Source organism: Anatilimnocola aggregata, assembly GCF_007747655.1.
In the GTDB taxonomy this organism is placed as follows: Bacteria; Planctomycetota; Planctomycetia; order Pirellulales; family Pirellulaceae; genus Anatilimnocola; species Anatilimnocola aggregata.
The window spans coordinates 3,978,557-4,036,227 of record NZ_CP036274.1; the positions used below are offsets into that span (position 1 = coordinate 3,978,557).

Consider the following 57,671-nt stretch of genomic DNA (forward strand, 5'->3'; position numbering starts at 1 on the left):
CGGCGGGGCCTTCCCCCAGATTCGCAACTCGCCATCCTCGTATTGAATTTCGAGTTGCTCGGAGGAGACGCCTGGCAGATCACCCGTCAGATGGAAGGCGGCTTCTTCTTCCCAGATGTCAAATCGCGGAGTGTAAGTCAGCGTCGAGCGTTCCTGGTTCGTGACACGTTGTGTTTGTCGAACTTGCATGGTTGTGTTGGACATGATCTTTTTCTCCTGTTAACAAACGCAGTCTCGTTGAAGTCAATTTGCTCGCTCAGACTTTTGCGACTTCAATGCGTCGCGGCTGGCTCTTGGCCGCTTTCGGCAACGTAATGAGCAGCACGCCGTCCTTGAAGTTGGCCATGACCTGCTCTTCCTGTACGGGTTCCGGAAGTGCGATTTGCCGCTCAAACGAGCCGAAGCCACGTTCGCGGCGGATCCACTTCCGCTGTTCGTTCTGCTCGTCGATGGAGCGCGAGCCTTGAATCGTCAGAACCTGGCCATCGGAAAGGGTGATGTTCAACGAGTCCGCAGAGAATCCAGGGAGCTCCGCTTCGACATAGTAATTCGCCTCATCGTTCCAGCCGTTCAGCGCTGGGAAAGTCGAGCGCGAGTACGACGGACGAGCTGCCCGGCTCAGTTCATCAATGAGACTGAAGGAACGCTGCATCTCGCCCAGCAGTTCCAGCGGTGATACACGATTAAGCAACATGGTACATTCCTCCTTTCGAGATTGATTTGAAACGAACGAAGGCCGGCTCACCGCAGGGGACGACCGGCGAGGTAGATACCGCTCAAGCGGTGAAGCCGGTGACCGACGGGATTTGTCAGCCGATGTCAGATTGACATTTTCATGCCTTTAATCGGCAAGAAAGCAACGGCTGTGCCGAACCGATGTCGGCAAGCGAAAGGCTTTAGGCTGAAATAATTTGCGCAAAAACAACGGTTGGAGATCGCGGAGACCATTAACACGCGCTGTCATTTTGACCGAGGGAGTTGGCTTACAGAGCCGCTACTCAAGGTCGGCCACTTGCCCTGCCGCTTGTTGCACTGGTGGGCGAAGTGGCCGGACGGTGGACACTTCGAAGCAACTTCGCACGGTCCTACTAAAACTTACCAGCATCCCCGTACCCCATTCCACCGACTCAAATCCACCCAAGGACTGCCGTCTCGACAAAACGCCACGGGATTGCTAACCGCCGAGCGGCGGGGTGCTTCCGGGATCTGCTCAGTGATTAACCGTGCACCAGTCAGATGCCCGGCAGCACAGGCGTTATTGATCGCTTCCACCCAGTGATTGTCCTTGCGGATCCGCTCCCACCGCGTGACCACACCCACGCCGCTGATGAACTCTTCGACTTTCGTCTCGGTGTTGAGCGAATTCCGAAATCCCGACTAGTCTGGATTTCACCGTCGCCCGTTCATACACCGCGTGCGATCTGACTGTCACCACGGGTATGGGGTAATTCGCCATCTGAATTGGGCCACAGTGTAGGGGCGGGAAGTCGAAGTCTTTAACTGTCCGCGATAGCGTTCGAAATTATGCGCCTTAAATTCCGGTCTATCTTGGGCAGCTTCTGTTTCAGCTGGAAAAACTCCTGCCAGGGATTTCGCTTAAGTGATTCCAATCGCTGTCGGGCGTTTTGTACTGTCCAGAAATCGGACGCCAGTCGTGGCGACAGTTCTTTCCAACTGATGGGCATCGAGACCGGGGCTTGGCTCTTGGCCCGAGTGGAATAGGGTGCGATTGCAGTAGAACCACGATCGTTTCGCAGGTAATCGATAAAGATCTTTCCTCGACGGGCAGCCTTCGACATTTTGGCCACGTAGCAGTCGGGATATTCTTGCGCAAGCAGCTGGGCAATCGTTTGGCTAAACTCCTTCGCCTTTTTCCAATCAGCGCGCCTCGGTGACAAAGGGGCGACGACATGTAGCCCCTTGCCCCCAGTGAGTTTCGGAAATGTCTGCAGATCGAGTGCGGAAAGCAGGTCACGAATCAAGAAGGCTGTTTCAACCACTTTGCTCCACGGCACATCGGGCGCGGGATCAAGATCGAACACCAGCCAATCGGGATACTCGAGACGGTCTGCGCGCGAGCCCCAAACGTGAATCTCTAGTACTCCCATCTGCGCAAGCGACAACAGGCCCGGCAGATCGTCCGCGACGAGATAGGTTACGCGCTCGTGCTTCTCGTCAATTTCAATGCGTCGCAAGGCAGCCGGCGTGCCTGCGGCAGCGTGTTTTTGAAAGAAGCACGACTTGGCTTGTCCCTCGGGACAGCGGAGCAAACTGAGCGGACGATTTTCCAAATACGGCAGCATCCAGTCCGCGACTTGCTGGCAATAACTCGCCAGATCGAGTTTCGTGAGACCTAAGTCGGGATACAAAATGCGAGCAGGATTGGTGAAGGGAAAGTCGATAGCCGATTTGGATTTGCTGGGAGAAGATTTGATAGCTTGCTTGCGAGTTGGCAGCGGATTGCTTTCTCGATCGGGAGCCAATGATTCTGGTGGACCAACGGAGCGCGCCGTTTTATCTTCACGCCTACCGAGGAAAACCGGATGCCGCAACACGGCTTCTTCAGTCCACCCTGTGAACTGAATCTGGGCGACGAGTTGCGGTAGCACCCAGCGCACCTCGGGGCCGCGCTCGCGGGTAGGAATCGGATCGAAGGGACACTCCTGGACAATTCTTTCGTCCAGTTCTGCGCGTAGTGATGTCAGCAGTCGGGAATCGAAACCCGTCCCCACGCGTCCCGCATACTTAAATTTGCGTCCATGAAAATAACCGAGCAGCAACGTACCGAATCTACGATTGTCCGCAGCTGAAGCCGTAAAGCCACCGATGACGAGTTCTTCCTGCTTTAGGCATTTGATCTTAAGCCAATCGTTACTCCGACCAGATGAATAGGGGCGATCGCCGCGTTTCGAGATTATTCCTTCGAGCCCCAGTCGGCAACTGTGCGCTAAGAATGTGCTGCCGTCACCGGATAGGTGATCGCTAAAACGTAATCGACCAGCGCCTGACTTGGGCAACAGTGCTTTTAGCCGTCGCTTCCGCTCGATGAGTGGCAAGGGACGCAGATCCTCACCATTCAATTCCAGCAGATCGAAGACGTAGTAAACTAGCGGCTGTGACTCACTTCCCTGCAAAGCGTTTTGCAACGCTTGAAAGTTACTGACGCCATTTTCAGACAGCGCCACAATCTCTCCATCCAGGATCGCTGAACTTGCAGATAATTCAACGATGGCTGCAGAGATTCCAGAAAATCGGTGGGTCCAGTCAAGTCGATTGCGAGTCCAGAGCTTAGCTTCACCATTTGAGAGCGTGCAAATCAATCGATAACCGTCGTACTTGATTTCATGTAGCCATTCATCGCCAGTTGGAACGATCGTTGCAAGTTTCGCCAATTGCGGAGCCACGCGCTTCTGTTTGCCAGAGAAAGTCGTGCCTTTGGAGTTTCGCTTTGTCGGTGCCCGCGTCTTCGCTCTCGCGGCGACTTTTGGGGCACCACGCCTCTCTTTTTCTGTAGTCCGCCGTGTCTGTCGGTATTGGGCGGGATTGCCTTGGACGATCGTCGCGAGACTTCGTCCGGTAATGACGCTCTCCGGCGAGGAGTCAGTTAATTCCGTGCCATCTTTGTTTGCCGCAGCATCGTGGCGTTTGATCAGGAGCCAATTCTTTCCCCCCTCGCGTCCCCGGAGTTGAATCAGCCTCCAATTGCCGGAGAGCTTTTCGCCATGCAACTCGAATTCCAGGTTACCCTTCTGGAGGGATTCGCGCGGATCATTCACTGGAGTCCAAATGCCGCGATCCCAAACGATGACTTCGCCGGCGCCGTATTCACCCGCGGGGATCGTTCCTTCGAACTTGGCGTATTCCAGTGGATGATCTTCCACAGCGACGGCTAGTCGTTTTTGTGATGGATTCAAGCTAGGCCCTTTGGGCACTGCCCAGCTCTTCAAGACGCCACCCAGTTCCAAGCGAACGTCATAATGCAGGCGTGAAGCGGCGTGCTTTTGCACTACAAACGTCAGTTTGGCGTTTCCCGCTTGTTTCTTGCGTCGTCCCGTTCCTTTCGGCTCGGCGGTCTTTCGAAAGTGGCGCTTGCGCTGATATTCGGCCAAGCTCATGGATACACCAGCGAGGGAACAAGAGTCTGCGGAAGGTTCCAAAAACTGCAGATTCAAAGGCATCAGCCACTTTTTCGGCGTTTGGGCGCTGCCTTCCGGCGATTCGCGCTGGTCATTCGCGGACCAGCCGACTTCTTACCGCGGCGCGTGTCGTTACTGCTGACTGCGGCAACACTCTTCTTCAAGGCGTCCATTAAATTGATGATCGGCGGCTCTTCCTCAGCCGGGGCCATGACGATTTTCTTCCCTGCGACCTTCGCTTCGATTAGTTCCGTCAAGGATTCGACATAATCATCCTTGAAAGCCGCGATGCTAAACTTTGGTCGGATAAATGCCTTGAGTAGCGTGCGTGTCAGCCTAATTTCGGCATCTTCTAGTGCTGGTGTCTCGAGTTCATCATTCAAAGCCTGTGGATGCAGCACCTCGGCGTCGAATTTAAGTGCCGTCATTGAGAGGAGGTTTTCGACGGGTCGAATCAACACCAACTCCTCGCGGCCATAGAGCACGGCCTTCGCAATTGCACACCGCTTGTCTTCCGCGAGCGACTGCTGAAGTAAAGCATAGGGCCGTTGGCCCACCGCGCCGTCGGGCAACAAATAATACGCTTTCTCGGTGTAGTAAAGCGGGTCTACCGTATCCGCTTTAACAACAGCTTCAATGTTCACCGCCCGTTCGCCCCTACTCCGCAATGCTTTCAGTTCTTTTGGATCGATCACGACGTATTGCTTATCCGCATATTCATACGCGGAGACGATCTCGTCGTTCGGGGTTTGCCCATGTACAGGGCAGACTTTTTGATATTGAATTCGGCTGTGACATTCGCGATGCAATTGGTGCAGGCGAATCGTATCCGCTCCGGTATTGGCAGAGTAACCTTTCACCGGAACAGAAACGAAGCTGAGCTTGAGGTAGCCTTTCCAGGTGGACCGAGGCATGGATAAAACTCCGTAGGCCCGCCCCGCGGCCGAATTAAGAGCAACCGCGGAGAATAGACCGGGTCACAAGCAGGGCGAAGCTAGCAATGCAAGCACCATGCCGAATTCGAAGCCAAAATGCGCCATTGGAAGTGATACTTGCGTCGAGCCAGTGGTTTCGCCTCAAAATCCCGACTAGTCTGGATTTCACCGTCGCCGCATGTGCTCGGGGATGGTCGCTTGTTTCCGTGCGGTCTGCTCCGCCAATTGCCGCGCCGTCGGACGTTCAGCCAATTCCCGCAGGGAGATTCGCTTCCGCTCGATCTTGGTCCCCGTTTCCAGATGCACGCCGAGCATGGACGCCGCCAACCGCATTTCCCACGAGACAATCGAACCAGTGGTTGTCGGGATGGTTGGGGCGAGCTTTCCATTCTTCCACCGTTCTTCCGCGGCCTTGAGTGGTAACCGGGTACTCTGCGGTGAGATGCTCAGACAATAACCGGTGCCGGTTGGGCTCCGTCCCGAAGATCGACAGACAGCTCCGGTCGCCCATAGCCACGGCAAGGCGGGCGAAAACAAAACGTCTTCCAGTAGTTCGTGTCGTAGGTCACATGGCGGCAGGCACGTTTTCCGTAGGTGCTTGGGATCCGCCAGTTGTGGCCGACGCGTTCGCCCGGTTGCCGCTTGTACTCGGCGAAGGGGACGCTCGCGGCGCCGACGTACCGCCCGTGACTCGGCATCAGCACACCACCGAACGTCGAGCGGCGGCAGAATTCGTACACCGTATCCGTCGAAGCGCGCCAGTTCGCATCGATCAGGCAGGCTCCGATCCTGAGGATGCCACCACCTTCTTGCTGCCATTCGCGGCCGAGCAGGTCTGCCGTCAGTCCTTGCAGTCCGGCGAAGATTGCTCCTTCCTGAGCGGTGCCGGGTGCCACGGACAGTAGCGTGGGGTTGGCGTCTCGCAGGGTGAAGTAATCGCGACGCTGGTCCGGATAGCTGCCGTAGTCGATGACGTAACCCGAGAAGTCTTCGGTCCATGCGCACACGAGGTAGTACAGCAGGTTGACTTGGACGTCGATGTAGGCGGTAAGCTGCGTGCAACTGCTCGGAACCGTGGCTCGCGGCATCCGGTTAAGCTTGGCGGCGATATCTTCTGCGGACAGGAGAGTGGAAAACGGAACCGCTTCGGGGAGCGGCTCATTGTGGTATTCCGCGAAGAAAGCTGCTTCGTTCTGCAGCCTGAGGTTCATCGCATGTTGAATGGCGGAGGCTTCGTCCTCGTTGAACCGGGCTGGCCGGGCGATCCGAGCACCAGCATCCATTTCAGTTTGATGCTCGATGTAGAACGCGGTCGCGTTGTACAGACCGAGCTCGGCCCTGAGTCCATCTGCCCGAAGCTGAGCGTATTCTTCCCACAGCTTCTCGTTGGTGGGGAACGAGTAGATCATCTTCGTTCGCTCACCCTGCCACTGCGGATGCTTGTCGCGGTCGAGGATGCGATCTGCCATGTCACCGGGACGGATCACCGTGCAGGGCATGATGCCCGAGATCTTCTGACCGGGACCAGCCAGGCCAAGGACGGCGCCAGCGAGAATGCTTTCACGCTGAGCACATTGACTGAGGGACCGGGCGGATTCATCGGTCTGCGGGTCATCGAGAACTACCAGCGACGGACGAACCGTCTGACCATCGGCACGCTTGTGCTTCATGCCACGGATGCGACCCGTGAGGCCGGCCACCTTGATCACCGCGGCGCTGGCGGGACTCGCGGGCATCGTGGGCAGAACGATTTCCTTCGCCGTCCAACTGATGTGGGTGCGTTCACCCTGGTAGAGCTGACCGCTGCACCGGTTGGCGATTCCGTCCAGTGCGCGAATCGGATAGACCACTTCGGGGTAGTCTTCCAGGAGCAGATCGTTCCCTTCGAGCTCGGTCTTGATCGACTCCAGCATCTCGGCGGCATGCCCTTCGTCCGAGCCGATCAGACACACGAACTGTCGGTGCCCGAAGAGGAGTGCCCAGATACACGCGACTTCGCAGAGGCTACTCTTGCCGGAGCCACGCGGCATCGCCATCGCGAACAGGCCACCTTCAATCACCGCCTTCTGGATCTTGCGAATGACTTTCAGGTGGTCGTCCGACCAAGGATGGTGAAACGTGGTGTGAAAGTACTCTTCACAGAAGAACTGGAAGTCGTCCTGGGCGCGGGCCTTCCGCTGGGGATTCACAACCTCAGGTAGTTCACCGATATCGCGACCAGCGAGGGACAATGCAGCGTTACGTGCTCGGGCTCGGTCTTTCAGTTCCTCATACGGATCGACTTCGAACTCGGGTTTGGGAGCGTGCGTCTGCTCGACGAGCCAACCGACGTAGCGGAGCAGATCGACGTGCTGACCATCACCGATCCGTAAGCCTGCGCGGTTGCGATGGCGCAGGAGCTGTCGTTCGCTGATCACTTCACCGAGCGTGGTGGAGTTGAGCAGGCGGCAGAGTTCGCCGGGGCGGAGTTTGCGTGGATCAGCTACCACTGGCCAACTCCTTCACGAGCCATGCGGCGTAATGCACCAGATTCAGGGTGCCGTCGGCGTTGGTGCGTGGCCAGACCTGCAATCGCTTCTCGAAAGCATTCAGGATCTCCGGGATGTGGTCATTAAATTGCGTGCGAGGGAGAGAAGAGGGTGCAGTCAACTCCCGGTCGTTATCCACCGACGAACGCCAAGCACTCAAAATGCCTCCCCGGCGCGCGGTTAAGTGCGAAGCCAATGTCGCCAGCTGCACATCAGTATTTTGATTGCGATCCATGTTGCCATCCTCGATTCGGTCAGCTTGCACGCCCGCGATCCCACCGGAGTCTTTAAGCTTAGCGGTTAGCTGAGAACCTCATTCTACCGCGTTCCTGGATTCAGGTTCGACACCATCTAGTTGTCAGCCGGGCAGCGGCCACCCGCTTCCACAGCGTAAGCACCGAATCGCCTTGTCCCGCATTGAAATCGACGGCTATGCGGCGGCATGCAAACTGCTTCGGACCGACGCGGCAACTGCAAATCGGTCGATGTGAGCTGCGCGACCCACTAGAGACGCTGAAATGGTCGGGGGGAGCAAGCCAATTTTAGCCGTGCGCGTTCGCCGGTCTGGGTTGTCCTCCACGAGCGACGGGTGGAATCGCACCTATCCGATTCAATCGTTTCGTACACGTTGAGGCCAACCTTGGTATCTTGAAGGCCAACCTTACGCGGCAAATTAGAGTGCGCGCAGATGCGGGACGATTTCAATACACCGCCGCAACAAGGCGATTGACGCCAACTGTAGGCGGTATTTACGACGAGAAGTCGGATCAGATTTAGTGATGTGCACATGACCTCCACTTCGCCCACGACATGGGAGCTGGCGCGGCGATTAATCGCCCTCGAAGCTCCGCGCGATGCTGGGCCAGATGCGAGCGACAGCCAAGCAGGTCGCGTCTGTGAAAAGTTAAGGCAGCCGCTCGCCCGATTTGCCGGCGTCGCTGGCTATCGCTCTCTGATTTCGCGGGCGGTCGCGATGGCGAAGGCCAAAGCCCCTTTGCTTGAACCGTTGCAGGTCCAGCCGGACGGCTCCTTGCAGGGCTTCCATGGGGTCGAGCAAAGCGATGGCGAGTTAGGAACCGTTGTCGTGGTTTACCTGCTCAGTCTGCTGGTGGAGTTTATTGGCACGCCTCTGACAATCAGTCTGGTACGCGACGCGTGGCCTGACGCTTCGTTAGATGAGCTGGAATGGGGAGCGGAGGAAAAATCGTGAGCGCAGACGATCCGGTGAAGATCCGAAAGCTGTCGACGGGAGTGCCAGGCTTCGATGAGATCCTAGGTGGCGGGCTGCCTGAGTACTCGTTCAATATCATTGCGGGCTCGCCCGGGGGCGGAAAGACGACTCTTGCGCACCAGGTGATGTTCGCGAATGCCACACCAGAGCGGCCAGCGCTGTACTTTACCGTGCTGGGCGAGCCGCCGATCAAAATGCTCCGGTACCAGCAGCAGTTCAGTTTCTTCGACCGGACAAAACTGAACACCGCGGTCCGCTTCATCAATCTGAGCGAGGTGGTGCTGGAGAAAGATCTGGACGCAGTGCTGACGGCAATCGTCAAAGAGGTCGAGGCCGCAAACCCCGGCATCGTCGTCGTGGACTCATTCCGCACGGTGGTTCGCAAGGCCACGGGCGGCACTGGCGAGGCAGACCTGCAAGCCTTTGTCCAACGGCTGGCATTGCATCTGACGAGTTGGCAGGCGACGACATTTCTCATTGGGGAGTATACCGAGGGGGAAATTCGCGATAATCCGGTGTTCACCGTGGCCGACGGTCTGTTCTGGCTCTCCCAACAGGTGGAGCGGAACTCGATCGTGCGGAAACTTCAAATCATGAAGCTCCGGGGCCAGGCATCCGTGCCAGGGTTGCACACGCTACGCATCACTGCCGATGGGATCCAGACCTTCCCGCGTACCTTCGGTCTGACGGGGCGGAGGAAGAGAACTCACGAACAGCGGCGGTTATCATCCGGGATCACCGAACTGGACTCGATGCTCGGCGGCGGAATTCCGGAAGGAGACAGCCTGCTCATCGCCGGGCCCTCGGGTTCGGGGAAGTCAGTCTTCGCCACTCAGTTCATCGCCGAGGGCCTGCGTCTGGGGGAGTCTGGGATCGTCGCAATTTTCGAGGAACGCCCGGAGGAGTATGCAGGGCGAGCCGAGACTTTAGGGATGGATTTCGAGACGCCGCAACAAAACGGCAAGCTGAGCATTCTCTATCTCCGGCCGCTCGACCTCTCGGTCGATGAGACGATGCGTGAAATTATCGATGCCGTGGAGCGTACCGGGGCGAAGCGGCTAGTGATCGACTCGCTGGCTGGGTTCGAACTGGCACTGGCGCCCGGCTTCCGGGAAGACTTCCGCGAGTCGCTCTATCGGATGATCGGGGCGCTGACACGGACCGGCGTTACCATTGTCAGCACCGTGGAGTTGGTCGAGAGCTTCACCGAGCTAGCGCTCAGCCCCTATTCGATCTCGTTCCTTAGCGATGACATTATCCGCTTGCGCTACGTCGAGATTGAAGGCCAACTTCGCAAGGTCCTGATGGTCGTCAAGATGCGCGGCGGCAATCACAGCAAGGACATTCGCGAGTACGAGATTACGTCGAACGGTTTACAGATCGGCGAACGGTTGAAAGGTTATCGCGGCCTAATAACGGGTGTTCCCGAACGACTCACCGGAGGATCTAGCGACGACGGCGAAGAGACCACTAGTACGCAGGACAGCAAAGAATAGGAGGGGGTAGTGCACACAGAACCCGACTGCGATGCCGTGGAGCACGTGCCGCCAATTCCCCGACTCTGCCGGTACTTGTCCGAATTGTCGCCTCAGCCGATGGTGGCCGTGGATGGGACAACGCATATCGTGTCGTATGTGAATCCCGCGTTCATCCAGCTGGTCGGGAAAGCGGGAACGGATCTCGTTGGCCGGCCATTTGCCGATGCAGTCCCCGAGGGAGCCCGGAACGGATGCCTGGAACTGCTCGACCGTGTCTTTCGCACCGGTGTCGCCGAAAATCTGGGGGAGCAGGAACACCGCCAACTGCAGCCCCAACCCGTTTATTGGTCATACGCGATGTGGGCGATCCTAGGCGCAAACGAGCAACCGGTCGGCGTCATGATCCAGGTAACGGATACCACCGAGACCGCGCTTTTCCGTCAGAAGTCTGTTGCGATGAACGAGTCCCTCCTCATCTCCGCAAAGCGGCAACATGAACTCACGGAAGTTGCGGAAGCGCTCAGTGTGAGGCTGCAGTCTGCGGTTCGCGGTCGAGACCACTTTCTCGCGGTACTAAGCCATGAGCTTCGCAATCCCCTCTCCGCGTTCAGCACCGGACTACAACTCCTCAAGCTGAGTGCAGGGGATCTGGACCTGGCAGAAAATACCAGAGACATGATGGAACGACAGTTGAGGCAGATGTTGCGATTAGTCGACGACTTGCTCGACATCAGCCGCATCACGACAGGCAAATTGAAACTCCACAAGGAGAGTGTTGGGCTTGCGTCAGTCGTGCGTGATGCCGTGGAGGCAAGCCGCGCGCAAATCGAGAGTGGGGGTCACCACTTGACCGTTACGCTACCGCCGAGCCCGATCATGCTCGACGGCGACCCTGCTCGACTCTCCCAAGTATTCCTGAACTTACTGAACAACGCTGCCAAATACAGTGAGCCGGGCGGGAGCATCCAGCTAACCGCCAGGCTAGATGGTAGCGAAGTTGAGATCAGCGTTCGGGACAAAGGAATCGGAATCCCCGCAGCGAAACTCCCTCACATTTTTGAAGCGTTTGTGCAAGTGGACACATCATGGCGACGCACGCAGGGCGGGATGGGAATCGGATTGTCGCTAGTTAAAGAATTCGTCGAACTGCACGGCGGACGAGTAGAGGTTCGCAGTGAGGGTCTCGGACAAGGCAGCGAGTTCCTCGTGCGCTTTCCAGTATTTGTGGGCGCTGCCGTCGAGCCGATCGACCGCTTAGAGATCCCGAGCGGGCCGCGCCGACGCATCCTTGTAGTGGACGATAACAGGGACGCAGCGGCAACGCTTGCCATGATGCTGAAAATCATGGGACACGAGGTACGAAAGGCGGATGAAGGAGAGGCGGCTGTGACCGCCGCGGAGGAATTCCGACCGGAACTAGTTCTGATGGATCTGGGGATGCCAAACGTGGACGGCTTTGAAGCTGCCCGCCGCATTCGGGCACAGCCGTGGGGGCAAAAAATAATCCTCGTAGCCCTTACTGGATGGGGCGCTGAGCGTGACCGACAGCGAACGCAGGAGGCCGGGTTCAATCGGCACCTCGTCAAGCCTGTGGAGATGGACGCACTGATGAGAATGCTCGCGGAAATGCCACTTTCTTGACATGACCGTTTGATCTGAACAAAACGCGCGATTTCAAGATTCTTACGGGGAACTTCTGCCGCAAATAATTGACGCTTCGGTCGGCCACGCCAGTTGCAGCTCGGCCGTTGTTGCCCGCCAGGTTGAGACTTGCCAGGGTCGAATTGGATGATTTGAAAGTGCAGCAGGTGAGATCACAATAAACGGCACCAATTGCCTTTTGTTTGCAAAACTCAAATGCTCGCTCCGAATAGAGCACCTACACCCGCGGTGAGCGCCATGGCGAGCACGCCCCAAAAAGTGACCCGCAGTGCGGCTTTAACCACCGGCGCGCCGCCGACGTAGGCCCCAAATCCGCCCAAGAGTGCGAGGAACAGAATCGACGTGCTGATGACCACCGGGATTAAGGCAACTCTAGGGGTGACGAGCGCCGCCAGCAGTGGCATCGCTGCACCGACGGCGAAAGTAGCCGCCGAGGCGAAGGCCGCCTGCACGGGCCTGGCTGTCGTTATGTCTGAAATGCCGAGTTCGTCTCGGGCATGAGCAGTTAACGCGTCGTGAGCCATTAGTTGATTCGCGACCTGTTTTGCCAAGGACGCGTCGAGTCCTCGCTTCACGTAGATCCCGGCCAACTCTTCCCGTTCGTTCTGATTGTCTGTCGCGAGTTCCTGGCGTTCTCGCGAAAGGTCCGCTTGCTCCGTATCCGCTTGCGAACTAACGGACACATACTCACCGGCCGCCATTGACATGGCACCCGCCACTAGACCGGCGACGCCTGTAACCAGGATGTCGCTATTCGCTGTGTTGGCTGCGGCCACACCGACGACGAGACTTGCCGTGGAGACAATCCCATCATTGGCGCCGAGAACTGCCGCACGCAGCCAGCCAATACGATCGGTGCGATGTGTCTCTAGGTGTAATGCTCTCAAGTGTGTCTCCTTCGACGAATAATTGTGGACATCGTAGCACGGTGGCGCCCGATAAGTTCGTTTAGCTCGCTCCACTAAGGAACACGGCAGTCGTTGAGCACTAGTCAGGTTGTCCCGGCGAACAACCAGTGTGCACCCATCGCGCGCTGAAGTTGGCCGTAGTGCGTCTTCGCACAGTGGCCGTCCAGGTCCCACGCGCAAATCCCGCCAATTTGCGCAAAAACAAAGATCGATGCCAGCGGCGCAATTAATGCTCTGCAGTCGGGCGGAGTAACAAACCATGAAATCATCTGCGCCGATGCGAACGATGGTCAACGAGGCAGATGCCGAGTTGGCACACCAGGTGAAGCGCTCTCTGAACACGAATCGTAGCGGCTTCCAGCGAATCGATGTCCAAGTTGATGCCGGGGCAGTCCGGCTCACAGGCTTAGTCCGCTCGTACTTCCTGCGACAGGTCGCGGTTTCGATTACAAAGCAGGTGAGTGGAGTACGACAAGTTTTGGATGAGCTCGCGGTCGATTGTAATGAGGGTGCGCACTGCACCCATTAAGATCAAATTGGTTCTATACCTTCGCTGGGGCTTACATAGAGAGATTTGAAATGATTGGCACAGTCTTGATCGTGCTTTTGATCCTGTTTCTGCTGGGTGCGTTGCCTACTTGGCCGCACAGTCGCAGCTGGGGCTACGGCCCGACTGGTGGCCTAGGGTTGGTGCTCATCATCGTGATCATCCTGATACTTTTGGGCAGAATCTGAGCGCGGGTGTCATTCGAGGGACAGGAAAAGTGAAGTCATGAGTGATAGCGTCAGTAAATTTGTTGATAGCGTCCATGAAAAACTTGAATCCCTACAAGGTCGAATGGATTCGTTAAGGGCAAACATTGGGACAACCTGGCATTCCTTGCAGGATGAACTTGCTGAAACCGGCCAAAGGGGCGAAGAGTCGAAGCCGTCCGTCATGAAGGCTTACGCCGCCTTGGAGCAGTGGCGGAAGGACAAATTGGCCGAAGCGAAAAGCACGATCGCGCAATGGATCGAGAATCGCGAGGCTCAGAAACTCGCAACCCGCGCAGAAAAGGCAGAGGCGTGTGCAGCGCTAGCCATCCAGATCGCTCAGGCGAGCATTGACGATGCCGAACATATGATCTTGGAAGCGATCTCTGCCAGGCTGGATGCAGAAGCAGTCGCACATCACTGACCTATTCAACTCCTGAACGAAAGACGAAGCAATTGACGGGAAGAGAGGAACATGTTAACTGCAGATTTGGCCGAGAAAACCCGCGGCGGAATGGGCGCCATACCGTATGGAGCCGGCGTGGCTTTCCGCGTTTGGGCGCCGCACGCAAATGCGGTGTATGTGACAGGCTCTTTCAATAACTGGTCGCCCGATTCACACCCGATGACGAAGGAGGAAGGCGGCTACTGGTATGCGAATATCTCTGCAGCCGCTATCGGTAACGAATATCGTTATCGCATTGTGAACGGCGGAAAGCAATTCTTGCGCTGCGACCCATATGCTCGTCAGGTTGTGAGTTCGATCGGTAACTCCATCGTTCATGACCCAAACTTTGACTGGGCTGGAGACGACTTCCACCTCCCTGCGGTCAACGAACTCGTGATTTATGAAATGCACTTGGGGACCTTTCATAATGACCAGGACGAGAAGTCGGATAAGTTTGCCGAAGTTGTCCAGAAAGTCGAGTATCTCAAGCAATTAGGGGTAAACGTCATCGAAGTGATGCCTTTAGCCGAGTTCCCAGGCAGCTTGTCGTGGGGATACAACCCAGCTTGCGTATTCGCCATCGAATCCGATTACGGCGGCCCCGTTGGTCTGAAGCGGTTTGTCAAAGGCATGCATCAGGCCGGAATCGGGGTGATCCTGGATGTAGTCTATAACCACTTTGGACCGAGCGACTTAGACCTGTGGCAATTTGATGGTTGGAGTGAAAACGGGCGGGGGGGCATCTATTTTTACAACGATTGGCACGCAGATACCCCCTGGGGCTCAACTCGCCCCGACTATGGTCGTCAGGAAGTACGACAGTTCATACGCGATAACGCAATGATGTGGCTGGAGGAATATCACCTCGACGGTCTGCGACTCGACATGACGCTGTTTATGCGCAATGTGCATGGCAACGGTGATACAAACGGCGACTTACCGGATGGCTGGAGTCTGATCCAGTGGATTAATCGCGACGTACGACAAAATTTTCCCGGTCGCATCACCATTGCCGAGGACTTGCAAACTGACGATCGACTAACGAAGCCTGTGGATCAGGGAGGCGCAGGGTTTACGGCACAATGGGGAGCTCGATTCGTGCATCCCATTCGAGCGGCCGTCATCACACCTGACGACAAACAGCGGTCCTTAGACAGTGTTCGTCGCGCCATCGAAGGCCGCTACAACGGCGACCCGTTTCAACGAGTCATCTATAGCGAGTCGCATGATGAAATCGCGAACGGAAAGTCCCGAGTCGCTTCGGAAATCGACCCGCACAATCCCGAAAGCTGGGCGGCCCAGAAACGCTCCACCCTGGCTGCAGCCCTCGTGCTCACGTCCCCCGGCATTCCGATGCTATTTCAAGGCCAAGAGTTTCTCGAAGATGGCTGGTTTCAGGATTCAGTCCCGCTCGACTGGCACAAGTCGGAGGAGTTTAGCGGACTCGTGCGGATGTATCGAGACTTGATTCAGTTGCGTCTCAACAGGTTCGGGACGACACGCGGTTTGACGGGGTCGGGACTGAACACATTTCATCAGAATCAGGCCGAGAATGTCATCGCTTTTCATCGCTGGCACCAAGGGGGCCCCGGCGACGACGTAATTGTCGTCGTAAATCTCTCCCATCAAGCTCACGAAGGCTACAAGCTGGGATTTCCCGCACCGGGAACTTGGAGATTGCGACTGAACAGCGATTGGAACGGTTATAGCCGCGGCTTCGGAAACCAATCAGCCTCCGATGCGAACGCTGGAATGGAATCGCAAGATATGGGTCCAAACCCGCGCGTGGAGGTACGCGATGGGTTTCCTGCGGTGGGAACCGTGAACATCGGCCCCTATACGGTGTTAATTTTCTCGCAAGACAAATCCGTGGTATGACAACCACGACCAAAGCGTAGAAACGTAATTTGCCAATCAAAGAAAGTGAGTGGGCGATGAGGGGATTTATACAAGACATCGAGGAACTTACCGTCAAGAATGAAAACTTTCGGCAAGTGTTGTATACGGCTAAGAACTGTCAATTGGTCCTCATGGCTCTCAAGCCCAAGGAGGAGATCGGGGCGGAAGTCCATACGCTCGACCAGTTCTTTCGCGTCGAGGAAGGGACCGGTGAAGCGGTGCTCGATGGCGTGCGAACTCCGATCCGAGCCGGCTTTGCGGTTGTAGTGCCGGCTGGAGCCAATCACAACATCATCAATACCGGCAAGGATCCGATGAAGCTGTACACTCTTTATTCGCCGCCGAATCATCGCGATGGCGTCGTCCACCACACGCGCGCTGAAGCCGAAGCCGATAATGAACACTTCGACGGGAAAACGTCAGAATTGCAATTAACCAACAAAGACAACGGGTTGCAAAAGTCCTAATCGTGAGCGAGCTAATCGCAACCTCTGAACCCAACCCATCACAGGGCGAGGAGATTGCTAACAGCGTGAGCCATGCAGTGGGTGTGATTGCTGCTTTGGTTGCCGGGCCGCTACTTATCATTCAGGCTAGCGAACACGGCAAACCATGGGGCCTGAGCAGTGCGATCGTCTTTGTGACGAGCATTCTCGTGATGTACGCGACATCGACGCTCTATCATGCGCTGCCGCAGAGCAGTGCCAAACGATTCTTTCGTACCCTGGAGCACTGCGCGATCTTTCTGCTCATCGCTGGCACCTATACACCGTTCACGCTGGTCGCACTCCGCGGAGCATGGGGCTGGGCGATTTTTGGCATCGTTTGGACACTGGCCACCATGGGGATTTTCCTCCAGTGGGTGGGTCAGACGAATCGCCGTTGGCTGCCGGGCGTGCTCTATTTGGGATTGGCCTGGGTCATCGTGCTCGCCATTCGGCCACTCTCGCTCCATTTGTCCCACGCAGGTCTAATGTGGTTGCTCGCCGGTGGTGTTGCCTACACCGCGGGCATGGCATTCTTTGCTGCGAAGTGGGTTCCGTATTTCCATTTCGTCTGGCACTTATTCGTCCTGGCAGGAACTACCTGCCACTTCATCGCAATTTGGCAATATGTGATCTAACGGATCGCCACCTCTGAATCTCACCTCTGGGAAGACTTTTTATGATCAAACTCGGTTTCTACGGTGCTGCGGGCGAAGTGACCGGCTCGTGCTATGTGCTTACGACCGATCGTGCCCGGGTGATGATCGACATGGGCATGCACCAGGGAGAGCGAGAGGCCGACGATCACAATCGACGAATGCCTCCTATCGACCCCGCCCAGTTGGATGCAGTTGTTCTTACACATGCCCACCTGGATCACTGCGGCCGCCTGCCGTTGCTGAACAAGAACGGGTATCGAGGGAGAATTCACTGTACGGACGCCACGGCGGATGTCACCGCCATCATTCTGCGCGATTCCGCCGGAATCCAAGCTGAGGATTGCCTGCGCTTCAACCGCCGGCTTCGCCGCGGAGAGGAACCCTGCCAAGAACCACTCTATAGTGTGCCAGAGACCGAGCAGACTCTGCGACAACTTTCGGCCGTAGGCTATGATCAGGTGACAGCGATCGCTGATGGGATCTCCATCAAGTTTATCGACGCGGGACACATTCTCGGCGCTGCTAGCGTGCAGATGATTGTGCAAGACGGATCGCGCACGATCACCTTTGTGTTCTCGGGTGATGTAGGAGTGTCTGGATCGCCCATTCTGCGTGATCCCACGACACCACTGCCTGCGGACGTGGTAATCCTCGAATCGACCTACGGTGACCGCGATCATAAGCCGCTCGATAAGACTCGCGACGAGTTGCTCGCGATTCTCAAAGACGCTCAGTCCGTAGGAGGCAAAGTTCTAATCCCTGCGTTCGCCGTCGGCCGAACTCAGGATCTCGTCTTTCATATCGGCGAGTTTCTCCGGGAAGGCAAGCTCCCGAGCGTTCGTGTCTATGTCGACAGCCCAATGGCCACGTCGGTTTCTGACCTCTATGCCCGCCACAAAGACGTGTACGACGAACGAGCCACACAACTGCTAGCCGATCACATGTTGCCGCTGAGTTTTCCCGGGCTGATCTATACTCGGACGGTCGAGGAATCGAAGCGACTCAACGAGACGAGGGGTTCGATGGTCATCATTTCCGCCCGTGGAATGTGCACCGGTGGCCGCATCATGCACCACCTATACCATGATCTTGGCAATCCTGAGACCCACGTGGTCATCGCCGGCTATCAAGGGCAAGGAACGCTGGGTCGTCGGCTGGTGGATGGCGCTCGGACCGTGAACATTTTTCGCGAAGCAATTCCAGTCCGCGCCAAGGTCCACACGCTGGGCGGCTTCTCAGCGCACGCCGGTCAGTCTGCATTGCTCACCTGAGCCGTTCCGTTCCAATCCAGTAAGCCCCGGATGTTCTTGACGCACGGCGAAGATGGCCCGCGAATGGCTTTGCACGATCAACTTGTTTCCCGACTAGGCCTGCAATCGACGATGCCTAAATACGGCGAGGAAGTAGAACTGTGACATTTGAATCTGTCCTTCGCGCCACCGAACCACGCTGTTGTGCTATTCGCCGCGTTTAGAGAGGTTTATCATTCGCATTTACCAGCTGAGGTGAGTTGGCCTTATGCGGCTGGATCAGCAGGCGAACCTGTTCCTGTGCCTCAGCCAACGCCGAAGCGACGATGGCGCCACAACCGATGCGTTCTCGGGCCTTGGCCAGGTCGGCTTGGGAGTGCCACAATCCTACGATGAGTTGCACCTTGGGAAATCGAGCCCGAAGACGCTTGCACAGGTGACGAGCGTGCATCACGGCAGCGGGAGGCGTGGCGGAAACACAGATTACATCTGGTTTGCGCTGATCGACATGGACGACCACCTCTTCAGCCAATGATGTTACCGACACGGAATCCACACGGCAGCCTGTTTTCTCCAGTACTTGTGTCAGCATAAGGGAGGTAACTTCATCGGCCTCATTGCGCGCGGGCAGGCAGAGGATGCTAAACTTTGATGGATCGCTGATTTGCTCTGCTGCAGGCAGTTGTAGCTGAACATCATCTCGGTCGTGGATCAGTTCCTGCAGACTCTGCAAAATGAACTTGTGCTTGCCCTCATTAAGTTCGCCGAGCTGCCAATCCGTTTCAGCCATCGCCAGTGCCGGTATGAGCACCGTGTCGTAGACTTGGGCAAGCGGTTGGTGCTCCAGATACGTCTCGAACAACTCGGCAGCCTCTTCCTGATCTCCCGCCAGCAGACGCTGATAGAAGTGCAGCTTCGGCTCAAAGACAGGCTCATTGCCGAGGAGAATATCCAGAAAGGCCAATTGAGGAACGTGCTTGCCGACAACCAACACGCAAACAGTCAGGGGAGTCGCCAAGAGTAATCCCACCGGTCCCCACAGCCACGTCCAAAAAAGCGCTGCCAACATGACCGCCACCGGCGACACGCCGGTATTCTTGCCATAGAGCCAGGGCTCCAGGAGGTTGTTGTTGAAGAGCTCAAGCAAGAGGAACAACAATACCGTCAAGATTGTGGCTACCCAGCCGGTCGAGATTGCCATCGACAGAGCAATCGGCATCACAGCCGCGATCCACGGACCGAGATAGGGAATGAACCGCAATAAGCCGGCCAAAATTCCCCACAGGACGGCGTTGGGTACACCGATGAAGTACAGTCCGACGCCGACACAAATGCCAAAAGTGACATTGAGAGAGAATAGAATGACGAGATAACGACTGACCCGAGTGCCGGCATCCTCCAGCATCTGCGTGGTCATGGTTACATGGCTCTTACCAGCCAAGTGGATGAATCGGTCGCGGAGGTCGTCGCGCCGGAGCAAGAAGAAGATCACGAACACGATGACGATTCCGGTCGTCCCTAACACTTCCAGCAGGGTGCCGAACATACCACCAAAGACCTGCCAGGGACTGGCTGGCGCGGAAAGAACCCGGACGGAGAAGGGTTGTTCATCCGTTCCTTGAGGTGGGCGGGCCGGGCCTGATGGCGAGAGATTTCGGCCCATTTGTTCGGCGGAACTTGTTACCTTGCTCAGCGCGGCGGCGGCAAATTCGTTCACCGAAGATAGTTTGGCCTCGATGTTTTCCCGGTACTCGGGAATTCTGGGGGCAAAATTGGCAATCTGAATGGCTGCCATCCAGGCGACGATTGCTAAGACGACAAAGCCCAAAGTGGTCGTCACCAAGACTGCCGGGATTCGACCTAGCTTTCGCCGCTCCAGCCAATCACACACCGGGCTCAACAAGAAACTGAACAGCACCGCGAGCGTAAAGGGAACAAGTATCCCTTTGGCCAAATACAGAGCCCCGATCACAACGGCGATCGAGGCGAACATCAAAATCGAAGATGCTTTGGGGATTCTGTTCCCGGCGTTCCATAGAAACATCCGATTTGCAGCGCAGTGCTAATCGCCCTCACCTATCGGCGAAGGTAAGTCACTAAGAAACCGATCGTCCAGATCTACTCGGTCACTTTTTTCACGGCGCTCTTGACCGTGTCGGCGACCTTCTGAACTGCCTGCTTGGTCTTTCCCACGGCCTGGTCGGTCTTGCCTTGCTGGCGCAGCTTCTCGTTGCCGGTCAGAACCCCGGCTGCTTCTTTGATTCGCCCTTTAATCACGTCTGTTTTACCGCTCATGGTAAATTCTCCATCACGTTAGGATTGTCTAGTAACCGCCAATTTAATTTCAACAGGCACTCGTGGTCGCCAGATTTCGCCACCACGAGCGCCACAATTTCAACCAAGCGCTCGCCGCCCTTGCAGCAGATTGACGACTAGCACCACCAGTGCAACGACGAGGAGGATGTGGATCAGGTTGCCGCCGACACCAACCCCAAGTCCCAAGGCCCACATCAACAACAGAATTAGCAAAAGTGTCCACAACATAAGGCACCTCAAAGATTAGAGAACAGAGCACTCAACTTCTGGACACAATTCGCGGGAGCCATCCACTCAACCAACCACACCGGGCTCGGTCTTGTCATCTGCTCACTTATAAGAATTGATATGCACCAATCGTGCCGAAGACAGTATTGGCAAAGAGTCGGGAATATCGCCGGTTTCAGACCCATCAACTGTCTCACATAGCGAGCGAATCCGCACAGTGAGCGGAATTGAACGGCAAGCGAGTGTGCGAATCGGGACTGCTAACGACGTCGCGTAATGCGACGATGCGTCAGCGATGGCTCATTCCAGATAACCAGTCCCGGATCTCCATGAATCTAGGAATGATCGGGAACGTTAGTTGCACTGCGCGATGCTACAAGGAAGGCTTTCACCCTCCAGGTTCCAATTCATTTTCCTCGGAGATCTGCCGTGAAGAAACTTGTGCACTTGTCGGTCGCCTGCATCGTGGGCGTTGCCACCATCGGTTGTGAGCCAAAGGCGACCACCGAAAAGAAAACTGAAACAACCGTCACAACCCCAGGCGGCGAAACGAAGACGACCGTTGAGCAAAAGGTCGAAACGACGCCTGACAGCGCAACCCGGACGACCACCGAAAAGGTTGAAACAACCGGAGACAATCCTCCTCCTGCGGCAAAACCGTAGTTGTCCAGTGAGTCAATTGCCACCTTCCTCAAAGGCCATCTCTGGTGGCCTTTGAAAATAGCGGCGTTGGAACAAAGCGAATTCGACGGGCCACGTGTGTGCTACTGTATTTACCCGCGGTCACTCGCTGAGGTGAAATAGTTGCTTGGAAATCTGTAGGGTGCGGTTTTCTGCTCGCCAAAATCGCAGATTGGTGATACACGCAACAGGGGAACGGTGATGACCTTCCAAGTATTCGATAAGCCAATGTGTTGTTCGACGGGTGTTTGCGGGACGCAAGTCGATCAGACGCTAGTGCGCTTTGCAGCCGACCTCGATTGGCTACGCCGTAACGGGGTGCAGGTAGAGCGTTATAGCCTCTCTCAGCAACCGAGCGAATTTGCCCAGAAAGCCGACGTGCGCACCGCGCTGCAAACCAAAGGTACGAACGCTTTGCCCATTATTCGAGTCGACGGGAAGATCGTCTGCCAAGGGATGTATCCGAGTCGCAATTTGCTCGCGTCCTGGGGGCATGTGGCTCTTCAAGACGAGGCTCCGGCTTCCACGGTCTAAGTTCGCAACTTGGACGCGATAGCTGATTAGCGAGTCACTCTTTGTCGTGCCAAAGGATGGTGTTTCGTGGAAGTCCTGAAAAATCCGACCCGGAATTTGTTTTTCACGGGCAAAGGGGGCGTGGGCAAGACTTCCTTGGCGTGCGCCGTAGCCATTTCACTCGCAGACTCCGGCAAGCGAGTCTTACTCGTGAGCACGGACCCTGCGTCAAACCTGGACGAAGTGCTGGGAGTGCAGCTGAACCAGAAGCCGACCGAAATCCCTAGCGTGCCGCGACTGCTGGCGATGAATATTGATCCCGAAGCGGCGGCGCGCGATTATCGCGAAAAAATGGTCGGCCCCTATCGCGGGATTCTGCCTGACGCCGCGCTCCAGAGCATGGAAGAACAACTCTCGGGCTCCTGCACGGTTGAGATTGCTGCGTTTGATGAGTTCGCCAAATTGCTCGGTGATCGGCAGGCTACCGCAGAGTTTGATCACGTCATCTTCGATACCGCGCCGACGGGACATACTTTGCGGCTCCTGACTTTGCCTTCGGCGTGGAGCGGTTTTCTTGCGGATAATACGACGGGCACTTCCTGCCTGGGTCCGCTCGCCGGTTTACATGCCCAGCAGCAACTCTATCAGCAAACGGTGCGGTCGCTGAGCAACCCTGCTCTGACCACGCTGGTCCTTGTCGCGCGGGCGGACATCGCGGCCTTCGCAGAAGCCGCACGCACCAGCGGTGAGCTATCTGCCTTAGGTGTGAACAACCAGCATCTAATTATCAACGGCGTCTTTCGCGCAGCGGATCTCCACGATCCCGTGGCGCAATCCATGCAACGGCGAGCCGATCAGGCACTGGCGAAATTCCCCGCGTCGCTGGCATCGTTACCGCGCACAACCGTGCCATTGGCTCCCTTCGGTTTACTGGGCGCTGATGCCCTGCGGGCGATTGCAGCAGGCCGAATGGAGGAATCGGCCTGGTCGGAAAATTCGGTTCATGCCGCGGACGAATTGCATTTGGGTACCCTGCCTGTTCTGATCGAGGAACTCGCCAGCGCCGGACGAGGCGTCGTAATGACGATGGGAAAGGGTGGCGTTGGAAAGACGACTGTGGCCGCAGCCGTCGCCGTGGCGTTAGCGGATCGGGGCTTTCCCGTACATCTTTCCACCACCGATCCCGCCGCCCATCTGGCAGCGGCCGTGCATGGAACCTTGGCTAATCTCCAAGTCAGCAAGATTGATCCGCGGGCAGAAATTGCCGCCTATTCGGCCGAGGTGATGGCGACGGCCGGCGGCAATCTCGACGAGCATGGCCGAGCACTATTGGCAGAAGACCTCCGCTCCCCTTGTACGGAAGAGATCGCCGTCTTTCGCGCGTTTGCAGCCGCTGTGGATCGTGGGCGAGATGGTTTCGTAGTTCTGGACACCGCCCCGACCGGTCACACGATATTGCTATTGGATGCTGCCTTGGCTTATCACCGCGAAATCAGCCGCCAGGCTAGCCAGCTACCCACGAGCGTCCAGGAACTGTTGCCCCGCTTACGCGACCCCAACTATACGCGAGTTTTAATCGTTACGTTGCCGGAGGCAACGCCCGTACATGAGGCGGCGCAGCTGCAGCGCGACCTGCGACGAGCTGGTATTGAGCCTTTCGGCTGGGTGATCAATCAAAGCCTTTCGACGCTCGATGTTCACGATCCGGTGCTAGTGTCCCGTAAACAGCACGAGGCAATATTTCTGTCCGAAGTTACCACCCTGCATGCGTCGCGCGTTGCGCTTATTCCCTGGCAGGTCGAGCCACCGGTGGGCATTGACGCATTGCGCCGCATGGGAACTCTTCGTGCCGAGGAACTTGCCTTGCAGCAGTGAAATCATGGCCAATACGGAAATAATAGGTCTGGGTTACCGGAGTTGCGGCTGGCTTCTAAAGATCGTCGACCAGGCAATGAACATCATTCACACCCCCAGCACTTTCCGCAATTCTGTTTGGGATTCGGCTTGTACATGACGCTACAAACTCCCAACAGCAATGCTCAAACTGGCCTCTCGGAGGATCAAGCTAAACAACGAATAAAGCAGCACGGCTACAACGAGCTTCCCTCTTCCAAAAGTCGCAGTTTTCTGGCGACTGCCTGGGATGTGGTCCGAGAGCCGATGTTTTTGCTGCTCCTCGCTTGCGGAACGATTTACTTGGTACTGGGGGACGTGCAGGAAGCCTTGATGCTCCTCGGGTTCGTCTTCGTGGTCTTGGGAATCACGCTCTACCAAGAGCAAAAGACGGAGCGGGCGCTAGAAGCGCTGCGTGACCTTTCTAGTCCTCGCGCGTTGGTCATACGAGATGGCGAACGTAAACGGATTGCAGGTCGAGAGGTCGTTCCCGACGATCTCGTTGTATTGGCCGAGGGGGACCGAGTTCCGGCAGATGCCGTGGTCGTTGCTTGCGATAGTTTATCCACCGATGAGTCACTGTTGACCGGCGAATCGGTGCCAGTCAGGAAGGTCGCCTGGGACGGTGTGCGAGAAATGAATCGCCCCGGTGGCGAAGACTTGCCTTTCGTTTTCTCTGGCACGCTGGTCGTGCAAGGGCAAGGAATTGCCCAAGTTCGGGCCACTGGTGTCCAAACAGAAATGGGCAACATCGGCAAGGCCCTGCAAACAGTTCAGGTGGAGCAAACACGGCTTCAGCAAGAAGTCGGACTGCTCGTGCGGCGGGTGGCAATCCTGGGACTGACTTTGTGCGTCTTCGTCGTCGTGCTGTACGGAGTCACCCGTGGTAATTGGCTCCAAGGATTCCTGGCCGGGATCACCTTGGCAATGGCGATGTTGCCCGAAGAGTTCCCCGTTGTGCTAACTATCTTCCTCGCGTTGGGTGCCTGGCGATTGTCGAAGATGAACGTCCTGGCTCGCCGTGTGCCGGTCATCGAAACCCTCGGATCGGCTACCGTTCTTTGTGTGGACAAGACCGGCACGTTGACCGTCAATCGGATGTCGATTCGTAAACTGGCGGTGGACGGGATCGTTCACGACGTTGAACAACAAGCAGCCTTGCCATTGCCAGAAGAGTTCCACGAGATCGTGGAGTTTGGCATCTTGGCGAGCCAACGAGATCCCTTCGACCCAATGGAAAAGGCGTTCCATGAACTCGGCAATCGTCAACTCGCTCAAACCGAACATCTGCACGCCGACTGGAAGCTAGAGAAAGGCTACCCGTTGTCGCCCAGTTTGCTGGCGATGTCCCACGTCTGGAAATCGCCCACCGGCACAGAGTTTGTTCTTGCCACCAAGGGTGCGCCGGAGGCGATTGCCGACCTGTGTCACCTGAGCGTTGAACGAACGAAGGTCATTTTAGAGCAAGTTGCGGCAATGGCCGAAGAGGGCCTCCGTGTGCTGGGGGTTGCCAAGGGTGTGTTCGGGCAATCGACGTTGCCCGGTGAGCAACACGACTTCACCTTCGAGTTTCTGGGACTCGTAGGTTTGGCTGATCCCGTTCGCTCGACAGTCCCCGCCGCCGTTGCAGAGTGTTACACGGCGGGTATTCGTGTCGTGATGATTACCGGCGATCATCCGACTACGGCCAAGAGCATTGCTCGCCAGGCGGGACTCAAGCTCGTGGAAGAGATCATCACTGGCCCTGAACTAGAAATGTTGAATGAAGCAGAACTACAACTGCGAGTGAGGACTATCAACGTCTTTGCCCGCATGGTTCCCGAACAAAAGCTGCAGCTAGTCAATGCTCTCAAGGCCAATGGAGAGGTCGTCGCTATGACGGGCGACGGCGTAAATGACGCCCCGGCACTCAAGGCGGCACATATCGGCATTGCAATGGGAGGTCGTGGGACCGACGTGGCTCGTGAAGCCGCATCACTGGTTCTGCTGGACGACGACTTCGCATCCATCGTCCATTCGGTGCGCATGGGAAGACGTATTTACGACCACCTGCAAAAAGCGATGACCTACATCGTGGCGGTGCATGTGCCGATTGCTGGGATGTCGATTGTGCCAGTGTTGCTTGGCGGGCCGATTGCCCTCATGCCCGTGCATATACTGTTTCTCGAATTGGTGATCGACCCGGCCTGTTCCGTCGTGTTTGAAGCCGAACCGGAAGACGCCGATGTGATGAGCCGCCCACCACGAAACTCAGCCGAACTCCTGTTCGGCAGCCGTCTGCTTGGCCTGGGACTGCTGCAAGGTGCAAGCGCCTTGCTAATCGTTCTGGCGATCTACCTGTCTGCGTTGAGGGACTGGCTCAATGCCTCGGACGCCACCGCCTTGAGTTTCACCACGCTCGTTGTCGCCAACTTGGGCCTGATCTTTGCGAACCGCTCTTGGACCCGCACGATTTGGTCCACACTGAGGACCCCGAACGCTGCCCTCTGGTGGGTTATCGGCGGCACGACATTTTTCCTCGGCTTGGCGCTTTACGTTCCATTTCTGCGTGACTTGTTTCACTTCTCGCCCCTGCATCCTGACGATCTGGTGTTCTGCCTGGTAGCTGGCTCAGCCAGCATTCTTTGGTTTGAGTTCTTGAAGGTGCTCAGGCAAAAGTGGTGGGCTTAAGCCACTCGCACTTTTTCTAACGCGGTATTTCTCTAGAAAGTGAGAACAACGATGTGCTGGCTCGACTGGTACAACTCACTTGCCAAACCACGCTGCAATCCAGCCCCGGCGACCATTGGGCTGTTTAAAGATGCGCGGCCGAAATTTAATCGGCAATCACCGACTGGCACGTCCGACGCAAACTGCGCAATATCTGAACGCACTCAAATGAGATAATATCGCGGTTAGGACGTCACGACCGTCTAAACTCCTGCTAGAGCGAACGTGCGAATGCCTGATAATCCCCTGACCGCCCTGGTCGTCGTCGCTGAGGAAGCGAAGCGACTTGCCCTGCATCAACTGCTGACCAAAGCCGGATTCAAGATACGGTCCGCAAGTAACGGTGCAGATGCGATTCGCTTGGCGAAAGAAATCCCTGACATTATCATTCTTGACCTACATCTCCCCGATTTAAGTGGCTTCGAGGTCTGCACACAGATCAAAGCACAAGCCGCCACGGCCGTAATTCCCGTGCTTCACTTGTCGGATGGTCCGGTCGAGTGTGGTGACTTTGACCACCATCTGGAACGAGGGGTTGAGGCACACCTGATACATCCCGTAGAAGCTGGCGATTTTTTAGCGTCAGTTATGGCCTTGCTACGGGGCCGTCAGCTCAAAAGGCAGTTCAACGCTTTTTTGGAAGTGGCCCCAGATGCCGTGGTTATTGTGGACCACACCGGCAAAATGGTGCAAGTTAATGGACAAGCCGAAAAGACATTCCATTACGGTCGAGAGGAACTGATTGGACAGGATGTCGAATTACTAATGCCCGAACGCTTCCGAGAGCGTCACAAGGCACAGATTGCGGGTTTCGTCGCTCAGCCAATCACTCGACCCATGGGACCCGGATTGAAATTATGGGGCTTGCGCAAGGGCGGCAGCGAGTTCCCCGTGGAGATTAGCCTTAGTCCAATTCTCGACCAAGACAGTGTTCTCATCGCCAGCATCATCAGAGATGTGACGGAACGAAGTCGAACAGAAGCAGCTTTGCACATTTCAGAAATTCGCTATCGACGGCTGTTCGAGACGGCGAAAGACGGCATTCTGATCCTCGACACAGAAAGTGGGAAGATCACCGACGCCAATCCGTTTATGAGCGAGTTACTAGGGTACTCACACGAAAGCTTCTTGGGCAAGGAATTGTGGGAGATCGGACTTTTCAGCGACAAAGTCGCTAACGAAGCTGCAGTCCGCACACTTCAAGACCTGGGATACATTCGTTACGAACACTTGCCGCTGGAAACCAGCCGCGGGCAATTGGTGGAGGTCGAGGTAGTCGCCAACGCCTACCAGGAGGACGACCACAAGGTCATTCAGTGCAACATCCGTGACATCACTGAGCGTAGTCGCTTAGAAAAACAAATGCAGGAGCAGGCGGTTGCCTTGAAAGACCTGCATCGTCGCAAGGACGAGTTCCTTGCCATGTTGAGCCACGAACTGCGCAATCCGCTGGCCCCGATTACCAACGCTGTACGACTTCTCAGTTTCCAAAAGCACGAAGACGACCTTAAGCACCAAGCCCGCACTATTATTGAACGGCAGGTAGGGCAACTGACCCGACTCATTGACGATTTGCTGGAAGTCTCCCGAATCACAACCGGCCGAATCCATCTGCAAAAAGAGCGCATTGGACTGAATGGAATTGTGGAACGTGCCGTCGAGACAGCCCGACCACTGCTCGACCGACACAAACATGCACTCATCATTGCACTGTCGCCGCAACCAATTTGGCTCCAAGCCGACGCCGCCCGAATCGAACAAGTCGTCGTCAATCTGCTCACGAATGCCGCCAAATACACGACCGATGGGGGCCACATCACGATTGCTGTGAAACGGGAAGGAGATCAAGCTGTCCTGCGAGTGCGGGATACAGGCGTCGGCATCGCCCCGGAATTGCTCCCTCACATATTCGATCTCTTCACGCAGGCCGAACGATCACTGGACCGTTCCCAGGGCGGCTTGGGCATCGGCCTGTCTTTGGTTCAAAGACTGGTGGAAATGCACGACGGCAAAGTCGAGGTTGAAAGCGAAGTGGGGAAAGGAAGTGATTTTGTAGTGCGTTTGCCTGTGATGGCGACGCCGACAACGCAATCTGCATCACCCCAGCCCAGAGCACTGAGCCGGACTGGACCATCCTTGCGAGTGCTTGTCGTAGATGACAACGTGGATACAGCTCAGACACTAAGGATGCTTTTGAAAACGACCGGCCATGATGTGTTTACTGCGTACGATGGACCAACCGCGCTGAAGGCAGTTCTCGATTTCCGACCGAACGTCGTGTTACTGGACATTGGCTTGCCGGGCCTTGACGGTTTTGAAGTAGCGAAGCGGTTGCGAGAAGATCCATCGCTTAACGATGTTGTCCTGATCGCTATGACCGGCTACGGGCAGGCGGAAGACCTGCAGCGCTCAAAGGAAGCAGGATTCAATCACCACCTAGTGAAGCCCGCCGACTTTGAAAAGGTGTGCAAAATCCTGGCAACCGTCTCGAAGCAGGCAAACTGAGTAGCCACATTGAACAGCTTCTCAGATTCCGGATCATAGCAGTCGAACGTCGCGCGATGCTTCTGAAGGTTCGCGGTCGATGTTCTTGGAACGCAACAGCAAATTTGCGCAGAACAATCTGTACGGTAGGGAAGCGTCACCACTCGCATCGAAGTTCGACTCGGACAAGTTGTCATCGCACCATTCCCAAAGTTCCATTAAACGGCCAGCGATTTCGCGCCGATCTCGTTTCAGCAATGAGGCCATTACTATGACCTCCGGCTTCTTCGTGAGACCCTTGCACCACTTGATCCAATCGCCAGCCATGTCGGTACTTCCCAGCGTTCCCGCTCCAGCTCCGGCATCGTTCAAAGCGACAATGACTTACGCTGACACCGAACACAAGAGCCTGTCGATCAAAATCCTAGCCCCTGATCAAGGCCTGGGAATACGGACAAGATAAGTCATCTGCGCAGACATGCGCGCATGTGCGCGCAACCTGCGCCGGTTGATTATGGACATGCGCGCATATGTGTTTGCGCTGCGCAGGTATGTGTCCGCAGACGTGTCCCTAATCGGCGCAGACAATTGCCCTCGAGAGTGCTGCAAAGGAGGTTAGCTCTTGCGGCTCTCAAGGAGCAATCGTTCCGTGACATCTTCGAGTTATCTAGCTGGACTTCCGGTAGCAACCCGGCATCATGGACACGAGCCCGGTCCGGATGCCGCACGGCCGCTGTCAACTCAGTGGCTGTCGGACGAACGCATCAGCGAAGCTCGTCGAGTGTGGTCCAAGGCTTATGGCCGAGAGATCAGTGAAGACGAGGCGATCGAAATACTCATGAACGTCCGCCGGCTCGCTGAAATCCTATTGCATGCCGAAGAGGAGAAGCGAAGAACATGAACGTTGTTGTCTGGGCAAGGGTATCTTCACGGAAGCAAAAGGAAGGGTATTCGCTGGACGCTCAACTACGAGTGAATCGCGAACGGGCGAGGGCCAATGGCTGGCACGTCGCCCGCGAGTTCGTAGTGGCCGAATCTGCCAAGCGAGGTGCCGAACGCCTCGCTTTCAACCAGATGTTCGCCTGGGTGAAGGCAAATGCCAAACGCGAGAAAATCAAGGCGATCCTTAGCCACAAGCTGGACCGCGTTTGCCGCAACATGAGAGATGCCGTTCGGTTGCAGGAACTGGAGGACGCCTGCGGTGTTCAACTGGCCTTCGTCGACAACCAGTTTGGTCCTGGAGCTGCGGGGGCGTTGTCGTTCAACGTGATGGCCGCGGTTGCCCAGTATTACAGCGACAACCTGAGGTCAGAGGTTCTGAAGGGCCTCGACGAAAAAGTGAAGCAGGGTTGGCCCACGGGGCTCGCTCCCTACGGTTACATCAATACAGATGATCGGGAGGCACCAGTCCAACCGCATCCGGAGAGAGCACTCACTTTAGTCCGGATGTTCACTCTTTACGCCACTGGCGGTTACACCTTTCAGTCGCTCGCTGACTTACTCGAGCGCGAAGGTCACGTATTCCGCGCCAGTCAGCACCGATTCAACCGAACGGCGCTGTCGTACATTCTCACGAATCGCTTTTACATCGGTGAACTGCATCGCAACTCGCAGGTCTTCGAAGGGCGTTACCAGCGACTTATTGATCGACCGACGTTTGACGCCTGCCAAGACATCATGGCTGGAAGGAATCGGCGCACCAGTACGCCCGATCACCCGTTGGCCGGTGGCCTAATCCGCTGCGAGTATTGCGGCCAATCGATCACAGGAGAACGTATCCGTCGCCAACTCAAGGGTGGTGGCATCCGCGAACACATTTATTATCGGTGTGCGAACAACCATCCCGGCCCAGACCATCCCACGGTTCGCTGGCGATCCGAAGATCTCGAGCAGGCCATCCTCGATGATTTGGCGGCTTTACGATTCGAACCTGATCTGGCTGCTTGGTTCCGGAGCCACCTTAGCGACGCGATTACCGACCTTACCTCTCATCGTCGCCGCCAAGCCACGTCTCTCATCAAGCGTAAATCAGAACTCGCGACGATGCAGGACCGGCTGTTGAACGCGTACCTCGCAGGCACGATCGAAGAAGATACCTACAAAGCTAAGTCGAACGAGCTCAAGTCAGAGGCCGCTAAAACAGAAGAGTTACGGTGCGCCCTTGGAGATGTCGACCCATCCCGCGGTGAGATCGCACTTTCGATTTTCGACTTTACGCAAAAGGCAGCCGATCGGTGGCAGCGTTCAAACAACGCGGTCCGGCGCGAGATCTTGGATTTGGTTTGTTTGAACCGTAGTTTGAACGACGTAAACCTAGTCACCACAAAGAGAAAGCCCTTCGACGTTTTCGTCGAAGGGCTTCAATTGGAGAATAGTCGGGGTGACAGGATTTGAACCTGCAACCTTCTGCACCCCATGCAGACGCGCTAGCCAGGTTACGCTACACCCCGGTGTTGGTTAACGAAAACGAAATTGACTTCAGATCCGTTAACCAAACCGTTAACATCCCATATTGGGCTGAATGATGCAATCGGGGATTTCGAATGTCCAAGGGGGCCCAAGGTAACCTAGGTAATCATCGGATGTACGAATTGGCCGAGGCCCTCACGCTGACAGACGTTTGGTCCGTCTGCTTGCGGCTCGCCAAAGCCGCGTGAGCGAGGTGCTTACCGCGCTGCGTTAGTAGCGAGCGGACCATCCACGGCTGAAGATGAACAACTCACATCGCACGATTCCGGCGCCGTCGTCTGCCGCAACATCACGTAGCTGGCGAAAACGAGTCGCGGTTGAAATATCCCGAGTATCCCCTGGCAGCTCTGCGCGCCTCGACTGCGATGAATAAATCGCTCGTCGAAGAAATAAACTACCGCGAAATTGACTATGTTTCCCTAACGGAGCGGTGGGGGCTCCATTTTGGCAGGCACTCGTGGCATCGATAAACAGGCCAGTACAGATTCACTTTGGAGCTGCGACGTTTTCAACACTAGAACATGCGCAACCGGCAAAGGTGTTAAATTGGGATGAACTTTCGGGTGATTCCGGGGCACACACCTGCGGAGGAATCGAATCCTATGCTCCCAGCAACCGGCAAAAAAGGGGAATTCGTCCCCATTACTTAACACAACACTTTCTGGGAATTAGGCTTAGTTCATGAGAGCGGCGGGATTCTCTCCTCTCCACCCGCCAGCAATCCAAACTGCCCGGCCACTAGTTTCCTCGGCCTAAGTATGTCCTCCTGAACCTCCGCCCACCAAGGACTGCCCATTCAATGAGCGAAGAACAGACCCCTGCCGGCGCAGACGCGTCGGCAATCCGACGCTTAAGCGAAGCCCGGGAAAAGATCGTCGCCCAGTTGTCGCAAGTGATTGTCGGGCAGACGGAAGTTATTGAAGAGTTGTTGATTTGCATGTTCGCCCGGGGTCACTGCCTGCTCGAAGGTGTGCCAGGGTTAGCTAAGACCCTGCTCATTAGCACGCTCGCCCGCTCGCTGAACCTGTCGTTCCAGCGGATTCAGTTCACGCCCGACTTGATGCCGGCGGACATCACCGGCACCGACATCATCGAAGAGAACCGCAGCACCGGTGCTCGCGAACGCCGCTTCCTCGAAGGACCGCTCTTCTCCAATATGATTCTGGCGGACGAAATCAACCGTACGCCTCCCAAGACACAGGCAGCTCTCCTCGAAGCGATGCAGGAGCGAACGGTCACAGTCGGCCGGACTCGGCATCAGCTGAGCGATCCGTTCTTTGTGCTCGCCACACAAAACCCGATTGAACAAGAGGGGACTTATCCACTGCCGGAAGCGCAGCAGGACCGCTTCATGTTCAAGGTCTTTGTGAACTACCCCAGCTTTTTGGAAGAGTTCGAAGTGGCCCGCCGCACGACGGCCGTCCAAGTCGACCGCATCCAGCCCGCGCTCAGTGGGCAGGAAATCATCGAACTCCAGCGGACCGTCCGCGAAGTCCCGGTCAGTGACCACATCATTCGCTATGCCCTGTCGATCGTTCGTCAGACCCGCATCGGCACGCCCGGCGTTCCGGACTTTGTGTCGGACCAAGTGGGCTGGGGCGCAGGTCCCCGCGCCGTGCAGTTTTTGATTCTCGGTGGTAAAGCTCGTGCCCTGCTGCACGGCCGCACGCATGTGACTACCGAAGATATCGCCGCCTTGGCCAAGCCCGTGTTGCGGCATCGCATCGTGGTGAACTTCGCGGCTCAAAGCGATGGAATCACGGCCGACAAGATTATCGACCAACTCGTTTCGGTTACCCCCAGCAAAGAAGACGCGTTGACCAACGATGCCCGATTCAAAAAGATTTTTGCATCCTGAGGCGATCAAGCGAATCTCCCGGCTGGAAGTTCGGGCGCGGCACATCGTCGAAGGGTTTCTTTCGGGTATGCATCGCAGTCCCTACTTCGGGCAATCGGTCGAGTTTCTGCAACATCGCGAATATGTGATCGGCGACGACCTGCGGCACGTCGACTGGAAAGTCTGGGCGCGCCAAGACCGTCTCTACATCAAACAGTTCGAAGAAGAAACCAATCTTCGCTGCCATCTGCTCGTCGACGTGTCGAAGAGCATGCAGTACGGCAACGGTCATCTCAATAAGTTCGAATACGCCAGTACACTCGCCGCCACGTTGGGGTACCTCGTTCTCCGCCAGCAAGATTCGGTAGGTTGCGTCACGTTCGATGATCGGTTGCGAACACAGGTTCCCGGACGTTCGCAGCACAATCATATTCTGGCGATCACCGCTGCCCTTTCCGCGCAATCGCACACCGACAAAACGGACATGTATGCCGTCCTGCGTAACGCAGCGGAAGGGCTGCCGCGTCGCGGTCTGGTCGTGTTGGTTTCCGATCTGCTGGCCGATCGTCCTGGGCTGATCAAAGGCCTGCGCATGCTTCGCCAACGGGGTCATGATGTGCTGGTCTTCCATGTGATGGATGACGACGAACTCGATTTTCCGTTCAACGGCCCGATGCGGTTCGACGGGATGGAAACCGACGACTTTTTGAACTGCAATCCGCGTGCGCTGCGTGAAGGTTACCTTGCCGCGCTTCAAGCGTTCCTCGACGAAGTTCGTCGCGAATGTGCAAAAGCAGCTTGCGACTACGCGCTCGTGCGGACCAGCGACCCGCTCGATGCCGTGCTTGCTACCTTCCTGAGTAAGCGTTTAGCGGTGATGAATAGATACTAGTTTTTCCCTGTCCCAGAACTCGGAACCCAGAACTCCTAACTTTCGCGATGCAATTCGTCCACACAGCTCTGATTGGCGGTTTTTTGCTGGCGATTCTGCCGCTGTTGATCCATTTGATCAACATGATGCGGCACAAGCGCGTCCAATGGGCCGCCATGGAGTTTTTGCTGCAGAGCTACAAGAAGCACCGCACCTGGGTGTGGCTGAAGCAACTGCTGTTGCTCCTATCGCGGATGACGATCATTGCCCTGATTGTGGCGATGCTGGCTCAGTTGAAGACGCAGGATCAATGGCTGGCAATTTTTGGTGGCAAGGTGACTCACCACTACATCGTGGTTGATGACAGTTACTCGATGTCGGACCGCGTAGCCGGTGCCAGCGCGCTCGATCTGGCTCGCCAGGTAACTCGGTCGATCGTCACTCGCGCGGGGCAGCAAGATGGCCAGCAGAAATTAACTCTCATTCGCTTTTCGCAAGTGAAATCGGCGAATGAGGCCGACGCCGAAGCTGAGACAAAAACAAGCGCCACGAGCCAGGCCGATCTCAATGCCGAAGTGCTGAATGCGGCCTTCGACGAAACCCTGGAACAAAAGCAGCGGCTCTTCGAGCCCACAGCGCTTTCTTTGTCACCCCTCGAATCGCTGCAGGCTATCAAACAATTGATGGGACAAGGGCGCGACGAGACCAGCATCGTCTATCTGCTTTCCGACTTCCGCGAGAAGGACTGGGAAAGCCCGAAAGATTTGCGTCAAGCGTTCCTCGATATTCAACAGTTGGGCGGTGAGATTCACCTCGTCGATTGTGCCCGCAGTTCCACGGCCAATTTAGGCATCGTCGATATTTCCCCCGCTGACGAAACCCGCGCAGCCGGCGTTCCGCTGTTCGTGTTCATCAGCGTGCGGAATCACGGCACTAAGCCTGCGAGCAAAGTGCAAGTGAAAGTCCGCTCGACCACCTACGAAGAGGCCTCGGCCAGCGGCCCGAGTCCCGAACAACTAGGCAGTACGACTGAGGAAATCGCGACCCTGCTCATCGACGACATTGGCCCCGGCGAGACGATCACCCGCCGCGTGCAAGTTTTTTACGAGAAGCCGGGCAAGCATGTCGTCGAAGCTATCTTACCTGAGGATCCGATCGAGGCCGATAATCGCTGCTGGTGTGTTGTCAATTTTCCGGACGGCGAGAAGACTTTGATTGTCGATGGTACGACCGAGCAACTAAATGCGTATTACCTAGAAGTTGGCTTTCGTCCGCTGCAAAAGTCCAACACAGGCATTCGTCCCGATATTCAGCCGGTGTCGTTCCTGCGTGATGCGACGCCCCAAACTCTGAATGCCTATTCGACCATCTATCTGCTCGATGTGCCGCGCCTCGATGGCCGCGCGGTGGAATCGCTGGAGGCGTATGTACGTGGCGGCGGCGGCGTGGCAATTTTTGCCGGCCCCGATGTCCTTACCGACTTTTACAACCGCAGCCTGTATCGAGATGGCCAGGGGATGCTCCCCGCACCACTCGGAGACGAAGCTGTCTTGGGCGAAGACATCGATGGTCAAACACCGGACCTCGATTTGGAAAAGCATCCGATCTTCAACTTCTTCCTCGATGAAGCGAATCCGCTGATTCGAGGCGTGACCGTTTATCGCTTTCGCCGCTTGCTCGCGAGTTGGAAACCTTCGCCCCAAAGTGGCACCGAAGTCATTGCTCGCCTTCGCGATCGGAGCCCGCTCTTTGTCGAGAAGCAGTTCGGCGAAGGGAAAGTAGTGCTCGCCCTGACGACGGCTGCTCCTAAGTGGAACGACTGGGCGAAGAACCCCAGCTTTGTGGTTCTCGCGCTCAAGTTGCAATCACACCTGGCGAATCCCAGACGGCTCGATGATCCGCGCCTGGTCGGCACGCCACTCGATTTGCAACTTCCTGCCAGTCAATATCGGACTGATCTCAGTTTCGTACTGCCTGGCAAGAAAGAAGATACTCGCTTCAAGGTGGCTCAGATTGCGCAGAAGGATGGCGATCAACTCGATTCCGGAATTGGTGGCGGAGTGCTCGACGGCCGCCGCAATACCCAAACCGATCTCGCTGGTGTTTATGAAGCCTGGCCCATTTCGCTCAAGGGAGATGTCGACCTGCGGCGCTGGGCGCTGAACGTCGAGCCCGAAGAAGGGAATCTGGCGCGATTGAGTGGAGATGCCTTGCTTAAGACGATTGAACCCGTGCGCGCCTCGCATCACATTGCGGAACAATATCAACAGGGCGAGGCAGTGGCCTCCGGCTACAACTTAAGTCTGTTCGTCATGGGGTTGCTGGTCAGCTTGCTGATTGGTGAACAGGCCTTGGCTTATTCGACGAGTTTTCACCCCTTCCAACGAATCGCCGGAGCAAGCCGCTTATGATTGCTCCCGCGCTTCTCGCTGCCGACGCCAACAGCGGGGTGTATTACCAACTGGCAAGACTGCAGTCACTCTCGGAGTGGTGGCAATGGCTGCTGCTGATCGGGGTGATCGCGGCCATCGTCAGTTACGTCGTCTGGATGTATCGCAAGGATAGCGTCGAATTAACGACCGCTCTGGCCATTCTGCTCGGCGGACTGCGACTGTTCGCGCTGCTCGGCATTCTGCTGTTCTTCTTTCAACTTGAGAAGCGGACACAAAAGACGATCGTCAAGAACTCGCGGGCACTGCTGCTGGTCGATACCAGCCAGAGCATGGGACTGCGCGATGCCGATTCCACGTCCGTTCCGGCGATGCCGAGCAGGCTGGAACAAGTCGTGCTCGAATTGAAGAGCGGGCAACTCTTGCCCGAGTTGCGCAAGCAGCACGATGTGGTCGTCTATCGCTTCGACGCTGCGGAATCGCCCGTAGAAGTTGCCTCTCTACCGAAACTCCCCAGCGAACAGGCCGGTGCTGAAAATCAAACGCCGCAGCAGGAGTTACTCGCGTCGTTAGCCGGCGCACGCAAACTGGCGCTGATTGCTGCCGGGATTCTAGCTGTCGCGGTTCTCGCCGGCGTGATTTATCTCATCTGGGGCCGCGCTACTACTGCTCAATCTCTCGCCCAACGCAAAGCGGGCGCGGAACAAAATGCCTATTCGCTGCTGGTGAGCGTCGTCTGCCTGATCATCGCCGCCGTGGTGTTCGGCACCGCGAACTTGCTGCATCCCGATATCAGCATCGGTGCGATTCTCGGCCTCAGCGAGCCCAAGGTCAGCTCGCCCACACAAGGAACTGAGAAGCAGGCTGAGTTGCCCCCCATCGATTGGGCCAATCAGTTGCTTCCTCGCGGCGTTGAAACGCGCCTGGGTGACAATCTGAAGGCGCTGGTCGACAAAGAACGGGGCGGCCCCATTGCTGCGATTGTGGTCTTCTCCGATGGCGGTCAAAATGCGGGACTCGATGTCTCGGTAGCTTCCACTGTCGCGGCCGATTCACTCATCAGCGTGCATGGCATCGGGCTCGGTTCCGATAAACGCCCAGCGAACATCCGCGTCGTCGACTTGGAAGCACCAGAAAAGGTCTTTCCCGGCGATAAGTTCACCATTAGCGGTTACGTGCAGGGTGTCGGGCTGAACCAAACGGCGCTGACGGCGGAACTCGTCTCGACCGATGTCGAAGGCAAGGGTGAGCAGGTCGAAGACCAGCAAACCATCGATATTGGGAAGGCGGGCCAGATCATCCCGGTCAAATTCGAACTGAAGCCCGAGGAAGAAGGGGTTCGTCTCTTTAAGTTGCGTGTTGCACCGCAAACGGGTGAAATCGAAAAGCGGGATAATGAGAAAACCGCCAAGGTGGAGATTGTCGACCGCAAGACAAAGGTTTTGCTGATTGCTGGCGGTCCAACGCGCGACTTTATCTTTCTTCGAAATCAATTGTTTCGCGATAAAGAGTCGACGGTCCACGTACTACTGCAATCAGCTCGTCCCGGCATCTCACAGGATGCGCACGAGATTCTGACTTCGTTCCCGACCGATCCGGACGAACTGTTCGAGTACGATGCGATCGTCGCCTTCGATCCCGATTGGGAAGCCTTCGACGACAAGCAGGTGCAATTGCTAGAAGATTTCGTGGCGGAAAAAGGTGGCGGTTTGATTGTGGTCGCTGGGCCGGTCTTCACGCCTCAATGGTCCAGCCGACGACGGGGCGATCCGCGGATCGACACGATCAAGAACCTCTATCCCATCTCCTTCTATTTCCAGGGCTCAGCCACCCTCAGCTTGGGACGTTTCGGTTCCGATAAGGCCTGGCCGCTTAATTTCTCTCGCGAGGGTGAAGAAGCGGAGTTCCTCTGGATCGACGAAACAGCGGAAGCCAACAAGCGAGCCTGGGATGATTTCGCCGGTGTATACGGCTACTACGCCATCAAAGATCCCAAGCCCGGTGCCCGGGTTTATGCCCGCTTCAGCGATCCAGACACGGCCCTCGATAACGAATTGCCCGTGTACTTTGCTGGCCATTTCTACGGCTCGGGACGAGTCTTCTTCATGGCCAGCGGCGAGTTGTGGCGCGTGCGGGCCGAAAACGACGTCTACTTTGAAACGTTCTACACGCGGCTCCTCCGCTGGGTTTCGGAAGGTCGCCGCCTGCGTGACTCCAGCCGAGGCGTGTTGCTGACGGACAAAGACCGCGCGCTGCTGGGCGACCCGATTGCCATCCGCGCGGTGTTGCAAGATGCCCAGTTCAAACCGCTGCAGGCTGAGCAAGTCGCTGCGACCATCATTCAGCCCGACAGCACTCGCATTCCGATCACGTTGCGCAAGACGAAGGACGCGGATCGCCAAGGAACCTTCACCGAGCAATTCATCGCCCTGCAAGAAGGAGATTATCAAATCCAGCTTCAGCATCCGGCTGCCGCCGATTCTCTCCTGGTGCGTGACGTGCGCGTTCGTATGCCTGCCCTCGAAACCGAAAAGCCGGAGCGGAATGACAAAGTGCTGCGCGAAATGACCGACCGCACGGGCGGGCAGTATTTCGTCGGCCTCGATGCTGCTCTGCAAAGCAAGTCCGCAGGAACGAAGTCGCTGGTGGAGCTGATTAAGCCGCAAGATCAACGAAATGTACTGCCAGGGACTCCTGACCGAACTTTCGATCGCGTTCTTATGACCTGGCTCATGGGCCTGATTTGTGGCGCGCTCTGCCTCGAATGGCTCTTCCGCCGTTTGAGCAAACTGGCTTAAAAAAATGAAACCCCGGCATCAGCCCGGGACTAACCGAATATGACCAGCACCACTGCCACCACGATGCCACTCGCCGACGATGTCCGGTCGGTATTGGCCGGTCTGCGCACGCGGATCAGGCTGTACGTTTGGCTAGAAGGTTTGGCGCTGGCGGTCATATGGGTGGCGCTCACGTTTTGGCTCGCGCTGGCGCTCGATTATCTGCCCGTGATCGTCGGCGCGAGTGAAATGCCCCTCGCAGCCCGCGCGGTCATGCTGCTGGTGATTGCCGGCGGCTGTGGCTATATCTTCTATCGCTGGATCGGCGAGCGGGCATTCGTCCCCCTCGCCGATGAAAGCATGGCCATGCTCCTCGAGCGGCGATTCACCGACTTCAACGATACGCTGATGACTTCCGTCGAGCTGAGTCAGCGGCATCCAGACGAAGTGGAATTCAATACCGAGATGTTTGCCCGCACTTCGAACGCTGCGCGGCAGATGTTACCAAACGTGCGCTACGGCGCTGTCTTCAACCTGGCACGCCTGACTTTGCTCATTCTGCTGGCCATCGGCTTGATCCTTTCTCTAGCCGGCTTTGCCGTCGCTCGCCCGCAAGAGTTGGGAACTGCCGCCAATCGCCTGCTGCTGTTGCAAGATGTGGCCTGGCCGCGGCAGGCTCAGATTGAAATCGTTGGCATCGATGTGCAACGCACCCCGTCCGCCGAAGATCCGGCACCTCGCCCGCACACGATGGAGTTCGACAAGTCGAACCACCTCAAGGTCGCTAAAGGGGCCAACATCACCTTGCGCGTAAAGGCTAAGCTCCCTCCGGATGCAAAGCTGGTGCCGCAGTTCTGCACCGTCTATTACAACAGCCGCGCCCGCGAAGGTGTACGTGCCGAACGCGGCCGCGTCGGCATGCAACAATTCCGTGACCAAGGTTCGTACCGCAATTTCTGGCTTGAAGAGAAGCCATTCAAGGGGATCATCTCGACGCTGGAGTTTGATGTTGTCGGCTACGATCACCGGGTGCGCGACTACGTCATCGAAGTCGTCGAGAGCCCCGCGGTCGTTGAAACGCTGCTCGATCTTGTCTATCCGCCCTACATTCAGGACGAAGCCACCAGCAGCTATCTCCCCAAGCTTGATAAGGCGTACTTGCCGTCGGGCGAGTTCCAGCCTGCCGGAACGCAAGTCACCTTGAAGTTCCGCTCCAGCAAAAATCTACAATCAGCGACCATCATCGATCCAGAAGCGAAGAAGGAAGCGGATGCCCTGGCCAAGTCGGAACTAGAAGCCGACCGCAAAAAAGCCAAAGACATTGTGTGGAACTACAGTGGCCAGTTGAATTCGAGCGATCCGTCACGATTTTCGTGTCAGGTTCCCAGCTTGGATAAGAACCTGGCACTTGAGGTTTCGCTCGTCGATACCGACGGCGTCACCACGGAACAGCCTCACCGGGTCTTCCTGTCGACCATCGAAGATCAGCCACCGCAGATTGAGGTGACTCTCAAGGGTATTGGCTCGGCCGTTACGCCCAACGTGCTGATTCCGATTCAGGGGACGATTAACGATGACTACGGTGTCGAGCAGCAAGGATCCAAGGATCAAGTTCGCTCGGTGGCTCGCTTGCAGTTGCAAACGGCTGACAGCGCCGATCCGCGGTCGCTGCCGTTCACGCTGGGCAAAGGTGGAGCGGTTGAGCAGGAGTTCGATTTCCGCGCGCTTCGCTCGCAAGACAAGGCTTTTGAATTGCAGCCCAAAGGCAAGCTGATCCTGAGCGTGAAAGCCAAGGATCGTTTCAATCTCTACGGCAAAGATCCGCATGAAGGGACCGGCCAGATCTATTCGCTGGATGTGGTCACCCCCGAAGAACTGCTGCAGCAGCTCGAAGTCCGCGAGCTTGGCTTGCGGCGGCGCATGGAGCAGATCATTGAGGAAATGAATCAACTCCGCGATTCGCTCCTGCGAGTCAAAGCCAGCCTGGGACCGATGGCAGCCAGCACGCCCGATCCCGAAGAAGTCCGCTCCGACGACAACGGCGACAAGCCGAAATCGCCGGAAGAGCTAGCAAAGGCCCGGGCAGAACTTCGGCTGATTCGCGTTCAGCGTGCGTTTCAGCAGAGTCAGAAGTCTGGACAGGAAACGTTGGGCGTGGCCGTCGGTTTCGCAGGTATCCGTGAGGAATTGATCAATAACCGGGTCGATACCGAAGACCGCAAAAAGCGTCTCAAGGAACAGATTTCCGACCCGCTTCAGGCCATTTGCCAGACTTCGTTCCCGGCCTTGGACGGCCAATTGCAGACGCTCGAAGCAGCCCTCGGCAAGCTGCCGCCTATGTCGACCGACTCGCCCGAGCTGGCCGATGTAGCTTTGCAGGAGGCTACTGACACGATTGCCGAGCTCGATGCCGTCCTGCAAAAGATGCTTGATCTAGAAACTTTTAACGAATTGCTCGATATTGTTCGTGACTTGCTCGGCGATCAGGAAAAGCTGATCGACCGCACCAAACAGGAACGACGTCGCCAGGCACTCGAAGATCTGAAGTAGCGATTTGCAGCAGGCGGTGGGCAGTAAAGTCCGGTAAATCGTTGGAAATATCGCTCACAAAGCGGTACAACGAAGGTCTGGACGATTCCAGTTTAGGAGGGGTACAAATGACGGCAGGAACCTCAGCTACCCGGTTTCGCTGGCCAGCAATGGCCGGTCTGGCCATTCCCCTCGGTCTATGGATGCTCGGCCTGCTGCCGGCAGTTCTCATCGCCCAGGAAGAACCCGCGCCCAAAGAGGCAGCATCTCCTGGTACGCCAGCAGTCAACGATGACCTGGCACTTGAGCAAGAGCGACTCGCTAGCAAATATGCCCGGCTGGAAGAGTTGCTGCTGAAGATGTCGTCGCTCGAGGGAGGCAGCAATCCTCGCCGCGCCGCACTGCTGTTGCGGGCCGTTGAGCAGTCGAAAGAAAAGCTCACCAAGACTCAACTTGAGTCGGTGGTCAAACTGCTCGGCCAAAAGCAACTCAAGCGGGCCCTTGATGGTCAGTCGCAAGTGCAGACCGATCTGAAGTCGCTGCTCGATCTGCTGATGAGTGAAGACCGCAGCGATCGCCTCAAGAGCGAACAGCAGCGGATCAAGGAATACATCAAAGAAGTCGAACGGCTGATTCGGTTGCAGAAATCGCTCGAAGGCCAGACCGAGGGTGGTGCTGATCTGCAGCGTGTTGCCAAGGAACAGGAAAACCTAGGCGGTCGCACCGGCGATCTCGCCAAGAAAATCAAAGAGAACGAAGAAGGTAGCCCGCCCAAGCCAGCCGACGACGAATCCGAAGAGAAGAAGCCGGGCGAAGAACAACCAGGCGAACAGAAGCCTGGTGAGCAAAAGCCTGGTGAGCAAAAGCCCGGTGAGCAAAAGCCTGGTGAGCAGAAGCCTGGTGAGCAGAAGCCTGGTGAGCAGAAGCCTGGTGAGCAGAAGCCTGGTGAGCAAAAGCCCGGTGAGCAAAAGCCCGGTGAACAAAAGCCCGGTGAACAAAATCCCGGTGAACAAAAGCCCGGTGAACAAAAGCCCGGTGAACAAAGCGATTCAAAATCTGGAGATCAGCAGCAACAACAGCAGGCCAAGCAAGAAAACCCCGCTCGCAAACGACTCGAACAAGCCGAAGAGAAAATGAAAGCGGCCCAGAAGAAGTTGGCCGAAGCGAAACGCAAAGAGTCGGCAGAAGAGCAGCGTCAGGCGAAAGAAGAACTCGAAAAGGCCAAGGCTGAACTCGAAGAGATCCTGCGTCAATTGCGCGAGGAAGAGGTGCAGCGAACTTTGGCGGCCCTCGAAGCCCGCTTTCGCAAAATGCTGGAAATGCAATTGAAGGTTTACGAGAGCACTCGTCGGCTCGATCAAGTTGTAGCGGCCAATCGCAGCGATCAATTTGTCGTGGAATCCGGCCGCCTCGGCTTTGACGAACGGAAGATCGCCGTCGAAGCCCGCAAGGCCCTCACATTGTTGCAAGAAGAAGGCTCCAGCATCGCGTTTCCTGCTACGGTCGAGCAGATGGAAGAAGACATGCTGCAGGTCTCGGAGCGGCTGGCTGAGACCAAGATCGACGACATTACCATCGGCCTCGAAGAAGACATTATTTCGTCGCTCGAAGAAATGATCGCGGCCCTCGAGAAGGCTCAGCAAGATGCAGAGCAAAAGAAGCAGCAACAGCAACAACAGCAGCAGCAACAACAGGAACAAGAGCAGCCCCTGGTCGATAAGATCGCCGAGCTCAAGATGATCAAGTCGCTGCAGGAGCGAGTCAACAAGCGAACCGTCCGTTACTCGCGGCTGCTGGAGGACGATCAAGACGTCGTCGGGCAGGCCGAAAGTGCCGACCTGTTGGCAGCGCTCAAAGCCCTGGCGGATCGCCAAAAAGAGATTTTCGGTATTACCCGCGACATCGTCCTTGAGAAGAATAAGTAGACGCCGGTTACACCGCGTTCATCGAATACTGCCGGAGGACTTCCCATGCACCATCTCGCTTGCCCTCAGCCAAGATCAAACCATTTGCTGGGGGCCATGCTGCTCGGGCTCATGACGTTCGTCGCTGCTCCCGCGCTCAGTTGGGGTTCCGACGAAGCGGCCAACGAACTGCAAAAGAAGGCCAGTTGGTCTCCTCCAACAACAGCGGAAGTGAAGAAGCAACTCGACGATCTGCTTAACGCGCGCAAAGCTGATGAGACCCAAAAGCTCAAAGTCTCGGCGCTCTGGCCTGACGATACCATCGTTCTGGATCCCAGCGACGTGCTCGATCGAGTAGCCGCCTCCCTCGCCGTTCTCGAACCCGAAGCATCCGCGATTTACCACCTGACGCAACAGCCGGCCGCCGCTGCCAAAATTCCCGCCGCGACGATTTTGTTGGACGAGAGTGTCCCGCTCTTTGTCCGTGCGAATCTGCGCCTCGTCGTGGCCCGCTGGCTCGCCCAGAACAACTTGATCGACGAAGCGCTCGCGCAACTCCGTGGGCTCAACCCCGCTGATGTTGCCGACCCAGCTTCGCTGCTGTTTTACCAAGCCCTCGGTCAGCATCGCCTGCTGGAGAAAGACAACTGCCTGAAGAACGTTACCCTGCTGCTGGAAAACGAATCCACGATTCCGCGCCGTTACGCCACCATCGCCCGCCTGATGGAAGCCGACATCAAGCCGCTGAAGGTCGACTCCCTCGATGAAGTCGCCCGCTTGATGGACGATATTCGCCGTCGCCTCGATTTGGGCCGCGCCGGCACGAAGGTGCGAGAAGAAGAAGAGCAGGTGATCGCTAAGCTCGAAAAAATGATCGAAGAAATGGAGAAACAGCAACAGCAACAACAGCAGCAAGCATCGGGTAGCGGCAGTGGTTCGCCGATGCCCTCGAGCCCGATGCAAGACAGCCAGGCTGCCGAATTGAAAGGTCCAGGCAATGTCGATTCGAAAAACATCGGCAAGAAGGATGGCTGGGGAAATTTGCCACCGAAAGAACGGCAGGAAGTACTGCAGCAGATTGGCCGGGACTTACCCGCTCACTTTCGCGAAACGATCGAAGAATATTTTAAACGCCTCGCTCAGGATGGCGTGAAGTAAGCTGGTAGTAGAAGGGTACACGACTGCTCATGGGGATCATTTCTGTTTGTTCGATGCTCTGCCTCGTGGCCGCTGCTCCGGCTGTGGACGTGCAGGTGAAGTTATTGCGTGGCGACGAGATTCGCGGGCAACTAGTCGCTGCTTCGGCTGAGAAAATCACGATCGCCACCGCGACAGGTGAGCAAACCCTGCCGGCCCCCGAAGTGCTTGCCGTCGATTTTCCCGGCTCCAAGCCTGAACAAGAGTCAGCCCGCGTTTGGATCGAACTGCTCGATAATTCGCAACTCGCCGCTGCCAGTTTGGCCACACTCAGTGGCAAAGCAACGATTGAATTGCTCGGCGGCGATACACTCTCTGACATTCCCTCGCGCTCGATTCGCGCCGTCCGCTTTCATGATCCACATGGCTCCGAACTGAATCCCGCCTGGAACGAAATCCTCGCGGGCTCGCGCTCGGGCGATGTGCTGGTGCTCCGCAAAACTGCGACACGCGAAGTGGAAGAAAATGGCCAAACCAAATCCCTGACCACTTTGACGCTCGATGAACTCGAAGGAACTGTGCTGCAAATCACTCCCGAGAGTGTGAAGTTCGATTTTGATGGCGACAAAGTGGATGTGAAGCGCGAGAAGTTGGAGGGGGTCATTTTCTTTCAGCCTGTGAAGCGTGAACTTCCCGCAGCCAACTTGCGGATGCAGGATGTCGGCGGCAGTCAGTGGCGGCTGAAGTCGATCGAGATTAATGACACGCAACTCACCGCAGTAACGCCCGTGGGGGTGAATCTCACATTGCCTCTCGCGCGCGTCCAGCGGTTGGATTTCTCCGCCGGCAATGTAGCGATGCTCGCCCAGTTGCCTATGGAGTTGAGTGAATCGTCCGGCGCGCTGATTCCCAAAGGACTCTCGGCGGCTGCCAGCGAATGGTTCGGTCCGCTCGCGGGGAAGCGCCCGGGGCCACAGAGTACTTCACCGGACAGAGTAACGACATCGATCGCCTTAACGGGCAAGAGCCTGGCAACCTATCGCACCCCGGAAAGTTTTCGCTGGTTCCGCGCCGGTCTGATCTTGGCCAGCAAGCAGGGGAACGGTGCCGATGTTGATGTGGTGATCTTGGGAGACGGCAAAGAACTCGCCCGGCATCAATTAACCGCGAGCGGCGAACGAAAACCGCTGATGATCGAGGTCGATATCACTGGCATCAATCGCGTAAGCCTGCAAGCAATACCGCTGAGTGCCCAAGGACTGGGAGCGCTGGTAGATTTTCAGGATGCGAGGTTCACGAAATGAGTATCGCTCGCATCGCTCCAATTTTTAGCTACCTGTCTTGCCTGACGTTGCTCGTGCAGTTGGCACTGCCTGTCATTGCCCAGGATGTGCCAGCGCCAGTTCTCTCTGCCGAACGTCAGCGGATTGAAGCAATTGCCAAAGCCAGCAAGTCAGCGGTCGCCGTGTTTGCCAACGGCGGCAACGGCGGCGGCTCGGGAGTTGTGATTTCTCCGGATGGCTATGCCCTCACAAATTTTCACGTGGTGCAGCCTGCGGGCAGCTACATGAAATGCAGCATGAACGATGGCCGCTTATACGATGCCGTGATTGTGGGCATCGATCCGACGGGTGACGTCGCCGTAATCAAATTGCTCGGTCGCGACGATTTTCCCACGGCCAAGATGGTCGATAGCGATCAGGTGAAAGTGGGCGACTGGTGCTTTGCAGTCGGCAATCCATTTTTGCTCGCCACCGATTTTCAGCCCACAGTTACCCATGGCATTGTTTCGGGCACACATCGCTATCAATATCCGGCCGGAACACTGCTGGAATATGCAGATTGCATACAGACCGACGCTGCCATCAACCCTGGCAACAGCGGTGGGCCCCTCTACGATGCCAACGGCGACTTGATCGGTGTGAATGGGCGCGGCTCGTTCGAGAAGCGTGGCCGCGTGAATGTCGGCGTGGGCTATGCCATCTCCATCAATCAGATCAAGCACTTTCTCGGCTGCTTGAAGAGTGGCCGCTTCGTCGATCATGCGACGGCGGGCTTTAGTGTCGGCACGAGCGAAGACGGTCGCGTGCTGGTCTCGAATATTCTCGAAAACTCCGATGCTTACCGTCGCGGACTCCGCTACGACGCTGAAGTAGTCGCGTTTGGCGGCCGGACCATCGGCACTACTAACGCGTTCAAGAACGTGCTGGGGATTTATCCCAAAGGCTGGCGTGTACCTCTCACGTACCGCTATGACGGTAAAACGGTCGATACGCATGTGCGGTTGACAGGTGTGCATGCCGAAGAAGAACTGCTGGAACTCGTGCAAAGGAAGCCCAAGGCTGCCGCACCGAAACCGGGTGAAAAAGATCCGAAGATGCCGGGCGATAAAAAGCCTACGCCAGAGCAGCCCAAACCCAAGGTGCCCGGTGCTGCCGAAAAGCCGAAAGAAGAACCGCCTCCGCCCGAAGTTGCCAAGCTGATTCAACCCCGCCGCGGTTATGCGAACTACTATTTCAACCTGCAAAATCGTGAGCGTGTGTGGAAGGCTGCTTCAGCCGGTGCCGACTTCTCCGCTCAGACGGGCGAATGGAAGTTAAAGGGAACGCACTCGCGCGGTGATGCGGCGATCGAAATCACCTTGTCGTCCGATAAGGTGGAAGGTGTCTTCCCCGCTGAAAAAGCGACGCTCGACCTGAGCAAAGATCTAGACACACAGTTGGCCCCCTCCGGCAGCGGCGGGCTTCTGGTGGCGTTGCACCTATGGCGGCAATTGCTGGTCGAAGGGCCAGAGAAGTTCGGCGACGTCTATTACTACGGCACCGGCCCGCAGCGCGGCATCGACGGGCTGGCCGATGTCTTCATTGCGACTCGCAATGTGGTCGAAATGAGGCTCGCCTTTGACCCGGCCACGGGACGGCTCGCGCTGCTCGAGATGGTCTCCGATGCCGACGAGGATCCGTGCGAAGTCCAGTTCAGCGACTATCGCGAAGTCAATGGCCGCCAATTTCCGCACTCTCTCGAAGTTCGTCGTGGCGAATTTGTGTTCGGCAAATTGACTCTGAATGATGTTCAACTGACGGCCGGCGATGCAGGAGCCAACAAGTAATGAAGTATCTTCCTGCCTGCATCCTGTTGATAGTGGCCGCGTTCTTTGCGCCCCTGGCCAACGCTCAAACGTCGCTGGCGACGGTCATCACCGACGTGCAGCCTCGCATGGTTAAGCTCTACGGTGCTGGCGGCGTGCAAGGGTTGGAGGCTTATCAAAGCGGCTTTGTGATCAGCGACGAAGGACACATTCTCACCGTGTGGAGCTATGTCCTCGATGCGGACGTGATTACCGCCACCCTCGACGATGGGCGCAAGTTGCCAGCCGAGGTCGTGGGAATGGATCCGCGTTTGGAGATCGCCGTTCTCAAAATCGACGCTCAAGACTTGGCCCACTTCAACCTCGATGAAGCCGTTTCGATCGAACCGGGTCAGCGCGTTCTCGCCTTCAGCAACCTTTACGGCGTCGCGGCCGGCAATGAGCCCACCAGCGTGCTCCGGGGGATTGTCTCGGCCAAGAGTGATCTGGCCGCACGTCGCGGCGCGTTTGAAACGAACTATCGTGGCAAGGTTTATGTCGTCGATGCAATGACCAACAACCCAGGTGCTGCGGGCGGCGCACTTACTGATCGCAAAGGTCGGCTTGCGGGTCTGCTCGGCAAAGAACTGCGAAATTCGCAAACGAATACCTGGCTGAACTATGCGATTCCGGTTTCCGAACTGGTCCAAGCAGTCGTCGACATCCGCGCGGGCAAGTTGCGTTCGGCGACTCGCGACGAAACTGTGAAGAAACCCAAGGACGCGCACACGCTTGCTGCCCTCGGCGTGCAACTTGTGCCTGATTTTCTGCCCAAGACGCCGCCGTTTGTCGAATCGGTGCGGCCCATGTCTCCCGCTGCCAAAGCGGGAATTCGGGCCGATGATTTGATCCTCTTCGTCAATGAGCAACTCGCCCCGTCGCACAAACAGGTCGTGGAAGAACTGACATTCATCGACCGCGTCGATGGTGTTCGACTCACGATTCAACGTGGGCAGGAACTGGTCGAAGTGCAACTCTCGCTTGAGCCGTGATCCGCAGGCCATGATTGAACCGCACGCCATGATTATTCGCCATCAAATCTCCTTCTTCCTTTTCGCGTTGCTGGCTCTTGCTGGTCAGCCTTTGCCCGCGCAGGAAGATGTGACGGAACTGGAAGAGCGCGCCATCATCGCCGCAGCGGGCAAGATCGCGCCCGCTGTCGTGCGGATTGAGACGGTCGGCGGTCTCGAACGCGTGGGCAAGCTGCTGGTCGCGACCGGCCCGACGACCGGGTTGATCGTCAGCGAAGATGGCTACGTCATTTCCAGTGCTTTCAATTTCGTCCAAAAACCGACGTCGATTCTGGTGTCGCTCCCCAGCGGTACTCGCGCGGCGGCGACGATTGTCGCCCGCGACCATGCCCGCATGCTGGTGCTGCTCAAAGTCAGCACGACCGAAAAGCTGCCGGTGCCGGTTGCTGTGCCACGCAGCGAGATGCAAGTCGGGCAGTGGACCGTTGCCATCGGACGCACTTTCGAAGCCGGTCAAGTGAGCATGTCAGTGGGAATTCTTAGTGCCAAGGAGCGGATTTGGAGCAAGGCGATTCAAACCGACGCCAAGATTTCGCCCATCAACTACGGCGGTCCGCTGGTCGATATTCAAGGCCGAGTTTTGGGAGTGCTCGCACCACTTTCCCCGCAAGGCCAAGGTGGCGAACTGGGGGGCGCCGAGTGGTACGACTCGGGAATAGGTTTCGCCATTCCGCTGACCGATATCCTGCAGCATCTTCCTACCCTCAAGGCGGGTAAAGACCTTCATCCTGGCCTGCTGGGCATCTCGCTCAAGCCGGGCGATATCTACGCATTGCCCGCAGAAATCGTCGCCGTACCGCCGAATTCACCAGCTTCCAAAGCGGGCGTGAAAGTGGGCGATGTGGTGACTGCCATTGATGGCCAACCTATTGTGCGCCAGGCTCAGTTGAAGCATGCCCTCGGTCCGAAGTATGCAGGCGAAAAGATCAAGCTCACCGTCTCGCGCAAGGTCGACACAAAAGATGAAAAGGTGGAGCTCGAAGCGGAACTGACCGACGTGCTGATTCCTTATGAGCATCCGCTACTCGGCGTGTTGCCACTGCGAGGCGTGAAGGACAGAGGCGTCACGATTCGTTACGTCTTCCCTGACTCTCCAGCCGCCGAAGCCGGACTAAAGCCTGGCGATCGCCTTGCCGAAATCGACGGCAAGGAAATCACCGACGCCAGCGCCCTGCAACAACTCATCAGTAGCGCTGATCCGACCAAGAAGGTCACGTTGAAATATTTGCGCGATGGTGCCGAGCAAACGGCTGCCGTCACGCTCGCCAAGCTGACGGCTGATATTCCCAAGGATCTGCCGCCGGCCGTTAGTCCTGAGTTACCTGCACCGGCAGAAGCGCCGACGACTGGACTCATCGAGATTAAGTTGCCGGAGGAAAAAAATCTTTGCCTGGCACTGGTGCCGAACAATTACCATCCGCAAGTTCCGCACGGTGTGCTGGTTTATTTACCGCCACCCGGCAATGTCGACCGCAATAAGCTCACCGCGCGATTTCAGTCATTGGCTGAGAAGAATCAGGCCATTATTCTCGTGCCTCAGTCTGCCGATCCGAAGAAGTGGGATCGGACGGAAAGTGCTTTCATTCGCAAAACGTTCGACGACTTAATGGCGCACTATACCGTTGACCCTACTCGCGTGGCCATCTTCGGAGCCGAAGCGAGCGGAACGATGGCCTTTCTCACCGCGCTCGAACATCGCGACCGCTTTCGTGGGCTGGCAACTTCCGAAGCCACTCCTCCCGCACGCTTGAAGGTTCCGGAAACCGATCCGGTGAATCGGCTCGCACTCCTCTTGGCCGCGGCGGATAACTCGCCAACCAAGGCTGTCGTCACAGCGCTAGAAAAGAAACTCACTGAGGCAAAGTTTCCCGTGATCGTCCATAGTCTGGGCGAGAAGCCCCATGAATTCACTGCCGATGACGACGCGCTGCTATTTCGTTGGCTCGATGCCTTGGACCGAATTTGATCATCAGGCAGCATTTTTCCAACTCGCTGCTTCTTCACCATCGAGGCGCAAGGTCAGGCACTTCGCACTCCCGCCAGCTTTCACGAATTCGCTGAGCGGCGTTTCGTGTGGTGTATAACCGGCCGCGCGCAAGTTGCGGTGCAGCTGCGGGCAGCCGGTATTTGTCACCACATGTTTGCCGACGACTACCGCATTGCAGGCAAAGCTGTGGGCCTCCTCAGCCGAGACTTCAATCAGCTTGGGGACTGCCTGGCGAATCGCTTGCCGGCCGTAGTCGTCGAATGCTCCTGGAAACCAAATGGCTTCGCCGGCAGCGAGCGGACAGCAACAGGTATCGAGGTGATAGTAGTGATTGTCGACTAGCTCCACGGGAATCACGTGGCTATCGACGAGCTTGCCCACGAGTTGCTGGCTGTGAATGTCGCTGCGAATGCGATATCCGGCCAGCAGTGTGGCGCCGCAAAAGAGAGCGTCACCGGCACCTTCAAAGTACCGGCCATCCGGTAACTTCTCGACTCGGAAACCATGCGAGCTGAGCCAGCGATCGCAGAGGGGCTCTTCGCCTTGTCGCTGTTCGTGGCGAAAGTGGGCGAGAATCGCGCGGTCGCGGTAAATCATTGCTGCATTGGCGGTGAAGACCAAGTCAGGAAGTCCCGCCACGGGTTCCAGCAGCGAGATCGTCGCTCCAACTTGTTCGAGCAGCGCTTTCAAGTCACGCCATTGCTGCTGGGCCAGTTCACGGTCTGCTTGCCGGCTGCGGCTCATCCACGGATTGATCTCGTATTCAATCCCGTAATGATCGGCTGGGCACATCAAGATGTGCGGCGCGTTGTTCATGGCTGACTCCCTCAGACAAACCGGTTCGCTAGCACGGCGGCAGCCAGCGGAAGTCCTGCATTCATTCGCCTTGAGCAAATCAGGCGTTTGCTCTACGATTCGCTGCCCCCAAGGCCTATCCTGATTGTAACCATGATCGACTACGAAATTTCCCGCTTTACCCGCCGCTGTGCCGCGAGCGATCGCGAACTGCAGCCTGGCGAGACGTACTACTCGGTATTGCTGCCGAGCGGTTCGCAGGTATTGCGCCAGGATATTTCAGCTGCCCAGTGGAAAGGTCCGCCAGAGAATGCGCTCGGCTGGTGGAAAGCAACAATGGCCGACACCACCGCGCGCAAACCGCAATGGGCACCGCACGATGTGATGCTCGACTTTTTCGAAGGGCTGGAGAGCGATCCCAGTCGCGAAGATTTGCGTTATGTGCTCGCCCTGCTATTGGTACGACGTCGCGTCTTGAGGCTGGAAGCGGAAGAAACCGACGCCTCCGGCCGGCAAATTCAAGTGCTCGATTGTCCCCGCAAGGAACTTCAATATCGCGTGGCCGTCGTGTTGCCAGAACCAGCTCGCGCGGCAGAGTTACAAGCCCAGCTGTCGCAGCTATTGCAACAGCCGGGCGCGGGAAGTTGAAACAAAGCCTGTTACTCGGCTGCAAGGATGCACCGTTGAAGCCTCACACCTTTATCGTCTTGGCAATCGCCTGTTGTGGGCTTCTCTGCTCGTCGGGTTGTCGCTGGAAAGGTTGGTCGGGCTTCGTTTCGCCTTGGCAGCAACAACAAGATGCGCCGCCGATTCTCTTCTCCTCGATTCCGCCCAAAGAAGAACTCATCGCCGCCCTCAATGCCAGCACCAATCGCGTCAATAGTCTGCAGTCACAGGGAGCCAGCGTATCGCTGGCAGGCATTCCTTCCTTGCCGACCGAACTGGCTTTTGAACGCCCCAACAAACTTCGCTTCCGCGCTTCGTCATCGCTTCTCGGTCCGCTCGTCGACATGGGCTCGAACGAAGAGATGCTCTGGTTCTGGACATCGCAAAGCAATCCACCGAACGTCTTCTTCGCCCGGCACGATCGCCTGGCGGCAAGTTCGATTCGCCAGCAGTTGGCCATCGACCCGAATATGTTTATCGAAGCTCTTGGCTTCGTGCAGTTAAGTCCTGAGTTCGTCGTTGGTGAACCGGTGTCTGCCGACAAGAACCGCCTGAAGCTCGTCGTTCGCCAGCCCACGCCTGCCGGCGACCTGACCAGGACCATGTTCATCAACGCGCAGCACGGCTATCTGATGGAGCAGCAGATTGCTGATGCTGCTGGCCGACCGATGCTAAGTGCCAAGCTCTCCCAGCAGCGTTACTACAAGGTCGACAGCGTCACGCTGCCGCATCGAGTCGAACTGCAGATGCCCGGCGAGGGAATGCGCGTGCAACTCGATGTTCCTCGCTACCAGATCAATCAACCGTTTGGCGAAGCAGGGGCGACCTTCGCTTTTCCGCGCGAGCAACTCGGCCAGTATCAAATGGTCGATATCGCCGATCCAAACTTCGTGCCACCGGGACAATCGCCACCTGCCCAATATTCGTCCCCCGGTTATTCGCAGCCGGGAATTGGTCAAGTTCCAGCGGCGGATCGCTATCGCGGTGCCGGCAATGGGCGTTAGTCCTGGCCGGCGACGAGCTATACTAGAAGTGTCGGCACCACAGGGGCTCGGTTCGTCAGGACTCGGCAATGTCCATTCATACCAAGGGTCGTTTCGCTATGCCCTTTCGCGGCTTTGTATTGCTCTGCGCCCTGCTGACTTGCTCGCTGGCCGGTGCCGTCGAGCAAGTCACCTTAAACCAGGCCGGCAAACAGCGAGTGCTTACGGGCAAGGTCATGGTCGAAGCTGAGGACGGCGGCCTGCTGCTTCTCACTCCCGACGGCAAACTCTGGCCCATTCCCAAGGAAGAAATCACCAACCGCCGTTCTGACGATAAGCTCTTTCAGCCCCAAGCGCGACCCGAGTTCACGAGGCAATTACTCGGTTCGTTGCCGGTCGGTTTCAAAATTCATCAGACCAAGCACTATTCGATTTGCTACAACACTTCGCCTGGTTATGCCCAGTGGGTCGGTGCTCTGTACGAACGACTCTACTCGGCCTTTTATGCCTATTGGTCCCGCAAAGGGGCTGAGCTCAAAGAGCCCGAATTTCAACTTGCCGCAATCGTCTTCGATACCCGCGCGAACTACGAATTGTTTGCCCGTAACGAACTGGGCGACTCGACAAAGTCGATCATGGGCTACTACAGCTTGCACACCAACCTCGTCACCATGTACGACCTCACCGGACTCGAAGACCTTCGTTTTGCCGGCGATCGCAACTCCGCCGCGCGAATCAGCCAGGTCTTGTCGCAGCCCAATGCCGAGCGAAACGTCGCGACCATCGTGCACGAAGCAACCCACCAGTTGGCCTTCAACAGCGGGCTTCAGCAGCGGTTCACCGATACGCCCTTCTGGGTCAGCGAAGGGCTTGCCGTGTTTTTCGAAACGCCCGATCTCGACAATAGCAAAGGCTGGCGCAACGTCGGTGCCGTCAATCGCTACAACTTGATCAACTTCCGCAAGTACTTAAGAACCCGCCAACCCGGTTCTCTCGGTCAACTCCTGTCCGACGATAAGCGGTTTCGCGATCCGGCAACCATGGCAGACGCGTATGCCGAAGGCTGGGCACTCAACTACTTTCTTATTCGCACCCAAGGTGAGCAGTACACCAAGTACCTCAAGACGCTCGCCGATCAAACGCCGCTGGTGATGCAAGAGCCAGCCGTTCGCCAAGAGCAGTTTCTCAAGTTCTTTGGTGGCAACGTCGACGAACTCGAAAGCGACTTCCTCAAGTACATGCGCGGCGTGCAGTAAGTTCTCACGCGGCAGTGCCCAAAGTTTGCTGTAGAATCTGGATCCTGATTCTGTTTGCGCTAGGTGCTACCTTCGCAGCCAGTGCCGGTGCAGCGCTCCGGGGTTTAGTAGTTCAGTTTATCAACACCCCCCTTTTGCGTGCATCGCAGTTAAGCTCTTTTGCGACAACGAATTGCGGCCAACTTGGCATCTCTGAAATCATCCTATTTGTTGATAAACGTCCGTCGCTCCGCTCGCATCGAGTAGCCATTCACATTGGCACCTCCTCAGGAAACCCGCAACGCGAGCGAGGAAAGCGAACGGGAGGCACGGAAGCAGATTTCTCTCGTGATTCGTTGGGATGGCGCAGGTTGCGAAATTGAATTCGGTAAATCGAATGATCTGGCAACTACGACGGCACTTCACCGCGATCAGCACGCTGGCGTGAATGCTTGCCGCGGCGATTTGGAAATTCCCAGCAACGCCAAGAAACGGTTACTCGCAACGGCACGCAGCCTTCCCGCCGCGCGGACACGATCTTGCTACCAGTTTGCCAAAAACAGCTACTCAAATTATATCAACTTAGTTAACAAATGTCAAGCAGATGAAGGCGATATCTTCGTGACGGCTCTAGCCAAGGTTGCTCGTGGCGAAACGTTGTTCTATCGCTCAATCAGCGGCGTCTTCTTCTGTGTGATTTCAGGACATTGAACCGCCATTTCGGCGTTTAACTGAACGAACTCCCGCTCGGCGTCAGGCACGTCATCCTCGGCAAAAATGGCATCGACGGGGCACTCCGACACGCACTGGTCACAACAAATGCAGATCTCCGGATCGATAAACAACATCTGCTCTCCTTCGCGAAACGAATCGACAGGGCAGACAACGACGCAATCGGTATATTTGCAACCGAAGCACCGACTGGTAACCACGTGGGCCATGAGATAGTCTCCGAGGAGAGAGGATTTGCGGCTCGCAAAGTGACGCTATCTTGCTAATCCGGAAAACAGCCAGACAGCGGACAGGCAGAGGCGGCAATTATCAACAATTCTGAAAACCACCAATCGAACGCCATGCCAGGTAGCCTCCCCTTCGAATCCGCTCACTTGCTCAAGCGATGCGAAGCTGGCGATTCCTCAGCGGAGCAAGCACTCTTCAAACGCTATGTTGCGCGATTGACGTTACTCGCGCGCTCTCGTCTTTCTCGGCGTTTAGCCAGTCGAGTCGATCCGGAAGATGTCGTTCTCTCGGCGTATCGCAGCTTTTTTGTGGCTGCGCGGCATCAGCACTTCGATTTACAGCGCAGCGGTGATCTGTGGCGGCTACTGGTGCAGATCACCCTAGCTAAGGTCTACGACCAGGCCGAGCGCCATCATGCTCAGCGCCGCGATGTTCGACGCGAAGTTCCCGCCGAAGACGGAACGACTGCTTCAGCCGGTTGGTTGCCTGCAATTGCTCGCGATCCTTCACCGGCGGAAGTCGCGCAGGCCATCGATGAACTCGAACGGTTGCTGGCCGCGCTGCCGGAGATTGGCGGTCAAATTCTGCAGCTGCGATTGCAAGGTTACCGCCAGGACGAGATCGCAGAGCAGGTTGGCTGCAGCGAACGAACGGTACGTCGTTGGATGGAGCGCGCTGGCAGCTTGTTGAAATCTTCGGCTTCGTCAGCCGAGCATCCACAATGACACAACAGGCCGACCAAATCATCGCGGCGCGCGAAGCGGAATTGCGATGCTCGCAGCCGATGTCACTCGTGACGTACTGGCAGCAGGACTCGACGTCACTGCATTTATCCGCAGCGGAGCAAACTGAACTCCTCTTCGAACTGTGCTTGTTAGAACTGGAATATAGTTGGCGAGCAAATTCGACCTCTTCCGTGGTGACTCGGATATCGGCGAGCGGTTTGGTAAAGGAATTTCCCGAACTCGCTGCGACGAAGTTCTTCATACCGCTAACCGCAGAAGAGTTTCGGGCGCGAGTCCGCTGGGGTGATCGTCCAACGATTCAAGCGTTTGCCGATCAGTTTTCACAGCATCGGCTGGCCATCCACGAGGCGGCTGCTGTCGTTAGCCAACAACTCACACGTGAATTCGGCCCCGACTTCTCAACTAACAAGGGCTTGCATTCGCCCGCAGTTGCACGGCAACCAATCCCCTTTGATCCACGCGCGCCCCTTTCCTCGGCCGACTATCTCGTCCAGCGATTCTTGGGCGCAGGATCGATCGGCCGCGTCTATATTGCCCAGCAACGGAGCTTGCAACGAACGGTGGCCCTTAAGTTCCTGCGGAAAGCCTATCTGCACAATTCGTTAGCAGTCGAACGGTTCCTGCAGGAAGCTCGCATCGCGGGGGGCCTACGGCATCCTGGTATTGTGTCGATTCATGGCTTGGGACGCACTCCGGCTGGCAGTTACTTCATAGCCATGGACTACATCCAAGGATTGCCGCTGCAGCCGATAACGCAGAGCAATCCGACCGGGTTTCGTGAGCTGCTATCTGCGATTGTGCAGGCCGCCGAAGCGATGGCGACTGCCCATGCGCAAGGTGTCATTCATTGCGATCTCAAGCCGGCCAATATCTTGCAAGATGGAAACGGCAGGACGGTGCTGACGGACTTTGGGCTCGCTAGGGAGCTGTCGCAGGCGAACGAAGTTCTCGCGCTGGGCGAGGGTACACCGATTTGTATTGCGCCCGAGCAGGTCGACAACTGCTGGGGAAACATTGGTCCAGCGACCGAT

Annotated in this window: 46 protein-coding genes and 1 tRNA gene (2 of these 47 running past the window's edge); 33 read left to right on the forward strand and 14 right to left on the reverse strand. The window is 56.7% G+C overall.

All coding sequences use genetic code 11. The features are described from left to right. From ETAA8_RS15060 to ETAA8_RS15085, 7 genes are all read right to left on the reverse strand, one after another. A protein-coding gene (locus tag ETAA8_RS15060; protein WP_238397772.1) for an Hsp20/alpha crystallin family protein crosses the window boundary here: on the reverse strand, positions 1-204 show its 5' portion. It extends 186 nt beyond the left edge of the window; only the first 204 of its 390 coding nucleotides appear in the window; the start codon lies at positions 202-204; its stop codon lies off the left edge, out of view. 52 nt (positions 205-256) lie between these two features. After that, positions 257-694: an Hsp20/alpha crystallin family protein gene (locus ETAA8_RS15065; protein ID WP_145089677.1), complete on the reverse strand. Its 438-nt coding sequence runs from the start codon at positions 692-694 to the stop codon at positions 257-259. 802 nt (positions 695-1,496) lie between these two features. Next, entirely contained in the window at positions 1,497-4,115 is a 2,619-nt protein-coding gene (gene ligD, locus ETAA8_RS15070; RefSeq protein ID WP_202921850.1) for a DNA ligase D, read from the reverse strand. A 62-nt stretch (positions 4,116-4,177) separates the two neighbouring features. Continuing rightward, the gene (gene ku, locus ETAA8_RS15075; protein ID WP_145089683.1) at positions 4,178-5,050 is read right to left on the reverse strand and encodes a non-homologous end joining protein Ku; all 873 of its coding nucleotides are present in this window, start codon (positions 5,048-5,050) and stop codon (positions 4,178-4,180) included. Between the two features lie 186 nt (positions 5,051-5,236). Continuing rightward, positions 5,237-5,386, reverse strand: a complete 150-nt coding sequence (locus ETAA8_RS34645) for a hypothetical protein (protein WP_202921851.1) — start codon at positions 5,384-5,386, stop codon at positions 5,237-5,239. Between the two features lie 131 nt (positions 5,387-5,517). After that, positions 5,518-7,560 (reverse strand): terminase gpA endonuclease subunit, encoded by a 2,043-nt coding sequence (locus ETAA8_RS15080; protein WP_145089686.1) that lies wholly within the window; start codon positions 7,558-7,560, stop codon positions 5,518-5,520. Next, the gene (locus ETAA8_RS15085; RefSeq protein ID WP_145089689.1) at positions 7,550-7,834 is read right to left on the reverse strand and encodes a hypothetical protein; all 285 of its coding nucleotides are present in this window, start codon (positions 7,832-7,834) and stop codon (positions 7,550-7,552) included. The genes ETAA8_RS15080 and ETAA8_RS15085 overlap by 11 nt, the downstream gene beginning before the upstream one ends. A gap of 552 nt (positions 7,835-8,386) precedes the next feature. On the opposite strand from ETAA8_RS15085, the gene ETAA8_RS15090 reads away from it, so the two are divergent. From ETAA8_RS15090 to ETAA8_RS15100, 3 genes are all read left to right on the forward strand, one after another. Continuing rightward, on the forward strand, positions 8,387-8,809 hold the full coding sequence (locus ETAA8_RS15090) for a hypothetical protein (RefSeq protein WP_145089692.1): 423 nt from the start codon (positions 8,387-8,389) through the stop codon (positions 8,807-8,809). Beyond that, entirely contained in the window at positions 8,806-10,326 is a 1,521-nt protein-coding gene (locus ETAA8_RS15095) for an ATPase domain-containing protein (RefSeq protein ID WP_145089695.1), read from the forward strand. Before ETAA8_RS15090 ends, ETAA8_RS15095 begins: the two co-directional genes overlap by 4 nt. Positions 10,327-10,401: 75 nt before the next feature. After that, complete coding sequence (locus ETAA8_RS15100; protein ID WP_145089697.1) at positions 10,402-11,949, forward strand: hybrid sensor histidine kinase/response regulator; 1,548 nt, start codon at positions 10,402-10,404, stop codon at positions 11,947-11,949. Between the two features lie 212 nt (positions 11,950-12,161). Here ETAA8_RS15100 and ETAA8_RS15105 read toward each other — a convergent pair whose 3' ends face one another. Further along, complete coding sequence (locus tag ETAA8_RS15105; RefSeq protein ID WP_238397773.1) at positions 12,162-12,857, reverse strand: VIT1/CCC1 transporter family protein; 696 nt, start codon at positions 12,855-12,857, stop codon at positions 12,162-12,164. Between the two features lie 307 nt (positions 12,858-13,164). Between ETAA8_RS15105 and ETAA8_RS35910 the strand changes: the two genes are divergently transcribed. From ETAA8_RS35910 to ETAA8_RS15140, 7 genes are all read left to right on the forward strand, one after another. Beyond that, positions 13,165-13,407 (forward strand): BON domain-containing protein, encoded by a 243-nt coding sequence (locus tag ETAA8_RS35910; protein ID WP_391484821.1) that lies wholly within the window; start codon positions 13,165-13,167, stop codon positions 13,405-13,407. A 50-nt stretch (positions 13,408-13,457) separates the two neighbouring features. Then, positions 13,458-13,613, forward strand: a complete 156-nt coding sequence (locus ETAA8_RS15115) for a DUF3309 family protein (protein WP_145089707.1) — start codon at positions 13,458-13,460, stop codon at positions 13,611-13,613. Between the two features lie 202 nt (positions 13,614-13,815). Then, positions 13,816-14,055, forward strand: coding sequence for a hypothetical protein (locus ETAA8_RS15120; protein ID WP_145089710.1), 240 nt, complete (start codon positions 13,816-13,818; stop codon positions 14,053-14,055). A gap of 51 nt (positions 14,056-14,106) precedes the next feature. Beyond that, entirely contained in the window at positions 14,107-15,957 is a 1,851-nt protein-coding gene (locus ETAA8_RS15125; protein ID WP_145089713.1) for an alpha-amylase family glycosyl hydrolase, read from the forward strand. 56 nt (positions 15,958-16,013) lie between these two features. Next, positions 16,014-16,445: a cupin domain-containing protein gene (locus tag ETAA8_RS15130; protein WP_145089716.1), complete on the forward strand. Its 432-nt coding sequence runs from the start codon at positions 16,014-16,016 to the stop codon at positions 16,443-16,445. Positions 16,446-16,447: 2 nt separating this feature from the next. Next, the gene (gene trhA, locus ETAA8_RS15135; protein WP_145089719.1) at positions 16,448-17,101 is read left to right on the forward strand and encodes a PAQR family membrane homeostasis protein TrhA; all 654 of its coding nucleotides are present in this window, start codon (positions 16,448-16,450) and stop codon (positions 17,099-17,101) included. A 41-nt stretch (positions 17,102-17,142) separates the two neighbouring features. Beyond that, positions 17,143-18,393, forward strand: a complete 1,251-nt coding sequence (locus tag ETAA8_RS15140) for an MBL fold metallo-hydrolase (protein ID WP_145089721.1) — start codon at positions 17,143-17,145, stop codon at positions 18,391-18,393. A 199-nt stretch (positions 18,394-18,592) separates the two neighbouring features. Here the strand turns inward: ETAA8_RS15140 and ETAA8_RS15145 are convergent, their stop codons facing one another. The 3 genes from ETAA8_RS15145 to ETAA8_RS15155 form a co-directional block, all read right to left on the reverse strand. Continuing rightward, a complete protein-coding gene (locus ETAA8_RS15145) occupies positions 18,593-20,365 on the reverse strand; it encodes an AI-2E family transporter (protein WP_202921853.1) in 1,773 nt (590 codons plus the stop codon). A gap of 125 nt (positions 20,366-20,490) precedes the next feature. Then, on the reverse strand, positions 20,491-20,667 hold the full coding sequence (locus tag ETAA8_RS15150; RefSeq protein WP_145089727.1) for a CsbD family protein: 177 nt from the start codon (positions 20,665-20,667) through the stop codon (positions 20,491-20,493). A gap of 99 nt (positions 20,668-20,766) precedes the next feature. Next, positions 20,767-20,916 (reverse strand): lmo0937 family membrane protein, encoded by a 150-nt coding sequence (locus ETAA8_RS15155; RefSeq protein WP_145089729.1) that lies wholly within the window; start codon positions 20,914-20,916, stop codon positions 20,767-20,769. A 429-nt stretch (positions 20,917-21,345) separates the two neighbouring features. Between ETAA8_RS15155 and ETAA8_RS15160 the strand changes: the two genes are divergently transcribed. The 6 genes from ETAA8_RS15160 to ETAA8_RS15185 all read left to right on the forward strand — a co-directional run bounded on the left by ETAA8_RS15160 (position 21,346) and on the right by ETAA8_RS15185 (position 31,590). Then, positions 21,346-21,579 carry a hypothetical protein gene (locus ETAA8_RS15160; RefSeq protein WP_145089732.1) on the forward strand — a complete coding sequence of 78 codons (234 nt, stop codon included), beginning with the start codon at positions 21,346-21,348 and terminating at the stop codon, positions 21,577-21,579. A 219-nt stretch (positions 21,580-21,798) separates the two neighbouring features. Further along, positions 21,799-22,131: an arsenite efflux transporter metallochaperone ArsD gene (gene arsD / locus ETAA8_RS15165; protein WP_238397774.1), complete on the forward strand. Its 333-nt coding sequence runs from the start codon at positions 21,799-21,801 to the stop codon at positions 22,129-22,131. Positions 22,132-22,197: 66 nt separating this feature from the next. After that, positions 22,198-23,985 carry an arsenical pump-driving ATPase gene (gene arsA, locus ETAA8_RS15170; protein ID WP_145089738.1) on the forward strand — a complete coding sequence of 596 codons (1,788 nt, stop codon included), beginning with the start codon at positions 22,198-22,200 and terminating at the stop codon, positions 23,983-23,985. A gap of 135 nt (positions 23,986-24,120) precedes the next feature. Next, positions 24,121-26,673, forward strand: coding sequence for a cation-translocating P-type ATPase (locus ETAA8_RS15175; RefSeq protein ID WP_145089740.1), 2,553 nt, complete (start codon positions 24,121-24,123; stop codon positions 26,671-26,673). 270 nt (positions 26,674-26,943) lie between these two features. Then, a complete protein-coding gene (locus tag ETAA8_RS15180) occupies positions 26,944-29,217 on the forward strand; it encodes a hybrid sensor histidine kinase/response regulator (protein WP_145089743.1) in 2,274 nt (757 codons plus the stop codon). 876 nt (positions 29,218-30,093) lie between these two features. Continuing rightward, positions 30,094-31,590 carry a recombinase family protein gene (locus ETAA8_RS15185; RefSeq protein WP_145089746.1) on the forward strand — a complete coding sequence of 499 codons (1,497 nt, stop codon included), beginning with the start codon at positions 30,094-30,096 and terminating at the stop codon, positions 31,588-31,590. Here the strand turns inward: ETAA8_RS15185 and ETAA8_RS15190 are convergent. Then, positions 31,572-31,646: transfer RNA gene (locus ETAA8_RS15190), tRNA-Pro, on the reverse strand. The genes ETAA8_RS15185 and ETAA8_RS15190 overlap by 19 nt on opposite strands. A gap of 818 nt (positions 31,647-32,464) precedes the next feature. Between ETAA8_RS15190 and ETAA8_RS15195 the strand changes: the two genes are divergently transcribed. The 11 genes from ETAA8_RS15195 (at position 32,465) to ETAA8_RS15245 (ending at position 51,234) form a co-directional block, all read left to right on the forward strand. Then, positions 32,465-33,523, forward strand: coding sequence for an AAA family ATPase (locus ETAA8_RS15195; protein WP_145089749.1), 1,059 nt, complete (start codon positions 32,465-32,467; stop codon positions 33,521-33,523). Further along, the gene (locus ETAA8_RS15200) at positions 33,492-34,394 is read left to right on the forward strand and encodes a DUF58 domain-containing protein (RefSeq protein ID WP_145089752.1); all 903 of its coding nucleotides are present in this window, start codon (positions 33,492-33,494) and stop codon (positions 34,392-34,394) included. Before ETAA8_RS15195 ends, ETAA8_RS15200 begins: the two co-directional genes overlap by 32 nt. Positions 34,395-34,441: 47 nt before the next feature. After that, positions 34,442-36,784, forward strand: coding sequence for a BatA domain-containing protein (locus tag ETAA8_RS15205; protein WP_145089755.1), 2,343 nt, complete (start codon positions 34,442-34,444; stop codon positions 36,782-36,784). Further along, positions 36,781-39,561, forward strand: a complete 2,781-nt coding sequence (locus ETAA8_RS15210; protein WP_145089758.1) for a hypothetical protein — start codon at positions 36,781-36,783, stop codon at positions 39,559-39,561. Before ETAA8_RS15205 ends, ETAA8_RS15210 begins: the two co-directional genes overlap by 4 nt. A gap of 39 nt (positions 39,562-39,600) precedes the next feature. Then, the gene (locus tag ETAA8_RS15215) at positions 39,601-42,090 is read left to right on the forward strand and encodes a hypothetical protein (RefSeq protein ID WP_145089761.1); all 2,490 of its coding nucleotides are present in this window, start codon (positions 39,601-39,603) and stop codon (positions 42,088-42,090) included. A 107-nt stretch (positions 42,091-42,197) separates the two neighbouring features. Next, complete coding sequence (locus ETAA8_RS15220; RefSeq protein ID WP_145089764.1) at positions 42,198-43,994, forward strand: coiled-coil domain-containing protein; 1,797 nt, start codon at positions 42,198-42,200, stop codon at positions 43,992-43,994. Positions 43,995-44,039: 45 nt separating this feature from the next. Beyond that, positions 44,040-45,131: a hypothetical protein gene (locus ETAA8_RS15225; RefSeq protein ID WP_145089767.1), complete on the forward strand. Its 1,092-nt coding sequence runs from the start codon at positions 44,040-44,042 to the stop codon at positions 45,129-45,131. Positions 45,132-45,160: 29 nt separating this feature from the next. Continuing rightward, a complete protein-coding gene (locus ETAA8_RS15230; RefSeq protein ID WP_145089770.1) occupies positions 45,161-46,414 on the forward strand; it encodes an NPCBM/NEW2 domain-containing protein in 1,254 nt (417 codons plus the stop codon). Next, positions 46,411-48,219 (forward strand): S1C family serine protease, encoded by a 1,809-nt coding sequence (locus ETAA8_RS15235; protein ID WP_145089773.1) that lies wholly within the window; start codon positions 46,411-46,413, stop codon positions 48,217-48,219. Before ETAA8_RS15230 ends, ETAA8_RS15235 begins: the two co-directional genes overlap by 4 nt. Further along, entirely contained in the window at positions 48,219-49,229 is a 1,011-nt protein-coding gene (locus tag ETAA8_RS15240) for a S1C family serine protease (RefSeq protein ID WP_145089776.1), read from the forward strand. The genes ETAA8_RS15235 and ETAA8_RS15240 overlap by 1 nt, the downstream gene beginning before the upstream one ends. A gap of 10 nt (positions 49,230-49,239) precedes the next feature. Continuing rightward, positions 49,240-51,234, forward strand: coding sequence for a PDZ domain-containing protein (locus ETAA8_RS15245; protein ID WP_202921854.1), 1,995 nt, complete (start codon positions 49,240-49,242; stop codon positions 51,232-51,234). Positions 51,235-51,237: 3 nt separating this feature from the next. On the opposite strand, the gene ETAA8_RS15250 is transcribed toward ETAA8_RS15245, so the two are convergent. Continuing rightward, positions 51,238-52,071, reverse strand: a complete 834-nt coding sequence (locus tag ETAA8_RS15250; protein ID WP_145089782.1) for a dimethylarginine dimethylaminohydrolase family protein — start codon at positions 52,069-52,071, stop codon at positions 51,238-51,240. Between the two features lie 132 nt (positions 52,072-52,203). Here ETAA8_RS15250 and ETAA8_RS15255 point away from each other — a divergent pair, with 132 nt between their 5' ends. From ETAA8_RS15255 to ETAA8_RS15270, 4 genes are all read left to right on the forward strand, one after another. Beyond that, entirely contained in the window at positions 52,204-52,698 is a 495-nt protein-coding gene (locus tag ETAA8_RS15255) for a hypothetical protein (RefSeq protein ID WP_145089785.1), read from the forward strand. 35 nt (positions 52,699-52,733) lie between these two features. Next, positions 52,734-53,720 (forward strand): hypothetical protein, encoded by a 987-nt coding sequence (locus ETAA8_RS15260; protein WP_145089788.1) that lies wholly within the window; start codon positions 52,734-52,736, stop codon positions 53,718-53,720. Positions 53,721-53,788: 68 nt separating this feature from the next. After that, entirely contained in the window at positions 53,789-54,955 is a 1,167-nt protein-coding gene (locus tag ETAA8_RS15265; protein WP_145089791.1) for a DUF1570 domain-containing protein, read from the forward strand. 327 nt (positions 54,956-55,282) lie between these two features. Then, the gene (locus ETAA8_RS15270) at positions 55,283-55,645 is read left to right on the forward strand and encodes a hypothetical protein (RefSeq protein WP_145089794.1); all 363 of its coding nucleotides are present in this window, start codon (positions 55,283-55,285) and stop codon (positions 55,643-55,645) included. Here the strand turns inward: ETAA8_RS15270 and ETAA8_RS15275 are convergent. Further along, the gene (locus ETAA8_RS15275) at positions 55,597-55,875 is read right to left on the reverse strand and encodes a ferredoxin family protein (RefSeq protein WP_145089797.1); all 279 of its coding nucleotides are present in this window, start codon (positions 55,873-55,875) and stop codon (positions 55,597-55,599) included. The genes ETAA8_RS15270 and ETAA8_RS15275 overlap by 49 nt on opposite strands. Before the next feature lie 132 nt (positions 55,876-56,007). Between ETAA8_RS15275 and ETAA8_RS15280 the strand changes: the two genes are divergently transcribed. Continuing rightward, a complete protein-coding gene (locus ETAA8_RS15280) occupies positions 56,008-56,619 on the forward strand; it encodes an RNA polymerase sigma factor (RefSeq protein ID WP_145089800.1) in 612 nt (203 codons plus the stop codon). Beyond that, positions 56,616-57,671 carry the 5' portion of a serine/threonine-protein kinase gene (locus tag ETAA8_RS15285; RefSeq protein ID WP_145089804.1) on the forward strand. The gene runs 255 nt beyond the window's last position, so 1,056 of the gene's 1,311 nt are visible here — the first part of the coding sequence; its start codon is at positions 56,616-56,618; its stop codon lies off the right edge, out of view. Before ETAA8_RS15280 ends, ETAA8_RS15285 begins: the two co-directional genes overlap by 4 nt.

Excerpts from the sequence above, each read along its gene's own strand:
- ETAA8_RS15065 (WP_145089677.1), bottom strand. The coding sequence starts at position 694 with ATGTTGCTTAATCGTGTATCACCGCTGGAACTGCTGGGCGAGATGCAG.
- ligD (WP_202921850.1), bottom strand. The coding sequence starts at position 4,115 with ATGAGCTTGGCCGAATATCAGCGCAAGCGCCACTTTCGAAAGACCGCC.
- ku (WP_145089683.1), bottom strand. The coding sequence starts at position 5,050 with ATGCCTCGGTCCACCTGGAAAGGCTACCTCAAGCTCAGCTTCGTTTCT.
- ETAA8_RS34645 (WP_202921851.1), bottom strand. The coding sequence starts at position 5,386 with ATGCTCGGCGTGCATCTGGAAACGGGGACCAAGATCGAGCGGAAGCGA.
- ETAA8_RS15085 (WP_145089689.1), bottom strand. The coding sequence starts at position 7,834 with ATGGATCGCAATCAAAATACTGATGTGCAGCTGGCGACATTGGCTTCG.
- ETAA8_RS15090 (WP_145089692.1), top strand. The coding sequence starts at position 8,387 with ATGACCTCCACTTCGCCCACGACATGGGAGCTGGCGCGGCGATTAATC.
- ETAA8_RS35910 (WP_391484821.1), top strand. The coding sequence starts at position 13,165 with ATGGTCAACGAGGCAGATGCCGAGTTGGCACACCAGGTGAAGCGCTCT.
- ETAA8_RS15115 (WP_145089707.1), top strand. The coding sequence starts at position 13,458 with ATGATTGGCACAGTCTTGATCGTGCTTTTGATCCTGTTTCTGCTGGGT.
- ETAA8_RS15120 (WP_145089710.1), top strand. The coding sequence starts at position 13,816 with ATGAAGGCTTACGCCGCCTTGGAGCAGTGGCGGAAGGACAAATTGGCC.
- ETAA8_RS15125 (WP_145089713.1), top strand. The coding sequence starts at position 14,107 with ATGTTAACTGCAGATTTGGCCGAGAAAACCCGCGGCGGAATGGGCGCC.
- ETAA8_RS15130 (WP_145089716.1), top strand. The coding sequence starts at position 16,014 with ATGAGGGGATTTATACAAGACATCGAGGAACTTACCGTCAAGAATGAA.
- ETAA8_RS15140 (WP_145089721.1), top strand. The coding sequence starts at position 17,143 with ATGATCAAACTCGGTTTCTACGGTGCTGCGGGCGAAGTGACCGGCTCG.
- ETAA8_RS15145 (WP_202921853.1), bottom strand. The coding sequence starts at position 20,365 with ATGTTCGCCTCGATCGCCGTTGTGATCGGGGCTCTGTATTTGGCCAAA.
- ETAA8_RS15150 (WP_145089727.1), bottom strand. The coding sequence starts at position 20,667 with ATGAGCGGTAAAACAGACGTGATTAAAGGGCGAATCAAAGAAGCAGCC.
- ETAA8_RS15155 (WP_145089729.1), bottom strand. The coding sequence starts at position 20,916 with ATGTTGTGGACACTTTTGCTAATTCTGTTGTTGATGTGGGCCTTGGGA.
- arsD (WP_238397774.1), top strand. The coding sequence starts at position 21,799 with ATGACCTTCCAAGTATTCGATAAGCCAATGTGTTGTTCGACGGGTGTT.
- ETAA8_RS15175 (WP_145089740.1), top strand. The coding sequence starts at position 24,121 with ATGACGCTACAAACTCCCAACAGCAATGCTCAAACTGGCCTCTCGGAG.
- ETAA8_RS15180 (WP_145089743.1), top strand. The coding sequence starts at position 26,944 with ATGCCTGATAATCCCCTGACCGCCCTGGTCGTCGTCGCTGAGGAAGCG.
- ETAA8_RS15185 (WP_145089746.1), top strand. The coding sequence starts at position 30,094 with ATGAACGTTGTTGTCTGGGCAAGGGTATCTTCACGGAAGCAAAAGGAA.
- ETAA8_RS15195 (WP_145089749.1), top strand. The coding sequence starts at position 32,465 with ATGAGCGAAGAACAGACCCCTGCCGGCGCAGACGCGTCGGCAATCCGA.
- ETAA8_RS15200 (WP_145089752.1), top strand. The coding sequence starts at position 33,492 with ATGCCCGATTCAAAAAGATTTTTGCATCCTGAGGCGATCAAGCGAATC.
- ETAA8_RS15205 (WP_145089755.1), top strand. The coding sequence starts at position 34,442 with ATGCAATTCGTCCACACAGCTCTGATTGGCGGTTTTTTGCTGGCGATT.
- ETAA8_RS15210 (WP_145089758.1), top strand. The coding sequence starts at position 36,781 with ATGATTGCTCCCGCGCTTCTCGCTGCCGACGCCAACAGCGGGGTGTAT.
- ETAA8_RS15215 (WP_145089761.1), top strand. The coding sequence starts at position 39,601 with ATGACCAGCACCACTGCCACCACGATGCCACTCGCCGACGATGTCCGG.
- ETAA8_RS15220 (WP_145089764.1), top strand. The coding sequence starts at position 42,198 with ATGACGGCAGGAACCTCAGCTACCCGGTTTCGCTGGCCAGCAATGGCC.
- ETAA8_RS15225 (WP_145089767.1), top strand. The coding sequence starts at position 44,040 with ATGCACCATCTCGCTTGCCCTCAGCCAAGATCAAACCATTTGCTGGGG.
- ETAA8_RS15230 (WP_145089770.1), top strand. The coding sequence starts at position 45,161 with ATGGGGATCATTTCTGTTTGTTCGATGCTCTGCCTCGTGGCCGCTGCT.
- ETAA8_RS15235 (WP_145089773.1), top strand. The coding sequence starts at position 46,411 with ATGAGTATCGCTCGCATCGCTCCAATTTTTAGCTACCTGTCTTGCCTG.
- ETAA8_RS15240 (WP_145089776.1), top strand. The coding sequence starts at position 48,219 with ATGAAGTATCTTCCTGCCTGCATCCTGTTGATAGTGGCCGCGTTCTTT.
- ETAA8_RS15245 (WP_202921854.1), top strand. The coding sequence starts at position 49,240 with ATGATTGAACCGCACGCCATGATTATTCGCCATCAAATCTCCTTCTTC.
- ETAA8_RS15250 (WP_145089782.1), bottom strand. The coding sequence starts at position 52,071 with ATGAACAACGCGCCGCACATCTTGATGTGCCCAGCCGATCATTACGGG.
- ETAA8_RS15255 (WP_145089785.1), top strand. The coding sequence starts at position 52,204 with ATGATCGACTACGAAATTTCCCGCTTTACCCGCCGCTGTGCCGCGAGC.
- ETAA8_RS15265 (WP_145089791.1), top strand. The coding sequence starts at position 53,789 with ATGTCCATTCATACCAAGGGTCGTTTCGCTATGCCCTTTCGCGGCTTT.
- ETAA8_RS15275 (WP_145089797.1), bottom strand. The coding sequence starts at position 55,875 with ATGGCCCACGTGGTTACCAGTCGGTGCTTCGGTTGCAAATATACCGAT.
- ETAA8_RS15280 (WP_145089800.1), top strand. The coding sequence starts at position 56,008 with ATGCCAGGTAGCCTCCCCTTCGAATCCGCTCACTTGCTCAAGCGATGC.